Raw genomic sequence first — 55142 nt, forward strand, 5'->3', positions numbered from 1 at the left:
TCATGCAGCGTCCTATGTCAGAGGCGGCTGGACAGGTTGTCCAGGGCCGATTGCAGATCGTTGAAACGGAACGTGAAGCCCGCCGCCAGCAGCCGCACCGGGCGCGCGCGCTGGCCACCGAGCAGCAGCGTCGACAGCTCGCCGAGCCCGGCCTTGAGCAGCAGCGCCGGCATCGGCATGAACGCCGGGCGATGCAAGGTGCGCCCCAGGCGCTTGGCGAACTCTCGATTGCGCACCGGCTCCGGCGCGCAGGCATTATAGGGACCGCTGGCTTCGTTGTGCTGCAAGAGAAAATCAATCAGGCCGATTTGGTCGTCGATATGCACCCAAGGCATCCACTGCCGACCATCGCCCAGCGGCCCCCCCAGGCCCAGCTTGTAAGGCAGACGCAGGCGCGACAAAAAGCCGCCATCGGCGGCCAGCACCAGGCCGGTGCGCACCAGCACCACGCGGATTCCCAGGGCCTCGGCACGCTGGGCGGTTTCCTCCCAGGCGATGCACAGCTGGCTGGCGAAGTCCTCTTTCACTGGCGGCGAAGCCTCAGTCAGCTCACGCTCGCCACCGTCACCGTACCAGCCCACCGCCGAGCCGGAGATCAGCACCTGCGGCCGGCGCTCACGGCGCTCCAGCCAGGCCAGCAACTGCTCGGTGAGGGTCACCCGGCTGGTCCAGAGCAGATTGCGTCGCGCTGCGGTCCAGGGCCGGTCAGCGATCGGCGCACCGGCCAGGTTGACCACCGCGTCGACCTCGTCTTCATCGGCAATGTCCTCCAGCCGGGCGACGCCCCGCACGCCGGTGCCACAGATTTTCGCCACCTGTTCAGGGCGCCGGCTCCAGACCGTCAGGCGATGCCCTTGCTGGCGCCACACCTGGCACAGGTGTTGGCCGATCAGGCCGGTACCGCCGGTCAGCAATATATGCATGGCTGTGTCCTCACACTGGGCGGCCGTGGTCTATTTTTAAGATCAAGGCACTTTTTTGACCGAACGCTCTCGGATAAACATAGGCCAACCTGCCTATCGAGCGGAATAACCTTATACAAACATCGTGCATTGTACAGGTTTACCTGGCAGCGTAGGCTGCGTATAGCTAGGTTCGAAGAGGCCATCATGACAGTACCTATTGCCATCATCGGTGCCGGAATCGCCGGTTTGTCCGCCGCCCAGGCCCTGCAAAAGGCCGGACAGACCGTTCATTTGTTCGACAAGGGCCACGGCAGCGGCGGACGCATGGCCAGCAAGCGCAGCGATGCCGGCGCCCTGGACCTCGGTGCCCAGTACTTCACCGCCCGCGACCGGCGCTTTGTCGAACAGGTCCAGCAATGGGTGGCCAATGGCTGGGCTGCGCAGTGGAAACCGCAGCTGTACAACTACCGCGATGGCGAACTGACCCCCTCCCCCGACGAACAAACCCGATGGGTTGGCGTGCCGCGCATGAGCGCCATCACTCGCGGCCTGCTCAAGGATGTCACGGTGAACTTCGGCTGCCGCATCGCCGAGGTGTTCCGCGGCAAGCAATACTGGCACTTGCAGGACACCGAAGGCTGCAGCCATGGGCCGTTCAGCCAGGTGGTGATCGCCGTGCCGGCGCCCCAGGCCACCCCGTTGCTGGCCGCCGCACCCAAACTCGCGGCGGTTGCCGCCGGGGTGCAAATGGAGCCGACCTGGGCCGTTGCCCTGGGCTTCCAGACACCACTGGAAACCCCTATGCAGGGCTGCTTCGTGCAAGACAGCCCGCTCGACTGGCTGGCGCGCAACCGCAGTAAACCGGGCCGTGACGAGCACCTCGACACCTGGGTGCTACATGCCACCTCCAACTGGAGCAAACAGCATATCGACCTGCCCAAGGAAGAAGTGATCGAGCAGTTGTGGGGAGAATTTGCCGAACTGGTCGGCTGCGTCGTCCCCGCACCGACCTTTGCGCTTGCCCACCGCTGGTTGTACGCACGCCCTGCCGTCAATCATGAGTGGGGCACGCTGGCCGATGCCGACCTGGGCCTGTATGCCTGTGGCGACTGGTGCCTGTCCGGTCGGGTCGAAGGGGCGTGGCTCAGCGGCCAAGAAGCCGCTCGACGCCTGCTGGAGCATCTGGAATAATCGACAGCGAATTTATACAAAAAAATATTCTTGTATAAGTTTTCATCTGTGCTGGAATAGACTTGTACAAACCGTGCAGCCTGTACAAGTCATTCCGGAGACCGCGATGAACGCTTTCCCGCCCAGCGGCAAGCCACGTCTGGCCATCAGCGCCTGCCTGACTGGCCTGAACGTACGCTACAACGCCGGCCACAAAGCCTCCAGCCTCTGTCTTGAACTGCTCGACCAGCATTTCGACTGGGTCCCACTGTGCCCCGAGGTCGCCATTGGCCTGGGCACGCCCCGGGAACCCATTCGCCTGGTGGGCGATCCCGAGCACCCGGCTGTCACCGGTACGCGTAACAATGTCACCGATTTCGCCGGCCCGTTGCGTGCCTACGGCGCGCAGATGGCCGACGAACTCGACGATATCTGCGGCTACATCTTCATGCAAAAGTCACCGTCCTGTGGCCTTGAACGGGTCAAGGTCTACCAGGAGGACGGCCGCCCGGCCCACCAGAATGGCCGGGGCGCCTACGCCGCGGCATTCTGCGAGCGGCGCCCGGACCTGCCGGTCGAAGAGGAAGGCCGGCTGCACGATCCGGTGCTGCGGGAAAACTTCATCGCCCGCGTCTACGCCTACGCCGACTGGCGCCAACTGCTGCGCCAGGGCCTGAGTCGCGGCGCGCTGATCCGTTTCCATGCCCGCTACAAGTACCTGCTGATGGCGCACAATCCCCAGGCGTACCGCGGCCTTGGGCGCCTGCTCGGGAGCATGAGCCGCGACGATGATCCAGCGCAGCTCGGTCCGCGCTACTTCAGCCAGCTGATGCAGGCGCTACGCCGCTGCGCAAGCCGCGGCACCCACGGCAACGTGCTTCAGCACCTGAGCGGCTACCTGCGCAACGACCTCGGCCAGGCGGACAAGGCCGAGCTGCAACAGGTCATCGGCCAGTACCAGAAAGGCGTGGTGCCTTTGGTGGTGCCCTTGACCCTGCTCAAGCACCATCTGCGCCGTCATCCCGATCCCTACCTGCTGCAACAGGCCTACCTGCAACCCCATCCGGAAGACCTCGGACTGCGCAATGCCATCTGACCCCTTGCTGCCCATCGGCGAAGTGGCCCGCTTGACCGGCGTCAACCCAGTCACCCTGCGCGCCTGGGAACGCCGCTACGGCTTGATCACGCCGCAGCGCACGCCCAAGGGGCATCGTCTTTATCCCCAGGACCAGGTGCAGCGCGTCCAGGCCGTGCTGCGCTGGCTGGAGCGTGGCGCCGCGGTGAGCCAGGTGCGCGAACTGCTGGACAATGCCACGCACGCCACCGCGCCGATCCAGGGCGAATGGGGCGAGCGTATCGAACAGCTGATCAAGGCCATCGCCCGGCTTGCCCAGCGTCCGCTGGACCAGCTGATCAACCAGATGATCGCCCTCTACCCTGCTGTGACCGTCTGCGAGCGTCTGCTGCTACCGCTGCTTGAAGCCCTCGAACAGCGCTGGCAAACGCATTTCGACGCCCGGCTGGAACAAGTGTTCTTCCAAGGCTGGCTGCGCAGCAAGCTGGGGGCACGGGTCTATCACGACAGTCACTCGCTCGGTGGCCCCTGCGTACTGCTTGCCCGCACCGACGATGCACCTTTCGATCCGCAATTTTGGCTCTGCGCCTGGCTGCTGAGCAGCAACGGCTACGCTCTGGAGATCCTCGAGTGGTCAGTCGAGCCCCGCCAACTGCGCCAGGCCGTGGAGCAGTTGCGGCCGCAAGCGCTGCTGCTGCACCTCGGTCGCCGCCCCGACCTCGCCGCACTGGGCCGTGCGCTGCAGGACATCAACACGATGAAACTCCTGGGTGGCAACACAGTCACTCTCCATAAGGCGCAATTGCAGGCACTGTCGTTGACTGACCTACACCTGTTCGACAGCCCGCAAACCGCCTTGCGCCGTCTTCAGCAATCCCGACCTTGAGCCTTCCCCCCATGCAACTGATCTGGCTGCGCAGCGACCTGCGCATCGACGACAACACTGCCCTCGCGGCCGCCTGTCAACGTGGCCCGACCGTGGCCCTCTGGATTGCCAGCCCCGGCCAGTGGCAGGCCCACGACGATGCGCCGTGCAAGGTCGATTTCTGGCTGCGCAACCTGCGACTGCTACAACAGTCGCTGGCGGCACTGAACATTCCACTGCTGATTCGCACCTCCGACACCTGGGCAGATGTCCCTGAATGCGTGCTCGGTGTCTGCCGTCAGCACCGCATAGAGGCCGTGCACTGGAACGACGAATACGGCATCAACGAGGCACGGCGGGACCAAGCGACATATGAAGCGCTGCAGCAAGCCGGGATCAGCGCCACCGGCCACCTCGACCAGCTGCTGTTCAGACCCGGCAGCGTGCTGACCCGCACTGGCCAGTACTTCCAGGTATTCAGCCAGTTCAAGCGAGTCTGCCTGGAGCACCTGCACCGCAGCCTCCCGCCGCTGGTTCAATCGGTACAGGCCCAGCAGTCCCTCGGTATTCATGGCGACGCCATCCCGCTGCAGATCGAAGGCTTCGAGCCCCCTTCCGATACCCTGCGCCAGCACTGGCCTGCAGGCGAGGATGAAGGCAGGCGGCGGCTACAGCGCTTCGTCGACGAAACCATCGACGACTACGCCCAACTGCGCGACCTGCCTGCCAAGGCAGGCACCAGCCAGTTGTCCCCCTATCTCGCCGCTGGCGTGCTCTCGCCGCGCCAGTGCCTACACGCGGCACTGGCGAGCAACAGGGGCGAATTCGACAGCGGCAGCGTCGGCGTGCAGACCTGGGTCAACGAGCTGCTGTGGCGCGAGTTCTACAAGCACACCCTGGTGGGCTACCCCCGAGTCTCCCGGCACCGCGCCTTCCGCCCGCAGACAGAAGCATTGCCCTGGCGCGACGCACCCGCCGACCTGCAGGCCTGGAAAGAGGGCCGAACCGGCTTCCCCCTGATCGATGCCGCCATGCGCCAGCTGCTGCACACTGGCTGGATGCACAACCGCTTGCGCATGATCGTCGCCATGTTCCTCAGCAAGAACCTGCTGATCGACTGGCGGCAGGGCGAACGGCATTTCATGCGTCACCTGATAGACGGGGACCTGGCCGCCAACAACGGTGGCTGGCAGTGGAGCGCCTCGACGGGGACCGATGCGGTGCCCTATTTCCGAATCTTCAACCCCGTTACCCAATCGCAGCGTTTCGACCCCAAGGGAACCTTCATCCGTCATTGGTTGCCTGAGCTGGAAGAAAAAGATGATCGATCGATCCATCAACCGGTGAAATCTACGGATCTATTTGCTACTAATTATTACCTGAGCCCGATAGTCGATCTCGATAGCAGTCGCCAAAGAGCACTGGAGGCCTTCAAAGGCTTGTCCAACTGGCAGGATCAGAGGGCATAACGCATGACACGTCGTTTCTGGGTCACAGGAGCCAGCCACGGAGTTGGGCTGGCGTTGGTGGGACAGTTGCTCGCATCGGGGCATCAGGTTGCCGCCAGTGGCAGGGATAGCCAGGAACTGGACACACTGGGCCAACAGCACGGCGCACGCCTGCTGCGCCTTCCCGCCCCCTTGCCGGAAGCGAGCCAACGGCTTCTGGCGAAATGGGGCGCACTCGACAGCCTGATCATCAACGCCGGCACCTGCGACTACCTGCCAGATGCTGTAGCGGATGGGGAGGTGTTCGAGCAGATCATCAGCAGCAACCTGCTGGCCACGCAGCAGTGCCTGGCCGGCGCCCTGCCACTGCTGGCCAAGGGCGAGAAACCACAGGTCATGGCCATCCTCAGTCGCTACTCGGCGTTGCAGCTGTTCGAGCCGAACCAGCCGCTCAGTGGCGGCAACAGCCTGCCGAAGTGGTTGAGCGAGCAACGCAACTCCTTGCACGCGCTGGGCATCGACCTGACCGTGGTGGCGCCTCAATCGCTGAAAAACCCGGTGAGCTCGGTGCAGGCCATTCCGGAGCCCTGGACGGCGCAAAGCGCGGCGCAGGAGTTGCTGGCACGCCTGGATCAGCGCCAACCCGAGCTGGTACTGGAGGTGCTCAACCCAGGCGAACTCTGGCCACTGCCGAAGAGCAGCTGACTGCAGGCTTCAAGGCAGGAAGCGCTGCACGCTGCCGGATTGGTTCCACAACAGCGGCAGGACTTTCTGCAGGTTGCCTGGCTCGCCACTGCTCCAGAACGCCGTCGGCTGCGCCGGCCCGTCGCCGAGCAGCCCGCGAGCATCCAGCAGACGTTGCAGTTGGCGCGCCACGGCAGCGCCGGTGTCGATGATCGCCACATCCGCCGGCACCATCTCGGCCAGCATGGGCCGTAGGAACGGATAGTGGGTGCAACCCAGGATCAGGGTGTCGCAGCCGGCCGCCAGCAACGGTTTCACATAACCCGACAGCAACTGGCGCAGTTGCTCGCTGACCAGGTCCCCCGCCTCAATACGCTCGACCAGCCCAGGGCAAGGTTGGGTGATTACCCGCACGTCATTGGCGAAGCGGTCGAGCAAGGCAGCGAACTTGGCGCTTTGCAGGGTACCGGTGGTGGCCAGCACGCCGACCACGCCGGAACGGGTTGCCGCGGCCGCCGGCTTGACCGCCGGCTCCATCCCCACCAACGGCCAGTCCGGGTAAAGCTCGCGCAGGTCGGCCACCGCCGCCACCGTAGCCGTGTTGCAGGCCAGGACCAGCGCCTTGGCGCCCTGCTCATGGAAAAAACCGGCGATTAGTCGCAGGCGCTGGCGAATGTAGTCCGGCGACTTCTCGCCATAGGGCACATGGCCGCTGTCGGCCAGATAGAGCAACGACTCGTTGGGCAGCAGGCGCTGGATCTCGGCCAGCACCGACAAACCGCCAACGCCGGAGTCCATCACGCCCACCGGCGCCGAACGCTCAGCCATGGCGATTGCCACACACGGCACAGGCGGGGTCGCGCTTGACCCGCAATTCGCGCATGCGGGTGCTCAGGGCGTCGATCAGCAGCAGGCGGCCGATCAGCGGCTCGCCGAAACCGGCCAGCAACTTCAGCGCTTCCAGTGCCTGCAGGCTGCCGACCAGCCCCACCAGCGGGCCGATTACCCCGGCCTCGCTGCAGGTCAGCTCGGCCTCGCTGCCATGGCCATACAGGCAGTGATAGCAGGGGCTGGTGTCGCGGCGGGTGTCGAACACCGACAACTGGCCCTCAAGGCGGATCGCCGCGCCGCTGACCAACGGTTTGCCCGCAACCACGCAGGCAGCATTGACCGCCTCGCGGGTGCCGAAGTTGTCGGAGCAGTCGAGCACCACATCGACCGCCGCCACTGCGGCGGCCAGCGAATCCTCATCCAGTGCCCGACGATGGGCGACCAGGCTGATCTCCGGGTTGATCGCCTGCAAACGCCTGATGGCCGAATCGACCTTGCTCATGCCGACGCTGTCGCTGTCGTGGATCACCTGGCGTTGCAGGTTGGTCAGGTCGACGGTGTCGAAATCGGCCAGATGCAGCCCGCCGACACCTGCCGCGGCAAGGTACAGCGCCACCGGCGAGCCCAGCCCGCCGAGGCCGATGACCAGGGCCTTGCCGTGTTTCAGGCGCAACTGCCCATCGATATCCACCTGCGACAGCAGGATCTGCCGGCTGTAGCGCAACAGCTCCTGGTCGCTCAGCATGACAGGCGCCCCAGACTGATACGTTCGTGGCCGCCCAGGTCGACACGGCTGGCGACATCGATGAAGCCCGCCGCTGCCAACAGGTCGCGTACAGCAGGCGCCTGGTCATAGCCGTGCTCGAGCAGCAGCCAACCACCGGGCTGCAGGTGTGCCGGGGCCTGGGCGACGATCACCCGCAGGTCGTCCAGCCCGTCTTCGCCGGCCACCAGGGCACTGCTGGGCTCGAAGCGCACGTCACCAGCCACCAGGTGCGGATCGGCGGCGCGGATATAGGGCGGGTTGCTGAGAATCATGTCGAAACGCTCACCCACAAGGGCATCGAACCAGTGGCTGGCGCGCACCTGGACATTGCCCAGGCCCAGGCGCTCGCGGTTGCGCTCGGCCAAGGCCACGGCCTCGTCGATGCGGTCCACCGCCGTGACCTGCCACGCCGGGCACTCACTGGCCAGGGCCAGGGCGATGGCCCCGGTGCCGGTGCCCAGGTCGAGGACCCGGGCAGGCGTGGGCGGCACGAGTTCGAGGGCGGTTTCCACCAGCAGCTCGGTGTCCGGACGCGGAATCAGCGTGTGTGGCGCGACTTCCAGATCCAGTTTCCAGAACCCCTGCTGGCCGAGGATATAGGCCACCGGCTCACCGGCGCGACGCCGCTCGAGGTAGTCGGCGAACACCTGCGCCGCCTCGCTGCTGACGATGCGCTCGGGCCAGGTGTGCAGGAAGCTGCGCGACTTGCCCAGGGCCGCGGCCAGGAGCAACTCGGCGTCCAGCCGCTCGGTCGGCGAGTCCGGCAACTGCGCGTTACGCAGCAGGCTGGCGATGATGGTCATTCAATCCCCCAGGGCGGCCAGCTGATCGGCCTGGTATTCGGCCAGCAACGGCTCGATCACGGCCTCCACGCCACCGGCGAGGATATCGTCCAGGGAGTAGAGCGTAAGGTTGATACGGTGGTCGGTGACCCGGCCCTGTGGATAGTTGTAGGTGCGGATGCGCTCGGAGCGGTCACCCGAACCCACCAGCAGCTTGCGCTCGCTGGCGATGGCGTTCTGCGCGGCGCTGGTCTGCATGTCGTTCAGCTTGGCCGACAGCCAGGACATGGCGCGGGCACGGTTCTTGTGCTGCGAACGCTCTTCCTGGCACTCGACCACGATGCCGGTGGGCAAGTGGGTGATGCGGATCGCCGAGTCGGTCTTGTTGACGTGCTGGCCGCCGGCGCCGGAGGCGCGATAGGTGTCCACGCGCAGGTCAGCCGGGTTGATCTCGATCGCCACCTGCTCATCTGGTTCGGGCAGCACCGCCACGGTGCAGGCGGAGGTATGGATGCGGCCCTGCGATTCGGTTTCCGGGACTCGCTGCACACGGTGCGCGCCGGACTCGAACTTGAGCTTGCCGTAGACGCTGTCGCCTTCGACCCGGGCGATGATCTCCTTGTAGCCGCCGTGCTCGCCCTCGTTCTCGGAGAGGATCTCCAGGCGCCAGCCGCGTTTCTCGGCGTAGCGCGAGTACATGCGGAACAGGTCGCCGGAGAAGATCGCCGCCTCGTCGCCGCCGGTGCCGGCGCGGATCTCGAGGAACACGTTGCGCCCGTCGTTGGGGTCCTTGGGCAGCAGCATGCGCTGTAGTTGCGACTCCAGGCCCACCAGTTGCTCTTTCGCCTCCCGCACTTCTTCGACCGCCATCTCGCGCAGGTCGGGGTCGGCGTCCTTGAGCAGCGCCTGAGCGCCTTCGAGGTCGTCCTGGACCTTGCGCCAGCCTTGATAGCAGGCGATCACCGGCTCGACTTCGGCGTACTCGCGGGAGTAGGCGCGAAAACGCGTCTGGTCGGAAATGACTTCGGCGTCACCGAGCAGCGCGGTGAGTTCCTCGAAGCGATCCTGGAGCGTGTCCAGTTTGTTCAGCAGCGACGCTTTCATTGCGGGGATTTGTCCGTCGAGCCCTCGTGGAGGGCGAAGAGTTCCTGGGCCATGGCCAGCGCATCGAGGCGGCCTTCGGCGGAGAGCTTTTTCAGTTGCACGCTGGGGGCGTGCAGGAGCTTGTTGGTCAGGCCCCGGGCCAGCTGCATGAGCACGTCCTCGGGGTTGCCGCCGTTGCCGAGCAGGCGCAGGGCCTTTTGCAGTTCTTCGTCGCGCAGGCGCTCGCTCTGCTGGCGGTAGGCCTTGAGCACATCCACCGCCGCCAGCTCGCGCAGGCGCACCATGAAGTCGTCGGCACCGGCCGAGACCAGCTCTTCGGCGGCCTGGGCCGCGCCCTGGCGGCTCTTGAGGTTTTCCGCGACGACTTCGTGCAGGTCGTCGACGGTATAGAGGTAGACGTCGTCCAACTCGCCCACCTGCGGCTCGATGTCACGCGGCACGGCGATGTCGACCATGAAGATCGGCTTGTGCCGGCGCTGCTTCAGCGCGCTCTCCACCGCGCCCTTGCCGAGAATCGGCAACTGGCTGGCGGTGGAACTGATGACGATGTCGCTGTTGGCCAGTTCCTGCGGGATATCCGATAGCAGCACGGCATGGGCGCCGAACTGCTCGGCGAGAATGCTGGCGCGCTCGAGGGTGCGGTTGGCCACGACGATGCGACGCACGCCCTGCTCGTGCAGGTGACGGGCGACCAGGGTGATGGTCTCACCGGCGCCGATCAGCAGCGCCTGGCTGCGGCCCAGGTCGGAGAAGATCTGCTTGGCCAGACTGACCGCGGCGAACGCCACCGAGACCGGGTTTTCGCCGATGGCGGTGTCGGTGCGCACCTGCTTGGCGGCGCTGAAGGTGGCCTGGAACAGGCGCCCCAGCAGCGGCCCGACGGTGCCGGCCTCGCGGGCCACGGCGTAGGCTGACTTCATCTGGCCGAGGATCTGCGGTTCGCCGAGTACCAGCGAATCGAGGCCGGAGGCCACGCGCATCATGTGCCGAACCGCATCGTGCTCTTCATGGACGTAGGCGCTGGCACGCAGTTCGTCGAGGCTCAGCTGGTGGTAGTCGGCCAGCCATTGCAGCACGGTGTCGGCGGCGAGGTGGTCCTGCTCTATATAGAGTTCGCTGCGGTTGCAGGTGGACAGGATCGCCGCCTCGCGGCTGGCGGTCAGTCGGCAGAGCTGCTGCAGGGCGTCGACCAGCTGCTCGGGCGTAAACGCCACGCGCTCGCGTACGTCTACCGAGGCAGTCTTATGGTTGATACCAAGTGCAAGAAAGGCCATGCAAGGTCGCTGGTTGGGACGTGAAGCCGATAATTGTCCTACTTCGCAGGTTTTAGAACAACCACCGTTCGCTATTGTGGCGATGCGGCGTGCCTATCGCTCCACACCGCCACCCATCCCTGCCGTTGCCGTTGCCGATCTGGAGTCTAGCGCCATACCCAGCTAGCGACAGCTGCGCCAGTCCAGGCGCCGCCCGTACTTTCGCGACTTCAGGAGGCCGAACGCAGGCCTAGCGAAGGGAGGTGACGGGCATGGATGCCCATCAAGCGCTGCGCAAGAACTCCGCTCGGCCTCCTGAAGTCGCAATTGGCGTTGCCTGAACTACCGCGCGCTCAGAAGCAAAAACAAGGGCAAGGGCAAGGGCAAGGGCAAGGGCAGGATGCCTTGGGCTGGTTGCGAACCACCGCCCCGGCGCATTGTCCCTATACTCCGAAGCACCGCTTCACACCACGACCTTCGCAGGTGGGTTTGCCATCGCGCTTGTGTCATCATGCTCCGACCGCCGGTTTAGCCTCTTTAATAAGCCTCTATGAACAAATCCTACGCATTGCTGCTTGCCCTCGCCCTGCTTCAAGGCTGCCAGAGCCTGGCCCCGAAGACGGACGCCCAGTCGCCCGCCACCGATGCCGGCAAGAGCGCGGAAAAGCCCGTGGTGTATGGATCGTTCAAGCAAGACACCCTGTACAGCCTGCTGGTGGCTGAGCTGGCCGGCCAGCGCAACCGCTTCGACATCGCCCTGGCCAACTACGTCGACCAGGCCGAAAAGACCCAGGACCCGGCCGTCTCCGAGCGTGCCTATCGCATCGCCGAATACCTCGGCGCCGACGAACCGGCCCTGGACTCCGCGCTAATCTGGGCCCGCAACGATCCGCAGAATCTCGACGCCCAGCGCGCCGCGGCCATCCAGCTGGCCCGCGCCGGACGCTACGACGAATCCATGACCTACATGGAAAAGGTACTGCAGGGCCAGGGCGACACCCATTTCGACTTCCTCGCCCTGGCGGCGGCCGAGACCGACCAGAACACCCGTGATGGCCTGATGCAGAGCTTCGACCGCCTGCTGGTGAAATACCCCGACAACGGCCAGCTGGTGTTCGGCAAGGCCCTGCTGCTCAATCAGGACGACAAGCCGCAACAAGCCCTCGACCTGCTCGAAGCCCACCCGCCGCAGAACGGCGAGATCGCCCCGGTGCTGCTGCGCGCCCGCCTGCTGCAGGCCCTGGACCGTGGCCCAGAGGCCCTGCCGCTGCTGCGTGGGGCGATCCGCGACAACCCCGAGGACAAGCGCCTGCGCCTGACCTACGCCCGCACCCTGGTCGAGCAGGACCGCATCGACGACGCCAAGGCCGAGTTCGAGAGCCTGCTGCAGCAGTACCCCGAAGACGACGAGATCCGCTACTCGATGGCCCTGGTATGCCTGGAGACCAAGCACTGGGACGAAGCCGAGGGTTACCTGCAGGAACTGGTCGAACGTGACGCCAACGTCGACGCCGCCCACCTCAACCTGGGCCGCATCCGCGAAGAACGCAGCCAGCCGGCAGCCGCCCTGCGCGAATACGCCCTGGTCGGCCCCGGCCCGGACTACCTGCCAGCGCAACTGCGCCAGGCCGATATCCTCATCGCCAACGGTCGCAGCGCCGAAGCCTCGCGGATACTCGCCGAAGCCCGCGAAGCCCAGCCGGACTACGCCATCCAGCTGTACCTGATCGAAGCCGAAAGCCTGGGCAACAACGGCAAGGAGGCCCAGGCCGGACAAGTGCTGGAGCAAGCGATCAAGCGCTACCCGGACGACCTCAACCTGCTCTACACCCGCGCCATGCTCGCCGAGAAGCGCAACGACCTGGCGCAGATGGAGAAAGACCTGCGCGCCATCCTGGCCCGCGAGCCAGAAAACGCCATGGCCCTCAACGCCCTGGGCTACACCCTGGCCGACCGCACCACCCGCTACAGCGAGGCCAAGGCGCTGATCGACAAGGCGCACCAGCTCACCCCAGACGACCCCGCGGTGCTCGACAGCCTGGGCTGGGTGGCCTATCGCATGGGCAACCTCGAGGAAGCCGAACGCCAGCTGCGCCTGGCCTTCGAGCGCTTCCCCGACCACGAAGTCGCCGCCCACCTGGGCGAAGTCATCTGGGCCAACGGCAAGCGCCGCGAAGCCCGCCAAGTCTGGGCCAAGGGCTTCGAAGCCCAGGCCGACAGCCCCATCCTGCGCAAGACCTTGCTGCGCCTGACCGGATCCGAGAGCCTTTAAACCATGTTCCTGCGTCATTGCATCACCTTCACCCTTATCGCCCTGCTCGCCGGTTGCGCCGGCTTCGGCAGCAAGGAAGCCGTACAGGGCCAGGGCAACCCGCAGCTGTGGCGCGAGCACAAACAGCAGCTCGGCAGCCTCGACGGCTGGCAGATCAATGGCAAGGTCGGCATCCGCGCCCCGCGCGACTCCGGCAGCGGCACGCTGTTCTGGCTGCAACGCCAGGACTACTACGACATCCGCCTGGCCGGCCCCTTGGGCCGCGGCGCGGCGCGCCTGACCGGGCGCCCCGGAGGCGTTGTGCTGGAAGTGGCCAACCAGGGCCGCTACGAGGCCGCCAACCCCGAGGCGCTGCTGGAGGAACAACTGGGCTGGCGCCTGCCGGTATCGCACCTGGTCTGGTGGGTACGCGGCCTGCCCGCCCCGGACAGCAAGAGCCAGCTGACTCTCGACGGCGACAGCCGCCTGGCCAGCCTTCACCAGGATGGCTGGCAGGTCGAGTACCTGAGCTATGTGGAGCAGAACGGCTACTGGCTGCCCGAGCGCCTCAAGCTGCACGGCGAGAACATCGACGTGACCCTGGTGGTCAAGGACTGGCAGCCACGCCAGCTGGGGCATTGAACCTATGAACAAGCTGACCCTGCCCGCCCCGGCCAAGCTCAACCTCTGGCTGCACATCACCGGCCGCCGCGCCGACGGCTACCACGAGCTGGAAACCGTGTTCCAGTTCCTCGAGCACGGCGACGAGCTGAGCTTCGCCCTGCGCGAGGACGGCCAGATCCGCCTGCAGACTGAAATGGAAGGAGTGCCCCACGACAGCAACCTGATCGTCCGCGCCGCGCGCCTGCTGCAGGCACAGTCCGGCACGCCGCTCGGCGCTGACATCTGGCTACACAAGGTGTTGCCCATGGGCGGCGGCATCGGTGGCGGCAGCTCGGACGCTGCTACCACCCTGCTGGCGCTCGCGCACCTGTGGCAGCTGGACTGGGACGAAGACCGCCTGGCCAGCCTGGGCCTGTCGCTCGGCGCCGATGTGCCGGTGTTTGTCCGGGGCCACGCGGCCTTCGCCCAGGGTGTTGGCGAGCAACTGACCCCGGTCGACCCCGAGGAACCCTGGTATGTCGTGCTGGTGCCGCAAGTGTCTGTCAGCACAGCGGAAATTTTTTCGCATCCGGAGTTGACACGTGATTCCCTCCCCCTTAAGATGCGCCCCGTTCCCGAGGGAAACAGTCGAAATGACTGCCAACCGGTAGTAGAGCAACGGTATCCTGAAGTTCGCAATGCGCTGATTTCACTGGGTAAATTCACCGAAGCACGAATGACCGGCACTGGAAGTTGTGTGTTTGGGGCCTTCCCAAGCAAAGCCGAAGCTGATAAAGTTCTGGCCCTTCTTTCAGAGACCCAAACAGGGTTTGTGGCGAAAGGAAGCAATGTTTCGATGTTGCATCGCAAGCTGCAAGTTCTGATCAAGAAGTCGAGTTCATAAGAATTCGCAGCAACAGATACAGGGGCGTCGCCAAGCGGTAAGGCAGCAGGTTTTGATCCTGCCATGCGTTGGTTCGAATCCAGCCGCCCCTGCCATTTCTTATACTCATCCAGGTTACCCTCAGCCTTCAGGTACTGCGCGTGTCCAAGATGATGGTCTTCACGGGGAATGCCAACCCCGATCTGGCTCGGCGTGTTGTACGTCAGCTGCATATTCCACTGGGTGATGTTTCTGTCGGTAAATTCTCCGATGGCGAAATCAGTGCTGAAATCAATGAAAATGTCCGCGGTAAAGACGTCTTCATCATTCAGCCCACCTGTGCTCCAACCAACGACAATCTGATGGAACTGGTCGTGATGGCAGATGCCTTCCGCCGCTCCTCAGCGTCGCGAATCACCGCCGTGATTCCCTACTTCGGATACGCCCGCCAGGACCGCCGTCCGCGTTCGGCACGTGTAGCCATCAGCGCCAAAGTCGTCGCTGACATGCTCACTGTCGTGGGTATCGACCGTGTACTCACCGTCGACCTGCACGCTGACCAGATCCAGGGTTTCTTCGATATCCCCGTCGACAACATCTACGGCTCGCCCGTACTGGTCGACGACATCGAAGACCAGCGTTTCGAGAACCTGATGATCGTTTCCCCGGACATCGGTGGTGTGGTGCGTGCTCGCGCCGTCGCCAAGTCCCTGGGTGTCGATCTCGGGATCATCGACAAGCGCCGCGAAAAGGCTAACCACTCCGAGGTGATGCACATCATCGGCGACGTCGAAGGACGCACGTGCATCCTGGTAGACGACATGGTCGACACCGCCGGCACCCTGTGCCATGCGGCCAAGGCCCTGAAAGAACACGGTGCCGCCAAGGTCTACGCCTACTGCACGCACCCTGTCCTGTCGGGCCGCGCGATCGAGAACATCGAGAAGTCGGTACTGGACGAGCTGGTGGTGACCAACACCGTGCCGCTGTCCGCCGCTGCTCAAGCCTGTGACCGTATCCGCCAGCTGGATATCGCACCGGTTGTTGCTGAAGCGGTACGCCGCATCAGCAACGAAGAATCGATCAGCGCGATGTTCCGCTAAGCGGATCACTCGCTGACGAAAAGCGCCCCGCCCCAACACTGGTTGTTGGGGCGGGGCTTTTTTGCCATCCCCGTCTGGCGCTGGTCGCAAACGCCTTTCGGGAGGCTAATTTGGAGAAACAAAATGACTGACTTCATCCTGAACGCCCAAGCGCGTACTGACCTGGGGAAAGGTGCGAGCCGCCGCCTGCGTCACTCCGCCAGCATCCCTGCCGTTGTCTACGGTGGCAATAAAGAAGCCCAATCCCTGACCATCGTGGCCAAGGAAATTGCCAAGCTGTTCGAAAACGAAGCTGCCTTCAGCCACGTGATCGAACTGAACGTCGACGGCGCCAAGCAGAACGTCGTGGTCAAGGCCATGCAGCGTCACCCGGCCAAAGGCTTCATCATGCACGCCGACTTCGTTCGCGTCGTTGCTGGCCAGAAGCTGACCGCCAAGGTTCCAGTTCACTTCGTCGGTGAAGAAGCCCCGATCAAGAAAGGCGGCGAGATCTCGCACGTCGTTTCCGAGATCGAAGTGTCCTGCGAAGCCAAGGATCTGCCTGAGTTCATCGAAGTCGACCTGTCCAAGGCCGAAGTCGGCACCATCATCCACCTGTCGGACCTGAAAGCTCCGAAAGGCGTAGAGTTCGTTGCTCTGGCCCACGGTGATGACAAAGCTGTTGCCAACGTCCACGCCCCGCGCGTTGCCGCTGAAGCTGCTGAAGGCGCTGCCGAGTAATCCACTCGCACGCCGGCGTTGATCGGGTTACAGTGCCGCGCGCACCGTAACCCACCAACTCCAAGGAAGAGCCCCTGACGTGACCGCCATCCAGTTGATCGTCGGCCTGGGTAACCCCGGCCCCGAATACGAACAGACCCGGCATAACGCAGGGGCTCTTTTCGTTGAACGCCTCGCCAGCGCCCAGCGCGTTTCGCTGTCCGCTGACAAAAAGTATTTCGGCCTGACGGCTAAGTTCAGCCATCAGGGCAACGATGTTCGCCTGTTGATCCCCACCACCTACATGAACCGTAGCGGCCAGTCCGTGGCGGCTCTGGCCAATTTCTTCCGCATCAAGCCGGAAGCGATCCTGGTGGCCCACGACGAACTCGACCTGCCTCCCGGCGTCGCCAAGCTCAAGAGAGGCGGCGGCCACGGTGGGCACAACGGCCTGCGCGACATCATCGCGCAGCTCGGCAACCAGAACGACTTCCACCGCCTGCGGCTCGGCATCGGCCACCCGGGCGACGCCAAACTGGTCTCCAACTTCGTCCTGGGCCGGGCGCCACGCGCCGAGCAGGAGAAGCTCGACGCCAGCATCGATTTTGCCCTCGGCGTGATGCCCGACGTGCTGGCCGGCGACTTCGCCAAGGCCATGCGCGAACTGCACAGCCAGAAGGCCTGACACTTTACGAAAGGGGAATTCCCATGGGTTTCAATTGCGGCATCGTCGGCCTGCCCAACGTCGGCAAGTCCACCCTGTTCAACGCCCTGACCAAGTCCGGCATCGCGGCGGAGAACTTCCCCTTCTGCACCATCGAGCCGAACAGCGGCATCGTGCCGATGCCCGACGCGCGCCTCAACGCGCTGGCCGAGATCGTCAAGCCGAACCGCATCCTGCCGACCACCATGGAGTTCGTCGACATCGCCGGCCTGGTCGCCGGTGCCTCCAAGGGTGAAGGCCTGGGCAACAAGTTCCTCGCCAACATCCGCGAGACCGACGCTATCGCCCACGTGGTGCGCTGCTTCGAAGACGAGAACGTGATCCACGTCTCCAACAGCGTCGACCCCAAGCGCGACATCGAGATCATCGACCTCGAACTGATCTTCGCCGACCTCGACAGCTGCGAGAAGCAACTGCAGAAGGTCGCCCGCAACGCCAAGGGCGGCGACAAGGAAGCTCTGGCTCAGAAGGCCATCCTCGAGCAGCTCATCCCCCACTTCACCGAAGGCAAGCCTGCGCGCAGCCTGATGAAGAACATGAGCGCCGAAGACAAGGCGGTGATCCGCGGCTTCCACCTGCTGACCAGCAAGCCGGTCATGTACATCGCCAACGTCGCCGAAGACGGCTTCGACAACAACCCGCACCTGGATGTGGTCAAGGCCATTGCCGAGGAAGAAGGCGCGGTGGTGGTGCCGGTGTGCAACAAGATCGAAGCCGAGATCGCCGAGCTGGACGACGGTGAAGAGAAAGACATGTTCCTCGAGGCCCTGGGCCTGGAAGAGCCTGGCCTGAACCGCGTGATCCGCGCCGGTTACGAGTTGCTCAACCTGCAGACCTACTTCACCGCAGGCGTGCAGGAAGTGCGTGCCTGGACCGTACGCGTGGGCGCTACCGCCCCACAGGCGGCCGGCGTGATCCACACCGACTTCGAGAAAGGCTTCATCCGTGCCGAAGTGGTGGCCTACGACGACTTCATCCAGTTCAAGGGTGAGGGCGGCGCCAAGGAAGCCGGCAAATGGCGCCTTGAAGGCAAGGACTACATCGTCAAGGACGGTGACGTGATGCACTTCCGCTTCAACGTCTGATGCACCGCTCCTGAAAAAACCCGCTTCGGCGGGTTTTTTTCGCCTGCTGGGCGGAAAAGTTGAGTGTCCTCACGACTGACTGCCAGCAGACTTGGATTTAACCCACCGCGCAAGCAGCCCAGGCTGGACGCTTTTCCGTGAACAGGCCTACTCCATGACGCAGCAGACCCAACGCCCCAAGGCAGTCCCCACCGTGCAGGTGAATACCGACGAAGTGATCGTCACCGAATGGCGCTTCGCCCCCGGCGCCGAGACCGGCCAGCATCGCCACGGCCTCGATTACGTGGTGGTACCGATGACCGACGGCACCTTGTTGCTGGAAACCCCGGAGGGTGACAAACACGCCCCCCTGGTGGCAGGCCAGAGCTACTTCCGCAAAGCCGGCGTGGAACACAACGTGGTCAATGCCAGCGATCACGAGATCGTGTTCATCGAGACCGAGTTGAAATAACATGGCCTCACGCAGGCCGCTCCTACACCTGCGTGAACCGGGATAACCGAAGCACTGCCTCGAAACCCGATGGACCTGACCACTGCCGGTCAACCGTCGGGACAAATGGGTCCGGACCTTGGCCGGCCCGTTTATCGGAGGCAACACATGAGCCCGCGTATCTGGCTGCTGGCCCTGGCGACATTCGCCACGGGCATGGCGGAAAACATCACGGTCGGCATCCTGCCGGCCCTGGCCGATGGCCTGGACGTTCCGCTCGGCGTGGCCGGGCAACTGACCACCGTCTTCTCCCTGAGCTTCGCCCTCGTCGCGCCCTTCTCTCCCCTGCTCACCACACGCTTGCCGTTGCGTGGCCTGCTGTGCGCCACGTTGGCTTTGTTCGCCCTGTGCAACCTGCTCGCGGCCTGGGCGCCCGGTTACACCGCGCTGTTGATCGCCCGTATCGGCATGGCCACAACCAGCGCGCTGACCTGCCTGACGTGCACACTGATGGCCACGCGCATGGCGCCCGAAGCCCTGCGCGGGCGCGCCATCGGGGTGATCTTCATGGGTATCTGCAGCTCGCTGATACTGGGTGTGCCGGCCGGCATGCTGCTGTGCGACGCCCTGGGCTGGCGCGGCGTGTTCCTCGGCCTTAGTGCCTTGACGGTAGCGGTGCTGCTGATGGCCTGGCGCGGGCTGCCGACGCTGCAGAGCACCGAACGCATCGCCCTGGCCAGCTACGTGCGCCACCTGCGCGATAGCCGCCTCACGGCCGCGCAGGGGGTATCGCTGTTGATGATCGCCGGGCACTTCACTGTGTTCGCCTACCTCGCGCCTTACGCCCAGCAGGTCGCCCATGTACCGCCGCAATGGCTGGCAGCGGTGTTCGCGGCATTCGGCATTGCCGGTGTCTCGGGCGGCTATGTCGGTGGCTGGATGGCCGATCGGTTGGGTGTGGCCAAGGCAATCCTGCTGGCGCCTCTGTTGTACCTCGCCAGCCTGCTGATGCTACCGCTTAGCGCGGGCACGCCGTGGCTGTTCCTGCCGGCGATGATGCTCTGGGGCGGGCTGAGCTGGACCACCTCGCCAGTGGTGCAGAGCTACCTGGCCAGGCGCGGCGAGGATACCTTCCCGGCGGGCATGAGCCTGAACATGTCGGCCATGCACCTAGGCGTCGGATTGGGCTCGGCCATCGGTGGCGTGGTGATCACAGGCTCGGCACTGGAAGCCACGCCTTGGGCCGGGGCATTATTGACCGCTCTGGCAGCGGGGTTGGCGATCTGGTCCGCGACACCTGCGAATGGCATATTGAAACTGGCGCGGTAATCGCTCACCGCACCAGTGAAAGCGCTACTTGGCCAACTTGCTGTAGCTGGTCATCAGGTTGCGATAATCGGGGATGTGGTTGGAGAACAGCGTGCCCAGCCCCTCGATGTCATTGCGCCAATCGCGGTGCAGCTCGCATGCCACGCCGAACCAGGTCATCAGTTGCGCGCCCGCGGCCTCCATGCGCCGCCAGGCCGAGTCGCGGGTCAACTCGTTGAAGGTGCCGGAGGCGTCGGTGACGACGAATACATCGAAACCCTCCTCCAGCGCCGACAGCGCCGGGAAGGCCACGCAAACCTCGGTGACCACCCCGGCGATGATCAGTTGCTTCTTGCCGGTGGCCTTCACCGCCTTGACGAAGTCTTCGTTGTCCCAGGCATTGATGTTGCCGGGGCGGGCAATGTAGGGCGCGTCGGGGAATTGCTCCTTGAGCTCGGGCACCAGAGGGCCGTTGGGGCCGGTTTCGAAACTGGTGGTGAGGATGGTGGGCAGCTTGAAATACCTGGCGAGGTCGGAAAGCGCCAGCACGTTGTTCTTGAAGCGGTCGGGGTCGATATCGCGCACCAGCGACAGCAGGCCGGTCTGGTGGTCGACCAGCAGTACTGCGGCGTTGTTCTTGTCCAGGCGGTTGTAGTGGAAAGCCATGGCTGAACTCCTTGCTTCAAAGGTAGGGAGTTTCAGCGTAGGCAAACATGGCGTGCAGGGCCGACCGTCAGTCGCTTGAACTTCATTGAACCAAACGTGTTCCGTGGAGCTGGCTGTAGGAGCGGCTTCAGCCGCGATCATCCGCGAAACGGATGCCAGGCTCCGTGGTGTCCGCATCGCGGCTGAAGCCGCTCCTACGGAGGGTTCTCGCCAGCCATTGGTTCACGATTTCCTGAACTGATTATTTGCCCACAGCGATTTTTCCCACCGCCCACCGCCACCAGAATCGCTTCACCAACAATCACAATAAACCGTGAGGCCACTCCCGTGGACCAGACACTCCAGGTACGGCAGGCCGCCGCCGACCTCGTCGCCGCCTTCGCCAGCAACGATACCGCCCGCTACTTCGCCTGCTTCAGCGAAGATGCCACCTTTCTCTTCCACACCGTGCCGCAACCGCTGCTGTCACGCCGCGCCTATGAAGATCTCTGGGCCAGCTGGCAGGCGGACGGATTCGTCGTGCTCGGTTGCGAGTCGAGCAACGCGCAGGTGAGCCTGCAGGGCGACGTGGCGGTCTTCATGCACGATGTGGCTACGCGCCTGCGCGTCGCCGGCGAAACCTTAGACCTGAACGAGCGCGAGACCATCGTCTTTCGGCTGCACGGCGAACGCTGGCTGGCCTGTCACGAACACTTGTCGGTCATCTCGCCGGCCTGATTCCCTTTCAAGCGGCCCTGCCGCACTGCCATCGCACCCACAACAAGGCCGCCCGACGGCCGACAACATTCGCGCTGGAGCATCACCATGAGCCACTCGACCGGTATCGAGACCAATGGCGTCGAACAGATCCCCGACGATCAACGCGACGCCTCCCCGCTGGACCTGTTCCGCCTGATCTTCGGCGGCGCCAACACCTTCGCCACCGCCGTGCTGGGCAGCTTCCCCGTGCTGTTCGGGCTGTCGTTCCAGGCCGGCGTCTGGGCGATTTTGCTCGGCGTCGGCGTGGGCGCGTTGATCCTTGCGCCGATGGGCCTGTTCGGCGCGCTCAACGGCACCAACAACGCGGTATCGTCCGGCGCCCACTTCGGCGTGCACGGGCGTATCGTCGGCTCGTTCCTGTCGCTGCTGACCGCCGTGGCGTTCTTCTCGCTGTCGGTGTGGAGCTCGGGCGATGCCCTGGTCGGCGGCGCCAAGCGCCTGGTCGGCCTGCCGGAAACCGACCTGACCCTGGGCCTGGCCTACGGCCTGTTCGCGGTGCTGGTGCTGGTGGTGTGCATCTTTGGTTTTCGTTTCATGCTTTGGGTCAACAAGATCGCGGTGTGGGCCTCGAGCCTGCTGTTCCTGCTGGGCATCTTCGCCTTCGCCGGGCCCTTCGACGCGGGCTACGCCGGCAGCGTCAACCTCGGCCAGGCCGGTTTCTGGGCGGCGTTCGTCGGCGCGGCGATCCTGGCCATGAGCAACCCGGTGTCGTTCGGCGCCTTCCTTGGCGACTGGTCGCGCTATATCCCGCGCGAGACCGCCAAGTCGCGCATCATGCTGGCAGTGATCCTCGCCCAGGCCGCCACGCTGATTCCGTTCCTGTTCGGCCTGTGCACCGCCACCCTGGTGGCCAGCCAGGCACCGGACTACATCGCCGCCAACAACTACGTCGGCGGCCTGCTGGCGATCTCGCCGGGCTGGTTCTTCCTGCCGGTGTGCCTGATCGCGGTGATCGGCGGCATGTCCACCGGCACCACGGCGCTGTACGGCACCGGCCTGGACATGTCCAGCGTGTTCCCGCGCCTGCTCAGCCGCGCCGCCGCCACCCTGCTGATCGGCGTGCTGGCCATCGGTTTCATCTTCGTCGGCCGTTTCACCTTCAACCTGGTGCAGAGCGTGTCGACCTTCGCCGTGCTGATCATCACCTGCACAAGCCCCTGGATGGTGATCATGATCCTCGGCCTGATCACCCGCCGCGGCTTCTACCACGCCGACGACCTGCAGGTGTTCACCCGCGGCCAGCAGGGCGGCCACTACTGGTTCGACCACGGCTGGAACTGGCGCGGCATGGGCGCGTGGATCCCCAGCGCTGTGGTCGGCCTGTGCTTCGTCAACCTGCCGGGGCAGTTCGTCGGCCCGCTGGGCGAGCTGGCCGGCGGCATCGACCTGAGCCTGCCGGTGACCCTCGGCATCGCCGCCGTGCTGTACCTGATCCTGCTCAACCTGTTCCCTGAACCCGCTGGCGTGTATGGCCCACAAGGCCCGCGCTGGGTGCGCTGCAAAAGCACACCCGTAAAGCCTGTGACCACCGCCGAAATGGCCTGACCGGAATCCGACCATGACCACACCTCACTATATCGACGGCCGCTGGGTCGAAGGCCTGGGCAGCGACTGCATCGTTGTCCACAACCCGTCCGACGGCCAGCCGTTCAGCGAACTGATGGCCGCCAGCAGCGCCCAGGTCGACCAGGCCGTGGCCGCCGCGCGTCGTGCCCTGGCGTCATGGAAAACGGTCAGCGCCGCCGAGCGCGCCACCTACCTGCGCGGCTTCGCCGAACAGTTGGGCCAGCGCCGCGACGAGCTGATTGCCCTGCAGATGCGCAACAACGGCAAGCCGCGCCACGAGGCCGAGATCGACCTGGACGACGCCATCGCCACCTTCGCCTACTACGCAGACCTCGCCGAGCAACTGCCGGCGAAGAACCGTGACGTGCCCCTGGCCGCGCCCGGCTTCAGCGCCCGCACCCGCCTGGAGCCGGTGGGCGTGGTCGGCCTGATCGTGCCGTGGAACTTCCCGCTGGTGACCAGCGCCTGGAAGCTCGCCCCGGCCCTGGCGGCCGGCTGCACCGTGGTGCTCAAGCCTTCCGAAGTCACCCCGCTGATCGAGCAGGCCTACGGCCAGATCGCCGAGGTGCTGGGCCTGCCGGCCGGCGTGCTGAACATCGTGGGCGGCAAGGCCGAGACCGGCGCCGCCCTGAGCGGCCACAACGGCCTGGACAAGCTGTCGTTCACCGGCAGCAACGGCGTCGGCAGCCAGGTGATGCGCGCCGCCGCGGCCCAGTGTCGGCCGGTGACGCTGGAGCTGGGCGGCAAGTCGGCCATCGTGGTGTTCGACGATTGCGATGTCGACCAGGCGGTGGAGTGGATCGTCGCCGGCATCACCTGGAACGCCGGGCAGATGTGCTCGGCCACCTCGCGCCTGCTGGTGCAGGACGGCATCGCCGATGCCCTGCTGCCGCGCTTGCAGGCGGCGCTGGAGGCATTGCGCGTGGGCAACCCGCTGGCGGAAGAAGTGGACATGGGGCCGCTGACCAGCCAGGCGCAGTGGCTCAAGATCGCCGGCTATTTCGCCACCGCCCGCGAAGAGGGCCTGACGTGCCTGGCCGGCGGCAAGGCGCTGGACCGTGACGGCTGGTTCGTCAGCCCGACGCTGTACGTGGACGTACCAGTGAGCAGCCGCCTGTGGAGCGAGGAGATCTTCGGCCCGGTGCTCTGCGCACGACGCTTCGGCACCGAGGCCGAGGCCATCGCCCAGGCCAACGACAGCCGCTTCGGGCTAGTGGCCACTGTCTGCTCCGCCGACCTGGAACGCGCCGAGCGCGTGGCCGATGCGCTGGAGGTCGGACATGTATGGATCAATTCGGTGCAGGCGGTGTTCGTCGAGACCTCGTGGGGCGGGACCAAGGGCAGTGGGATTGGGCGAGAGCTTGGGCCTTGGGGGCTTTCGGGGTATCAGTCGGTGAAGCATGTGACGCGGTGTTTGGGGTGAGTAGCTGAGCCCTTTCACAGGGCGCGTGAGGCTGGCAGGTGTTCGACGGCAGCCTTGCAGCGCCTGCGAGATCGAGCGCCGCCCGCGCGACGCAAGGCCGCTCCCACATTTGTTGCAACGTACCGAACCTGTCAGGCCATGGTTGCCCGCCTTGGTGCCTGTCTTGAGACAGGTGAGGCGCCAGTGGTGCCTACACTGAAACCGCGTCGTACCAGCAAGGCGGATCCGGTAATGGCACAGGTTTGACTGGCCCGAAACAGATGCAGGAGCGGCCTTGTGTCGCGAAAGGGCTGCGAAGCGGCCCCAGGGGCTGCGCCACAAGACAGATCGCCGGGGCCGCTTTGCGGCCCTTTCGCGGCACAAGGCCGATCCTACAAGAGCCGAGATAGCCTCACGCCGGCTCGTCGGCCGGTCGCCCATTCTCCTGCACCAACACCATGCTCTGCGGCGACGACAGGGCGATGCCCTCGTCACGCAAGCGCCCGAGGATGGTGAACAGCAGGTCGCTGCGCGTGCTCGACACCTGCCGCGGCGAGGCCACGTAACCGCTCACACCGATCACCATGCCACTGCTGGTCAGGTCCTTGAAGGTCACCGACGTGGCCGGCGCATCGAGGATCGACTCATGCTCCTTGTACGCCGCCAGCAACACCTCGCGCACCTTCGCCGGGTCAGTCTCCAGCGGCAGCGTCAAGGTAATGCCAACCACGCCCAAGGCATTGGCCATGGTCACGTTGCGCACGCTCTGCGAGATGAACTGCGAGTTGGGCACGATCACCGTCGAGCGGTCGGACATCTGGATCTCGGTGGCGCGCACGTTGATCCGGCGAATGTCACCCTCGACACCGGCCAGGCTCACCCAGTCACCCACCTTCACCGGGCGCTCGGTAAGCAAAATCAGGCCGGAGATGAAGTTCTGCACGATCTGCTGCAGGCCGAAACCGATACCCACCGACAGCGCACTGACCACCCAGGTCAGGCTGGTCAGGTTGATGTGCAGGGTGGACATCACCAGCATGGCCAGGAACAGGAAGCCCAGGTAGCCGACCAGGGTCACCAGCGAGGCGCGCATGCCGGCGTCCATGTCGGTCTCCGGCAGCAGGCGCTCGCTCAGCCAGCGCTTGACCACGCGGATGGCGAACCAGCCACCGATGAAGATCGCCACGGCCAGGAAGATGTCCTGGGGCACGATGTTCAGGTTGCCCAGCACCTTGCCGCCGGTGCCGTCCCAGTCCGCCAGGCTCAGCAGTAGCTCGCCTGGGCTCGTGCCCGAAGGCATGAACACCAGCAGCGCGGCGGCGAACAGCAACAGCGTGCGGCCGATGCCCGCCAGCACCGTGCTGGCCTGGGCCTGGTGGCGTTGCTGCAGGCCAAGCGCCGAGGCCAGCGCCAGGCCACCGGGCTGACGGGGCGACAGCAGGGTTTCGCACAAGTCGCCGAACACCGTCACCAGCAGGTAGGCACAGACCACCACCACGCTGATCCACAGCAGCTTGGCGGTAAGGAAGTAGGCCAGCGTCAGGTAGCCGGCCAGCAAGGTCAGCAGGATCGCCAGCACCCACACCACGATCACGAACGGGATCAGCCCGGCCAGGCCCTTGGGCCGCTCCAGGTCATGCTGGCGACGGGCGCGGCGGTAGCGCAGCAGGGCCACGACAAACAGCAGTGACACCACCAGCGCGGTCAGGCCGTTGGTGGCCAGGGTCAGCGCCAGGCTGGTGCCGATCACGCTGTTGATGCGCTCCTGGGTGAGCAGCACCATCAGCGCCAGGGCCAGGACCTTTGGGAACCAGCCCAGGGCGCTGGCCACTTCGTCGGGGATCGGCGGCAGGCGCCAGGACGGGCGCTGCAACATCAGCATGGCGCGGCCCAGGCCCGAGATGAAGGCGCTGAAGATCACCAGGGCGAGGATATGGTTGGTCAGGCTGGCGAGGTCCGTGCCCAGCTCCGCGCTGCTCTCCAGGCCCCAGCGCAGCAGCGACACCGAGCCGGAAATGGTGCCCAAGGTCGCCAGACTGACGCTCAGCGCCAGGGCGCTGCGGCGCAGGCGGCCTTCGGGCAGCCAACGGATCATGGCGTCGGCCAGCAGGCGCTCCAGTACCCGGCGCACCAGGGTCCAGACCAGCACCGCCGCGACCAGCGCGGTAATGAACAGCCAGCGGTGCTCGGCGCTGAAAGCGCTGGCCATGGCGTCCGACACCTCGCCCCGCAGGTCGCGCAGGCGCGCCACGTCGTCGTCGGTGGGGCGGATCAGGCTCGACCAGAACGCCGGGCTCAACGGGCTGGCGGCGCGGCTGGTGATCTGCGAGTTGAACAGGCTGCGGCGCAGGTTGACGATCTGTGTCGACAGGTCACGGGCCGACTGGGTCAGCGTGGTGGCGTCCTTCTGCTCGGCGACCAGCTTGTTCTTTTCGTCGTTAAGCTGCTTGCGCTGGCGGGTCAGGCTCTCGGCCTCCTCCTCCAGCGGCGGGCCAAGCACGTTGAGCTGGTCGTCCAGGCGCTGCACGTCGGCGGTGCGCTGGGTGGCCAGCACATCGGCCTGGCGTTGCACCTGCAGGGCCGACTGGCGCAGTTGCGCGAGCAGGTCGTCATTGGCATTGCTGGTGACGCCCTGGCGGATCTGGTCGAGCCGTTCGCTCAACGCCTCCAGGCTGGCGTTCTCGTCCAGCACCTGCTGTTCGGCCACGGCCAGGCGCGATACCGGCGTGGCCGGCTGGGCCCATGCCGGCATGGCCAGGCACAACAGCAGGGCGAAAATCCCCGCATAGAATCGGTCAAGGCTGACACGCCTCATCGAAGGTTCCTCTACACAACTCGACAGGGCGTGGATTCTACGCGGTCTGGAGGCTCAGGAGAGTGCCGTCTCTCGGTCCAGCAGCTGGCGCTTGCGTTCGATGCCCCAACGGTAGCCGCTGAGGTCGCCGTCGCGGCGTACCACCCGGTGGCAGGGAATGGCCACGGCGATCGCGTTGGCCGCGCAGGCCTGGGCGACGGCCCGCACGGCCTTGGGCGCGCCGATGCGCTCGGCGATGTCGGTGTAGCTGACCGTGGTCCCCGCCGGCACCTCGCGCAGCGCCTGCCAGACCCGCTCCTGGAACGCCGTGCCCTGCACATCCAGGGGCAGCGCCAAGCCCAGGGCCGGCGCCTCGACGAAGCCGATCACCTCGGCCACCAGCCGCTCGAAGGCGTCATCGCCGCCGATCAGCTGGGCCTTGGGAAATTTGTCCTGCAGGTCCTTGAGCAAGGGTTCGGGCTCGTCACCGAGCAGGATCGCGCAGATGCCCCGTTCGCTCTGCGCCACCAGGATCGCCCCAAGTGAGCATTGGGCCAGGGCGAAACGGATGGTCGCGCCCTGGCCGCCGGCACGGTATTCCCTGGGGCGCATGCCCAGGCGCTCGCCGGCGCTTTCGTAGAAGCGGCTGTTGGAGTTGTAGCCGGCGTCGAAGATGGCTTCGGTGACGCTGCCGGCGGCGTCCAAGCGCTCGCGCAGGCGCTGGGCGCGGAAGGCCGAGGCGTAGGCCTTGGGGGTCAGGCCGGTCTCGGCCTTGAACAGGCGGTGCAGGTGGAACGGGCTGACGTTCAGCTCGCTGCCGAGCTGGTCGAGGTTGGGGGCGGTCTGGCTGGCCTCGATCAGGCGGCAGGCGCGGGCCACCAGCTCGGTACGGCGGCTGCCCTGCCCACCCTTGCAGCGCTTGCACGGGCGATAACCGGCGGCCTCGGCCTGGGCAGCGGCGCTGAAAAATTCGACGTTCTCGCGCTTGGCCAGGCGCGACTTGCAGGCGGGCTGGCAATACACGCCGGTGGTGCGCACGGCGTAGACAAAGTGGCCTGTGGCGGCCGTGTCGCGAGTCTGCACGGCGTGCCAGCGTTCGGCGTCGGTGGTGTAGGTGGTCGGGGCGGGCTTCATCAGGGGCCTCTCCTGGGAATCGATAACGTCAGCCTGGCAGGGTGGATGATGCGTGGAACTCCGATTCTTGCGGTGTTTTCACGGGCCCTATCGCGGGGCAAGCCCGCTCCCACGAGAGCGTGGTCCATCTTTGTGGGAGCGGGCTTGCCCCGCGATAGGGCCATGCAGGAAAGCTTCAAGCCCGCCACAGGTACCAGGCCGCCACGGTGCGATGAGGGCTCCACGCCCCGCCCAATGCCCGCATCTGCGCAGGCGTCGGCGCCTTGTCCAAGCCTTTCATGCGCCGATACCCCTCGCGCACGCCAAAATCATCCACCGGCAGGATATCCGATCGCTCCAGGCTGTAGATCAGCAGCATCTCCACCGTCCAGCGCCCGACCCCACGCAGCGCCACCAGACGCTCGACCAGCGCGGCGTCCGGCAGGCTCAGCGCCTCTTCCCGGCTGGGCACCACGCCCTCCAATCGCGCCTGGGCGATCCCATGAACCGTGGCAATCTTGCTCGCGGAGAACCCACAGGCGCGCATCGCCTCAGGCGTCACCGCCAGCAGCTGTTCGGGCGCGGGAAACGCCCCATCCGGGAACAGCGCCAGCAACCGCCCGAGGATCGCCTCGGCCGCCCGTGCATGCAATTGCTGATAGGCGATGGCCCGCACCAGCGCCTCGTACGGCTCGCGCCCGGGCGTGGCACGGTGCAGACAAGGCCCCACGGCGGCAATATGCCGCGCCCAGTCCGGGTCCTGCCCGGCCAGCCAGGCAGCGGCATCGTCAAAGGCCTGCGGGGATAGGTCTGCAAGGATCATCAAAGGCGTTCGCACAAGTCACGATCCCCTAGCCTAGCCCAACCGTTCATCGGTGAAACGCTCAATCTTGCTCATCGAGTCAGAGGCCTACCATTGATCCGCCCGCATTGCCCCGCATAGAATTGAGAACTATTAACAATCACATTATCCAGGCAGGCTCTCCAGACGATGCAGATCGAAGACACGCTGAAACCGGCCGAGGTCGATCTGCTCTATCAGGCACACCACCGCTGGCTACGCGGCTGGCTCGGCGCCCGGGTCGGCTGCCGGGAGCACGCCGCGGACCTGGCCCAGGACACCTTCGTGCGCCTGCTCAAGGCGCGCCAGGTTTCACCGCTCAAGGAGCCACGGGCCTACCTGAGCAGCATCGCCCGCGGCCTGATGATCGACCAGTTCCGTCGCCGCGCCCTGGAAAAAGCCTACCTCGAGAGCCTGGCCAACCTGCCCGAGCAAGAAGCCCCCAGCGAGGAACAGCGCCTGCTGATCCTCGACACCCTCGAACGCCTCGACCGCGCCCTGCAACGCCTCAAGCCACGGGTGCGCCAGGCGTTCCTGCTGGCACAGCTTGACGGCCTCACCCTCACCCAGGTCGCGCAGCGCCTGGACGTTTCCCGGGCCACCGTCGAGCGCGACCTGGCCAAGGCCTTGGGTGTCTGCTACCGGATCCGCTACGCCGATGCCTGACCAGAACCCGAGCCAGGCCCAGGTCGACCAAGCCATCGAATGGCTGGTGAAACTGCGCTACGACAGCCCCGGCCCACACACCGAACAGCAGTTCCAGCGCTGGCTGGCCAGCCACCCGCAGCATGCCCAGGCCTGGCAGCGGGTCAGCAGCCTCGGCGACGAACTGGCCAGCCTGCCCGCCGAGCTGAGCCGCCAGACCCTGGCCGGCAGCGAACGCCGCCGCATGAGCCGGCGCGACCACCTCAAGCTACTGTCGCTGCTCGCGCTCGGCGCCAGTGTCGGCTGGGCCGCGCGCGAGCCCCTGGGCCTGCCGGCGCTGATGGCCGACAGCCGCACCGCCACCGGCGAGCGTCGTGAGCTGCTGGGCAGCGACGGCAGCCTTATCCGCCTGAACACCGCCAGCGCCATCGACCTGCGCTACAGCGACGAGCAGCGCCAACTGACCCTGTTGCGCGGCGAGGTCAGCCTGGACGGCAACACCAACGACAACCGCCCGTTCACCATCGACACCCGCGTCGGCGCCCTGAGCACCCAGGGCGGTCAACTGCTGCTGCGGGAGAATGCCCAGGGCCTGCTGCTGGCCGTGCGCCGCGGCGAGGTGACGCTGTTCCCCGCTTCTGCCGCCGCGCATCGAGTCAAGCCCGGCGAAGTGCTGCAGGTGTTCGCCCAGGGCGACTTCCAGCCCGCCACCCTGCACGGTGACCCCTGGGGCTGGACCGATGGCGTACTCAGCGTGCAGCAGATGCCCCTGGGCGAGTTCACCGACGAACTGTCGCGCTACCGCCCCGGCCTGCTGCGCTGCGCGCCGGAAGTTGCCGGGCTCAAGGTTTCCGGCACCTTCCAGCTGGCCGACACCGACCAGATCCTGCTGCTGGTCGCCCGCAGCCTGCCGGTGCGCGTCGACTACCGCACGCGCTTCTGGGTGAGCATCGGCGCCGCCTGAAAACATCAAAAAAATAAATGAGGTGGAATCTCATTCTCGTCCGGCCTGAAAGAAACAAGCCCGAACAGTGGTCTGCCAACCTTCAGGAGCGCTTCATGATCCGCCCGTGTTCCCCCCGCAACGCCCCCCTGCGCCATGCCATCCGCGCCGCCGCCCTGGGCCTGGGCGTGGCCTGCGCCGGCCTGCCGCCGACCCTCGCCCTTGCCGCGCCCGCCAGCCAGAGCCAGCCGCGCGACTGGAACATCGCGGCCGGCCCGCTGGCCGCCGCGCTGGACCAGCTGGCGCGCCAGGGCGGGCTGAACCTGTCGTTCGACGCCGGCAGCCTGCGGGGCAAGACCACCCAGGGCGTCCAAGGCCGGCATGACAGCGCCCAGGCCCTGCAGATCCTGCTGCGGGGCAGCGATGTGCAGGTCCAGCAGGAAAGCGACAAGAGCTTCCTGCTGCTCCCTGCCCTGGACGTCGGCGACGCCCTGCAACTGGGCGCCACCAGCATCTCCAGCAACCGCCTGGGCGAGACCACCGAGCACAGCGGCTCCTACACCACCGGTGCGGTGACCATCGGCAAGACCCCGCAAAGCATCCGCCACACCCCGCAGTCGGTAACCGTGGTCACCCGCCAGCGGATCGACGACCAGAACATCACCAACCTCACCAACCTGCTCGAACAGACCCCCGGCGTGGTGGTCAACCTCACCGACAGCGAGCGGGTGCAGTACTTCTCGCGCGGCTACCAGATCGATGCCATCCAGTACGACGGCGCCACCGTGGTGCAGAGCAGCGGCGGCGGCTCGTTCATCCAGAGCGACTCGGCGATCCTCGACCGCGCCGAGGTCCTGCGCGGCGCCACCGGCATGCTGCGCGGCGCCGGCAACCCCTCGGGCACCGTCAACCTGGTGCGCAAGCGGCCCACCTATGAGTTCCAGGGCGAAGGCAGCGTCACCCTCGGCACCTGGGACGCCCAGCGCTACGTCGCCGACCTCTCCGGGCCGTTGACCGAGACAGGCAACGTGCGTGGCCGGGTGATCGCGGTACACGACGAGAAGGACCACTTCCAGCAATCGCGCCAGGAGCGCAAGGACGTGCTGTACGGGGTGATGGCCTTCGACCTCGACGACAGCACCACCCTCACCACCGGCCTGGAATGGACCCAGCTCGACGCCACCGGTGCCTGGGGCAACCTGCCGGCCGACTACGACGGCTCGCCGCTGCCGTTCGGCCGCAGCACCTACCTGGGCGCCGACTGGAACCGCTGGAACCGCAGCAACCTGCAGACTTTCGCCGAGCTCGAACACCGTTTCGACAACGACTGGACGCTCAAGCTGATGGCCCAGCGCACCCACTTCGAGCTGGACGACAACGGCTTCAAGCAGACCTACTTCACCCGCGCCACCGGCACCGCCAACCCGACCCGCAACCCTTACCTGATGAGCTACCAGGTGACCGAAGGCGATGGCGGCGAGAGCCTGCAGAACAACCTCAGCGCCACCCTCAACGGCCCGTTCGATTTGCTCGGCCGCACCCACGAGCTGATGCTGGGTGTCGAGCGCATCCGCAACGACTCCTACGCCTCGGCCACCAACAACGTGCAATCGGGCGTGTTCGACATCCGCACCTGGGACCCGAAGACCAGCCTGGCCAACCCGCACATCAACATCACCGCCCACCCGGTGCGCACCCGCACCACCCAGGAAGGCGCCTACGCCACCTGGCGCATCTCCCTGGCCGACCCGCTGACCGCGATCATCGGCGCACGCGCCAACGGGTACGACTACGAGCAGGAGAACAATACCAAGGCCAGCGGCAAGTTCAGCGTCGACAACGAGATCGTGCCGTACGCCGCGCTGATCTACGACCTGAACGAGAACTTCAGCACCTACGCCAGCTATACCGAGATCTTCAACCCGCAGACCAACACCGATGCCGCCGGCTCCGTGCTCGAACCGGTCACCGGCGAAGCCTACGAGACGGGGATCAAGGGCGAGTTCTACGAGGGCCGGCTGAACACCTCGCTGGCGTTCTTCCGCATCTACCAGGTCGGCAACGCGCTGGACGACCTCAGCGGGCCGAACCCGTGCCTGCCCAACTACACCAGCGGCTATTGCAAGGTCGCCGCGGGCAAGAACCGCAGCCAGGGCTTCGAGCTGGAGATTTCCGGCGAAGTGCTGCCGGGCTGGAACGTGACCGGCGGCTACACCTACAACACCACCGAATACCTCACGGACACCACCGGCAACAACGGCAACCCGATCCGCACCACCGACCCCAAGCGCATGCTGCGCCTGTTCACCAGCTATCGCCTGCCGGGCGAGCTGCAGGCCTGGACCGTGGGCGGCGGCGTGCAGGCGCAGAGCGACATCTACAACCGCAGCGGCAGCGCCGAAGCCTCGCAGTCGGGGTATGCGGTGTACAACGCGATGGTGAACTACCGCTTCAACGACAACTACTCGCTGCAGCTGAACGCCAACAACCTGTTCGACAAGCAGTACTACCGCCAGGTGGCGCCGACGCCGACCGGCTACTACTGGGGCGACCCGCGCAATGTGTCTGTCACCTTGCGCGGAACGTTCTGACCTGCCGCGCGATGGCTGGGGGTCAGTCCGCCACCGCCTGAAGCTTGCCCGCCCGGCGATAGGCCTGGCGGGCGAAGCACACGAACAGTCCCGCCATCAGCGCCAGCGCCATGGGCAGGCCATGGGGCGCCACATCCATCGCCGCGCCGCTGACCAGCGGCCCGACCAGGCTGCCGACACCCCACAGCAGGCCAACACTGGCGTTGGCCGTCACCAGGTCCTGCCCCCTGAAGCGCTGCCCGATCAGCACCAGCGCCAGTGTGTAGATGCCGCCCGCCACTGCCCCGAGCACCACCAGCAACGGCCACAGCAGCCAGGTCATCTGCAGCAGCCAGGGCAAGGCGATGCCGATGCTCATCGCCACCAGCCCGCACACCAGGTGCAGCCCGGTACGCTCGACCCGGTCGGCAAGCCAGCCCAGCGGCAGCTGGAAGATCATGTCGCCGGCGAACACCACGGTCACCATCAGCGCCGCCACGCCCACGGCAAAGCCGTGACTGCTGGCATACACCGGCAGCAGCGACAGCACCACGGCGTCGAAGAACGAGAAGAACAGCACCGCCACGCACAGCGCCGGGGCGACGCGGAAGAAGCCGGCCAGGCCGAAGCTCTTCTCGCCTTCGTCGCCATGCTCGACATGGTCATTGGGCACGGTGAACAGGATGCACAGCAGCGCCAGGCCGTAACAGACGGTGACCACGCCGGTCAGCCACGGACTGTCGGCGCCGAGCAGCGCCAGCAACGCCGGGCCGAGCACCTGGAAGCCGGTGAAGCTGGTGGCGTACAGGGCCATGATCTTGCCGCGGTTGTGCTCCGGGCACAGCTCGTTGACCCACGACTCGCCGAGGATGATCGCGATGCCCATGCCGATGCCGAGCCCCAGGCGCAGCAGCGCCAGCCACAGCATCGAGTCGAAGGCCCATTCCAGCAGGGCGATGCTCAGGGTGCACAGGCTGAAGCTGAGCAGGTAGATGACCCGGCGGGTCAGGTGCCGGCAGCAGGCGTCGACCATGAACGCCGAGAGCATCATGCCCGCCGCCGGGATCGCCGAGATGATGCCGATCTCCAGTGTCCCCGCCCCCGCCTCGTGCAGGCGCAACGACACCAGCGGCAGGCTCGCCCCGAGGCTGAAACCGACCACCGACACGGCGAACAACAGGCCCGCCAGCAAACGCATGTTCATGTACCACTCCTTGCAAGCCGGCGCGCAGGGGCTCTGGCCCTGGCCGACTGGAAAATCCGCTGAAAGATGTTCGAACGCAGGCGCCCGCGATCACGCCGCAAAGGCGCGGGATGCAGGGGCGCGGATTAGTTCAGGGCAAGGTGTGGCGAGAAAGTGAAGGCGAACAGCACGCTGCGCCGACGCTTGAGCACCGTGTCGCTTGGCCACGCGCGGCGCGCTGTCGGGGCGACAGGCTGGCGGTGTGGGCGGAGACTACGGGTACGGCGCATTGCATCGACTACGCAGTTGGAGAGGAGGCGGCACTCTAGGCCAGGACAACCTTGGCCGTCAATTGGCTGCCTGAGCATGACTTGGGTCTGAAAGACGTTCACCCCATCCAAGGCTGCCATGAGCCAGAGGTCTAGGATTGGGTCGCAAGCATGGACTAGTAATTCTGCCAGTTGCCGAGGCAACCCCATCCCCTTAAAAATTCGCAACAGTTCATGGCTCTCCATAGAGCGCCCCATGGGAAATCTACTCGCAAGCAAAGCGCTACTGGCAACGGACATGCAGGGCTCAGTACTGCTACGACACGCCAGGGGAAATCACAATGCAACCCCGTATTGCACATACGGCTACACCCCGTTGAATCCTCAACAGCTATTATTGGGATTCAACTCAGTACGGATTGAGCCTGCCGGAATCTATCTGCTAGGCAATGGATACCGTGCATTTCACCCCAGTTTAATGAGGTTTGGTTCGCCGGACACCGCCAGCCCATTCAACGCAGGTGGAATCAATGCGTACCCTTACTGCCAATCAGACCCAGTCAATCGGACAGATCCCGATGGTCACATGATGCGCCGTATCCGAACCCTTCTTGGAGGTCGGGATACATCAGCGGTACCGATAGCCAACACAGCGGTCACCTCACCGTCTATTCCAGAGTTCGGCACGCAGAATGATTTCAACAGTGCACAACCAGCAGGCTTGCCACATTACTTTGGAGGCCGCGAGTCCCCCCCTGCCTACTCCACCACGGCGCCCGACCCGCAAGGCCTGCCATCTCCAACCTTCCACTCCCCTCTTTATTCCCCCACACCCAAGAAGGGCGAAGTAATTCTCGAGTTCAGGAATGGGCAATTAATAGAGGTCGAATCGCTGGTAGTTTCTATCAACACAAGGCAAACACTTTCCAACTCAGGCGCGACTTCAGGGTTTGCCCGACTGCGTGCTACAAACACACAGAGGGACTGGATACGAAATAACAGACCGCTGCAAACCGATAACGGAATACTCGAAGCAGTGAGCAACGGCCAAATACTCAGCCGTATGCGAACAGATGTTCAGGAAACCCAATAGCCAGAGTCATGCACCATAGCGTGGCTCTCCTCAACCTCTTAACGCCGGTCCGTAGCCGGCAAAAACACCGCCAACAACCCAAACAACGGCAGGAACGAGCAAACCCCATACACATACTCGATCCCACGCAGATCCGCCACATACCCCAGCAGCGCCGCGCCAATCCCGCCGAAGCCGAACATCAGCCCGAAGAAGATCCCGGCGATCATCCCGACATTGCCTGGCACCAGTTCCTGGGCATACACCACGATGGCCGAGAACGCCGACGCCAGGACGAAACCGATCACCACGCTGAGCACGGTGGTCCAGAACAGGTCGGCATACGGCAGCGCCAGGGTGAACGGCGCCACCCCGAGGATCGAGAACCAGATCACCGCCTTGCGCCCGATGCGGTCACCGATCGGCCCGCCGAAGAAGGTGCCCGCCGCCACCGCGCCGAGGAACAGGAACAGGTGCAACTGCGAACTGGCTACCGACAGCTGGAACTTCTCGATCAGGTAGAAGGTGAAGTAGCTGGTGAAGCTGGACATATAGAAGTACTTGGAGAACACCAGCAGGCCCAGCACCACCAGCGCCAGGATCACCCGCTGGCGCGAGATGCCGTGGGTGGCCGGCACCGCCTTGCGCGCCTTGGCCTGGTTGAGGTGCTCCTTGTACCAGCGGCGCAGCATCAGGGTCACGGCGAAGAAGAACAGCCCGGCCAGGCCGAACCAGGCGACATGGGTCTGGCCGAAGGGAATCACGATCGCCGCCGCGAGCAGCGGGCCGAGGGCGGAGCCGGCATTGCCGCCGACCTGGAAGCTCGACTGGGCCAGGCCGAAGCGCCCGCCGGAGGCCAGCCGGGCGATGCGCGAGGTCTCGGGGTGGAAGGTCGACGAACCGATGCCCACCAGCGCCGAGGCCAGCAGGATCATCGGGAAGCTGCCGACGAAGGCCAGCATCACGATACCCACCAGGGTGCACAGGGTGCCTAGCGGCAACAGGTTCGGTGTAGGCCGCTTGTCGGTGAAAAAGCCCACCCACGGCTGCAATAACGAGGCAGTGATCTGGAAGGTCAGGGTGATCAGGCCGATCTGGGCGAAGCTCAGGTCGTAGTTGGCCTTGAGCATCGGGTAGATCGCCGGCAGCACCGACTGGATCAGGTCGTTGATCAGGTGCGCCAGGGCGCAGAAACCGATGATGCGCATCACCAGCGGCGAGGCCTGGTTGGCCGGGTTGCCGGCGCTGGAGGTCGTGGTACTGCTGATGGCCATGGGCTGGATGTCCGTCCGCGGATTGGGATCCGATTATCGTGAAACAAATAGATACGAAGCTACCTTTTTATTTCGGCGAGCCTTCCATCCGACACGTACTTGTAAATAATTCTCAATATATTTAGCATCCTTTCTCCTCTTCCCTGTAAATGCGGGGCGAAACCGCCCTCCCCCTGCGAGCAGACCGATCCCATGAGCCCGATGCCCGCCTTGCAGCCAACGCCCGACCCCGAGCGGGAAGCCCTGGACTGGTTCTCGCGCCTGCGCCAGCCCGGCTGCGACGAGCCCCTGCGCCAGGCATTCGCCAGTTGGTGCCAGGACCCGCTCAACGCAAGGGCTTATGCCCAGCTCGAAGCCTACTGGCAGCAATTGCAGGTGCCGGCGGCGCGCCCGCGCCCACGCATCGCCAAAGTCCGCCGCAGCCGGGCCGGGTTGTGCCTGGCGCTGCTGTTTCTGCTGCTGGTGGGCGCACTGGCCTGGCTCTACTGGCCCGTGATGCAGCGCCTGGGCAGCGAACTGCACACCGACAGCGGCGAGCGCCGTAGCGTGCGCCTGGCCGATGGCTCGACCCTGCACCTGGACAGCGCCAGCGCGATGAATGTCGACCTGCGTGGCCGCACCCGCCAGTTGCACCTGGTGCAGGGGCAGGTTTACCTGGAGGTGATGCTCGATGGCCGTGCCCTGGAGGTGCAGGTCGATGACACCCGGATCCAGGTGTTCGGCACCCGCCTGCAGATCGCCCGCCATGCCGACTACGACGAGTTGGTGGTGTTCGCCGGCAAGGCTGCGGTGTTGCAGGGTGGCGACCAGCGCCTGGTCAATGCCGGCGAGCGAGTGACGTTCAGCGCACGCCGCATCAATCCGGTCGAGAAGATCGACGCCAAATTGGCCGATGCCTGGCGCAACGGCCAGTTGAAGGCCAGGAACCTGCCGTTGAGCGAAGTGCTCGAACGCCTGGCCGATTACCGAGGCCAGCGTGTCTTGATGCTGAACGAGCAGACCGCCTACCAGCGGGTCAGCGGCGATTTCGACCTCGACCACCCGGCGCAGAGCCTCGAGCGCCTGGCTGCCGATCAGCAACTGCGCCTGCACAACCTGCTCGGCCACTGGCTGGTCGTGCGCTGAAGCGCCCTGCCCGGCTAAGTTTTTGAAAGGTTGGAAATTTTTTTTGAAAACGTTGTTGACAGGATCGCGATTCGAGCTAATAATGCGCGCCAAGTTGGCTACATAGCTCAGTTGGTTAGAGCATAGCATTCATAATGCTGGGGTCCGGGGTTCAAGTCCCTGTGTAGCCACCACCTTCTAAAAGGGCTTATCGAAAGATAAGCCCTTTTTCTTTGCCTGCGAAAAAATCTACTTCACACCCGCCACCACCACGGCCAGCCCCAGACCGATCAACGCCACGCCGATGACCCGATCGACCACCACCTGTCGCTCGATCATCGCCCGACGCAACAGGTGATTGGAGAAAAACACCGCCACCAGGCTGAACCACACCCAGTGGGCGAACGACATGAACGCGCCATAGGCGAAGTCCAGTGCCAGTGGGCTGCCGGGCTGCACCACCTGGGTGTAGGCACTGACCACGAAGAGCATGGTCTTGGGGTTCAGCGCATTGGTCAGAAAGCCCGTGCGTAATGCACTGGCCACACTGGCCTCGCTGTGCGCCAGGCCTTCGAGGCTTATGCGCGTGGTGTTGGTCAGCGACTTGTAGCCCAGGTACACCAGGTAGCCCGCCCCCACCACCTTCATGGCCACAAACAGGGTTGGGCTCTGGCTGATGATCACGGCGATGCCGAACACGGTGTACAGCACATGCACCTGCACGCCCAGGGCAATGCCTACCGCCGCGGCGAGGCCGGCCTTGCGGCCCTGTGCATAACTGCTGCGGGTGACCATGGCGAAGTCGGCGCCGGGGCTGATGACGGCCAGGAGGGTGAAGAGGGCGACGGCGATGAGTTCGTTCACGAACAGGTATCCTCGATGAAAATTCACGGAAGATGGGATTATCCTGTTGCTTTGAACGAGTAAAAATCGATTTATAGTGAGGCTAATCTGCTAGTTTTCCTGACATATCCTCATCACATCCAACGGTGCCCGCGATAGCGCCGGAACAGCCCAGCACATGAAACTGCCTCCCCTCACCGCCTTTCGCTACTTCGACATCGCTGCCCGAACTGAAAGCTTCGTACGCGCCGCCGAGCACCTGCATGTGACCCACGGCGCCGTCAGCCGCCAGGTGCGCCTGCTCGAGGAAAACCTCGGCGTGGAGCTGTTCGAACGGCGCAACCGGGCGATCTTCCTCACCCGCGCCGGGCGCGACCTGCAGGCCACCACCCAGGCGATCTTCGAGCAGTTGGAAGGCGCCGTGCAGCGCCTGCACCAGCAAGCCCACGACAACGTACTGGTGGTGTCCTGCGAGCCGACCATCGCCATGCGCTGGCTGATCCCTCGCCTGCCGCGCTTCCATACCCGGCACCCGGACCTGCAACTGCATTTGGTGGCCGCCGGCGGCCCGGTGGACTTCGCCCGCAGCGGCATCGACCTGGCCCTGCGCCGCGATGACTTCCACTGGGACCGCCAACTGCACAGCCTGAAGATCTGCGATGAATGGATCGGCCCGGTCGCCACGCCGGATCCCAAGGGCCAACGCCTGCTGCACAGCGCCACCCGCCCCGATGCCTGGGCCACTTGGCTGCGCCTGAGCGGCCAGGATATCCGGCACCCGGCGCGCAGCGACTTCGAGCACTTCTACCTGTCGATCCAGGCCGCCAGCGCGGGCATGGGGCTGGCCATCGCCTCGGCGCTGATGGTCCGCGACGAACTGGACAATGGCCAGCTACAGGCGCCGTACGGCTTCCTGCGCGATGGCTCCGGCTACCACCTGCTCAGCCCGCAACCACTGGATGACGGCAGCAAGCGCCAGCGCTTCGCGCAGTGGGTCGGCGACGAGTGCCGGGCCTGCCTGGCTCACCTGGGCTTGCTGCAGAACGACGAGCCGGCCCCACCGTCACCGCCCCAGGTGCGATAGCCGGCCGTGTCGATATGGATGCGCCCCGATGGGTAACGGCCAAGGCCCATGTTCCAGGCCTGGCCGTGCTGCTGCCAGAAGCGGCACAGCGGGCTCGGGTCGACCCCGCGCGGTAGCAGCAGGTCGACGGCGAAGGCGCGCATGTGCGCACTGCTCGGCGCGCCGCCGGCACAGGCATTGAGCCGGGGATCGCGGTAGGCCGACACCACTTCGAACTGACGCAGGATGCCCTGGCGGTCCAGGGTCTGGATCAAGGCCAGCGTCGAGCGCACCGCCGGCCAGTGGCTCGCCGGTGGCACCGCGAAGGGCGAGGCCTTGCACAGGCGCCAGTCCGAGGCCGAGCGCAGCAACTGATGGATCGGCACCACGCCATATAGCCGGGCCTCCACCAGCATTTCACGAAACTTGCGGTTCTCGTGATCCCCGGCCCATTGGGCGAACATCCACACATCGCGCTCATCGGCCTGGACCGCACCCAGCCCGATCAGCGCGCTAGCCAATAGCCATGTCCTGGCGCTTTTCATTGCCCCACCTCTTCATCCACCATGGGCGCGCCCGCCATCCCGGCGGCCACTGACAAGGAGTTAAGCATGCACAAGATTGCTATATCGGGCCTGGCCGCCCTCACCTTCAGCGGCCTGGCCATGGCCGACGCGCAGATCGACCTGGGCGATGCCCAACGGGTCACCCGTTTGTTCGCCTACCCCAACAACTGCAACGTGATCTGCTACCGCGACTGGACACTCGAACAGACGGTCGAGCACTACCTCACCCAGAGCGTGCAACGCGATGGCTACGCCAACGCCAAGGTCACGGTAAACCGCGACAACGACAAGCTGCACGCCAGCATCACCGGCGTGCCGGCCACCTACACCGCCCCCTTGCGCAAGCTGCTCGACAGCGGCGAGCTGGCCTACCAGGGCGCCACCCGCCTCAACCAGAAAGGCGGCTGGGACTACAGCTGGTACCTGTTCCTGCCCCTGGGCATGGCCCTGGAAAACCGCCGCAGCGTCGAGTTGCTGCACTTCCCGCCGGACTACTCGCTGACCCGCTACCAGGACTACCTGAAGTCCAACACCACCGACCGCTGGGCGCAGCTGCTGACCTTCAACGGCGTCGAGGCCACCCAGACCCCGGCCTACCAGACCATCGTCGACATCGCCCCGATCGCCGCGCCGGCCAGCGCGGGCAAGGATCTGGAAGGGGTCTACAGCTACTTCAACGACTACCAGGTGCGGATGGTCAAGGAAGTGGCCCTCACCCACGACGGCAAGGCCGCCTTGCCGATGGTCGCCTTCGGCGCGCCGGTGCGTGCGTGGATCCAGCAGCAGTACGGGCCAAAGGTCAACGTGCTGGGGCTGGTCAGCATCGCGCCGGAGCCGGACAGCGCCAAGGTACCGGTGCTCGGCGCCAACCATCCGAGCGCGATCTGGTACGCAGCCGATCCGAAAAGCTACGACGGCGATCAGGACAAGGCCGACGCCGCCGGCTTGAAGATGATGGGCCAGGACCTCTCCGCCGCCTGCTGGCAGGCCGGCATGGGGCGCAACCCGCAGGCCGACGCCCAGCTCACCCTGCAGGCCTGCACCAGCAAGTGGCAGGTGACCCAGAAGAAGCAGACCTGCGAGCTGTTCTACCGCACCATCCGCGACATGACGCCGGAACAGGCGGCGGCCAAGTGCAATACCGGGACGGTGACGCGCAGCCTGCGAGATCTGCGCAAGCCGATCGAAGTGGCCCCCCCGCAGATCTGAGCCGACTGCTCACGCGATCCCTGCAGGAGCGGCCCTTTCACGGCACGAGGCCGCTCCCACAAGGGATAGTTCCCTGCGCGACAGCGCATCCTGAAGGGCTGGTTTATCCCCTACAGGGCATAGCGCTCAGTCTTCGAGCAACGTACAGGCCATCACCAGCGCGTCTTCCCGCCCACCCGCCACCGGGTAGTAGTCACGGCGCCGGCCAATCTCGTTGAACCCATAGCGCTCATACAGGCGATAGGCCGACTGGTTGCTGGCGCGCACTTCGAGGAAACACTCGCGGCCATTGAGCTGGTAGGCCCGCGCCATCAGGTGCTCGAGCAGGCGCAAGCCCAGCCCGCAGCCCTGGTTTTCCGGCTTGACGGTGATGTTGAGCAGGTGCGCCTCATCGATGATCACGTTGATCACGCCATGGCCGACCTGCTGCTGGCCAACGAACATCAGCCACACTTCGTAGGACTTCAGCGCATCCTGGAAGATGCCGCGGGTCCAGGGGTGGCTGAAGGCGGCATATTCGATCTTAAGCAGGGCATCCAGATCCGCCTCGGTTGCCGGGCGGAAACTGATCGAGTCACTCATTCAACGCTCTTCCAGCGCGCCATCAGCTGGCGCATGGCTTTCCAGACGTCCGCCTTGCGTTGCGGTTCGTCCATCAACAGTTCAAGGCCGGGCAAGGCCCAGGCGCTGCCGAGCAGGTCGACCTCGAGTTCTTGGTAGTAGGCTTGGGCATCGGCCTGGCCGGCGAAGCGGATGGCCGGCAGACCGAGCAGCCACAGGCAGGTGCACGGTGCCTCTTCCAGGCGCGCGGCGATGAAACCCTGGACGAAGTCGCGAGCGGCGTCCGGGCCCTGGTCCATGTTGCCGCGCATCAGCAACGGCCAGCGCACCGGCTCGCCGATGATCTGGGGCGCATCCGGCAGGCCGGCGGCGCGCAGCATGTCCTTGAGCAGCAGGTACGACGGATCGCGGCTCTGGAACGGCTGGCCGGTGGCCAGCTCCACCAGCAGCAGGCAACTGCCGGCGCGCAGCAATTGCAGGGCAAAGCGTGGTGGCGGTACCGGCGCCGGGCGTGGCGCGGGGGCCTCCTGCTCGGCCTCGACCGGCTTGGCGGCCGGTTTCGGCACGCTGCCCGGGCGCGGGATTTCGATCTTCGGCCGCTCGGCGCGCGCCTGGAGAGCCGCCGGGGTGGCGCTCGGCGCAGGCGTGGGGGCGGCTGGACGCACCTCGAAGTCGACGTCCTCAACCGGCGCCACCGGCAACAGCAGCTCCGGCCGCGACGGGGCGGCGAACGGCAGTTCGGCGCGCGGCAGCCAGTGCACCACTTGCATGGCGGACAGGTAGGCGCGGCGGCGGGACTCGATCAGCAAGGCGCGGGTATCCGGTGGACGAAATCAGGCGGGCATTCTAACGCCGTTGCCCAGGATGCGCCGCAACAGATTGTCAGCCAGCGCGGGCCAAGCCCGCTCCGACGGGGTGAATCCCCCTTTGAGCATCAGGGTTATCCCCATAACAGACCAAGGGGTGAAATCCTCCCCCTTGGATGCAGTACAATCGCCCCTTTTATTTGGCAACGAGTCGACCCGCCAATGATCGAACCCAAGCGCGTCCTGCGCGCCCTAGCCGAACACTGGGCCCTGATCGAGCCGCTGTGCGAGCGCTTCGACCAGGGCACCCTGAGCCTGGTCGAGCTGCGCCAGCAGTTGGCCCGCCAGCAGGTGGAAAGCACCCCGCAGGACATCACCCAGCTGCTCGACGTGTGGATCCGCCTGGACATCCTGGTCCCGGTGGCCAAGAGCCCGAACCGATTCGAGCTCAACGCGCAGATCCACGACTTCCTCGCCTACCTGCGCCGCGAACACCGGCTGGGCCTGTGCCTGGAGATCGAGGCCTACCTGCGCCACCTGGAACGCCTGGCCGGGCATATCCAGGACGCCTTCGACAACCGCGACAGCGACGACCTGGCGCGCCAGTTGCGCCTGCTCGACATGCGCGTGCGCGACGTGCTGAAGAAGCTCGACAACGACGAGCAGGCGCTGGTGGCCGTGGCCGAGCGGGCCAAGACCAGCAACCGGCAGATCCCCCTGCGCCAGCGCTACGCCGAAGTACTGGCGACCTGGGACGAGTACGTCGAGCCGATGATCCAGCTGGTCAATGCCGACGGCGCCTTCGAGCAGGGCGTGCGCAAGGTCGAGACCGTGCTGCTGCGCCTTTTGGGCGAGCAGGCGCGCCTCGGCCACCTGGTCGACGACGACATGCTGCTGCGCACCCATGCGCGCATTCTCGAAATGCAGACCAGCGCCCAGCTGACCCTGCGTCACGCCCGCGAACTGCTGCTGCCGCTGCGTGAAGAAGCGCGCCGGCACAATGCCGTGACCCGTGGCGCTGCCCTGGCCTTGTCGGTGATCCGCAAGAAGGGTATCGACGCCGTGCCGCAGGCCGCCATGCCGCTGTTCACCCGTCCGCAGAGCACCTTCCTCGGCAGCGCCAGCCAGGTCGAGGCGTACGTCTACGCCCTGGCCCGCTTCGAGCCCAAGCCTGCGCGCTTCCCCAAGGCGCACAAGACGCAAAAGGGCCCGCTGCCCCGTGCCCCGCGCACGGTCAAAGAGATGCTCGAACGCTGCGAGGACGCCCTGCCGCTGCCGGACCTGATGGTCTGGCTGCTGGAGCAGGAGCCCGAGGGCGCCACCGACGAGTTGCTGTACTGGTTCTCGCGCCTGTCGCGCGAGAAGCGCTTCAGCCGCGAGCGCCTCGATCGCCAGCAATACCTTACCCGCGAACACCTGGTCAGCCTGCGCTCCTTCGCCCTGACCTCCAACCGCGACAACAAGCCGGCGACCCCGACCGAATCCACCGCGAGCCCCGTCCATGCATCTTGATCTTTCCGAACTGTCCCAGCTCGCGCCGATCTTCCGCGAGCTGTTCAAGGGCTTCCACATCAGCCGCCGCGATCCGGAGCTGTACGCCCAGCTGTCGAACTTCCAGGACCAGTACCGCACCCTGTTCAAGGCCCTGGGCTTCGAGCTGGTCTGCGACACCCGCGGCTTCTACTACTTCGTCCCCGAGCAGGCCGCCGCGCAGGTCAACAAGACCGCCCAGCGCCTGTCGCTGTTCACCTTCATCCTGGTCGAGCACCTGGCCGACCAGGGCCGCGACCCGATGGCCGTGCTCGACGGTGGCAGCATCGGCCGCGACGAACTGCCGTCGCTGCTCGACAAATACCGCGACCTGTTCCTGCAGGCCGAAGTGCAGACCGTCGACGAGCTCGAAGAAAAGATCATGCGCCGCATGACCCAATTGGGCTTCGCCTTCGAAGAGGGCGGCATCTACCGCTTCATGCCGCCGATGCACCGTTTCCTCGACGTGTGCCTGTCGGTCCAGCAGGACCGCGACCTGGCCGCCACCCTGCACAGCGACCTGCCGCTGCCGGTGCCCGTGCTGGTGGTGGAAGAAACCCCCGAGGAACTCAACCGCACCGACGACCCGCTCGACCTCACCCCGTTCGATGGCGAGGAAAGCGAAGAGGACGCCCTGGCCCGGGCGATCCGCGAAGAGCAACAGGAGATTGACGCATGAGCCAGGAACGCTACGGCATCCGCCGCTTCGCACTGCTCAACACCGCCGGCTACAGTCTCGGCCTGTTCCCCCTGGAACACCCGCTGTCGGTCTATGGCGCCAACAACCTGGGTAAATCGGCGTCGATCAACGCCCTGCAGTTCCCGATCCTGGCGCGCATGTCCGACATGAGCTTCGGCAAGTACAGCCTGGAACAGTCGCGCCGCTTCTACTTCGCCAGCGACACCAGCTACATCCTCACCGAGCTGAACCTGCCCCACGGCCCGCATGTGATCGGCGTGGTTGGCCGCGGCCCGGGCGGCGGCTTCGGCCACCAGTTCTTCGCCTACCAGGGCGAGCTGGACCTGGCCCACTACCAGAAAGACGACACCTGCCTGCGCCAGAAGGAGCTGTTCACCAACCTCGAGCGCCATGGCCTGAAAGCCTACGAGCTCAAGCCGGATGAACTGCGCCGGCTGCTGGTCGGCGGCCACACCTCGGTGCCGCTGGACCTGACCCTGATCCCGCTGCGCTCGACCAGCGAGCAGAGCCTTAAGACCTTCCGCGCGCTGTTCATTAACCTGCTGCACATGCGCGAGATCACCGCCGCCAAGCTCAAGCAGCTGTTCCTCGATGCCTTCGAGCACAGCTTGCGCTCGGGCAGCGTCGACTACATCGCCGCCTGCGAAGAGGCCTTCCGCGACGTGCGCCGCATGGAGGGCGACTACAACGCCTTGGTGGCCGCAGGCCCCCTGGTCGAGGCCCTGGCCGGCGGCGTGGCCCAGCGCGACATCCTGCGCGGCAAGCTGCACCGCATCTCGCCCTTGCTCGACAACCTGCTGGGCACCTGGCAGGAATACGCCATGGCGCGCAAGGAAGAGCTGACCATCCAGGCCGAGCACTACCGTGGCGAACAGGACCGCCTGCAGAACGACCAGCGCGGCGGCACCCAGGAGCTGATGCGCCTGGAACGGGAGATCACCGGTATCCAGCGCTGGCTGGGTGAGCTGTCGGTGCTCAAGCACCGCTTCGCCCTGGTCACCGACGTCAAGGTGCTGGAACAGCAGCTGCTGGCCGCCAAGGACGCCCACGACGAACTGGCCGGTGCCCTGGCCCAGTCGCGTCAGTTCTCCGCCGAAGACCTCGACGAGCGCGTGCGCGACCTGGAAAAACGCGTCAAGGCGGTCAAGCAGCAACTCGACCACGCCGACAACAACAGCTATGCCCGCCTGCGCGAAGAGTTCTCGCAGCAGGACGTCGACCGCCTGATGCGCCTGTTCAACGGCGCGCTGTTCAGCCTGCCGCTGGGCGACCGTGGCATCGAGCTGGACGACAGCGATGTGTGGGTGAAGACCCTCGAAGGCGTGCTCGACCGCTTCAAGGGCGAACGCTTCGAAGTGCCGGGCCTGTCCATCGACATCTCGCACATCGACCCACCCGCGCTGCAGGCCCTGGCCGACCGCGCCGCCCTGCGCGACCAGAAGGAGCGCCTGGAAAAAGAACTCAAGCAGCTCAAGACCCAGCAGGCCGTGGCCCTCGACCGCGCCGCCAGCAAGGCGCAGACCGAGGCCCTGTACCAGCAGGTGCTGGATGCGCAGAAGGCCCTGGAAGACTTCCGCCGTACCGAGACCCTGGCCGCCGAAGAGCCGGAGAAGATGGAGCAACTGGGCCAGCTGGAAGCCGCCCAGGATGAGCTCAAGCGCTCCAGCGACGCCTTCACCGAGCGCGTCCAGCAGCTGTCGGCCAAGCTGCAGCTGGTGGGTCGGCAGATCGCCGACCTCGAAGCCAAGCAGCGCACCCTCGAAGACGCCCTGCGCCGCCGCCAACTGCTGCCGGCCGACCTGCCGTTCGGCACGCCGTTCATGGAAGCCATCGACGACTCCATGGACAACCTGCTGCCGCTGCTCAACGACTACCAGGACAGCTGGCAGGCGCTGCAGCGCGTGGACAACCAGATCGAGGCGCTGTACGCCCAGGTGCGCCTCAAAGGCGTGGCCAAGTTCGACAGCGAGGACGACATGGAGCGCCGCCTGCAGCTGTTGATCAACGCCTACTCGCACCGCACCGAGGAAGCGCTGACCCTGGCCAAGGCCCGCCGCGCCGCGGTCACCGACATCGCCCGGACCCTGCGCAACATCCGCAGCGACTACGACAGCCTCGAGCACCAGCTGGCGCTGTTCAACCGCGAGATCAACAAGCGCCAGGTGTCCAACCTGGAGAGCTTCCGCGTGGTGCTGGCACCGAACAAGGAAGCGCTCCGGCACATCGACCAGATCATCCACAGCGCCGGCCAGTACGAAGAAGGCGAAACGCTGTCGGTGTTCGACCTGACGCAAAGCGCCGAACAGGATCACAAGAACGAAGAGGCCAAGGAGTACCTGGCGCGGCTGGTGGCGGCCAACCACAACCAGCTGGGTCTGAAGGACCTGTTCGAACTGGCCTTCGAGATCACCAAGATCAACAGCCAGCCGGTGATCCACGCCGACATCGACGGCGCCGCGTCCAACGGCACCACCATGACCATCAAGGCGCTGACCAACATGTACCTGTTGCTGCACCTGATGGACCGCGACCTGGCCGGGCGCATTCGCCTGCCGTACTACCTCGACGAGGCGGCGGACATCGACGAACGCAACCAGGCAGCATTGCTGGAGACCAGCCAGCAGCTGGGCTTCGTGCCGATCCTGGCGAGCGTGAAGCCGCAGGTGTCGGCACGGGTGGCGATCGACCTGGAAGGCGGCAGCGGGCCGAATGGCATCTACATCGACGAAGCGGACTGGAAGTACATCAGCCGTCGCGATGAGGTGAAGGCGATCGTGCGTGAGGATGAGGCCGAGGAACTGGCCTGACATCTGTGCACTGGGGCCGCGTTGCGGCCCTTGTGTCGCGAAAGGAGGCCGAAGGCCTCCCTGCTATCTATCGGGTTATTGCTGTGCCCAAGGCACAATCGGAATCGCCGTCACCGCATTTTGCGGGCTGCCTTCGATCAGGCGATCGCTATATACCAGGTACACCAGCGTATTGCGCTTCTTGTCGAGAAAACGCACCACCTGCATGGTCTTGAACACCAGCGAGGTGCGCTCCTTGAATACTTCCTCGCCATCCTTCAAGTCACCCTTGAAGTGGATCGGCCCGACCTGACGGCAGGCGATCGACGCCTCGGCACGGTCCTCGGCCAACCCCAAGCCCCCCTTGATACCGCCAGTCTTGGCCCGCGACAGGTAGCAGGTCACGCCGTCGACCTTCGGATCATCGAACGCCTCGACCACGATACGGTCGTTGGGCCCGACGAACTTGAACACGGTGGACACCTGGCCGATCTCCTCGGCCCCGGCCAGCATCGGCAGCAGCATCGCCGCCACGGCAAACATCCTTTTCAGCACGGTGATCTCCTTCAGACCAGGACCAGGTTGTCGCGGTGCACCAGCTCAGGCTCGGCGCTGTAGCCCAGCAGGCTCTCGATGGCGTCGGACGGCTGGCCGATGATCTTCTGCGCCTCCAGGGCGCTGTAGTTGGCCAGGCCACGGGCCACTTCCAGGCCGTCGGGGCCGACGCAGACCACCATCTCGCCACGACGGAAGCTGCCCTGCACGGTCTTCACGCCCACCGGCAGCAGGCTCTTGTTCGATTCGCGCAAGGCCTTCACGGCGCCGTCGTCGAGCACCAGGGTGCCACGGGTCTGCAGGTGGCCGGCCAGCCACTGCTTGCGCGCGGCGAGCATGCCGCGCTCGGGCGACAGCAGGGTGCCCAGGCGCTCGCCGGCCTTGAGGCGATCCAGCACGCGCTCGATACGGCCACCGATGATGATGGTATGGGCACCGGAACGGGCGGCCAGGCGCGCGGCGCGCAGCTTGGTCTGCATGCCGCCGCGGCCCAGGGCGCCGCCGGTGCCGCCGGCCACGGCATCCAGCGAGGGGTCGTCGGCACGGGCTTCGTAGATCAGCTGGGCTTCGGGGTTGTTGCGCGGGTCGGCGTCGAACATGCCGTCGCGGTCGGTGAGGATCACCAGCAGGTCGGCTTCCACCAGGTTGGCCACCAGCGCGGCCAGGGTGTCGTTGTCGCCGAAGCGGATCTCGTCGGTGACCACGGTGTCGTTCTCGTTGATCACCGGCACCACGCCCAAGTCGACCAGGGTGCGCAGGGTGCTGCGGGCGTTGAGGTAACGCTTGCGGTCGGAAAGGTCGTCGTGGGTCAGCAAGATCTGCGCGGTGTGCTTGCCGTGCTCGCCGAAGCTAGACTCCCAGGCCTGCACCAGGCGCATCTGGCCGATCGAGGCGGCGGCCTGCAGCTCGTTCATCGCGCTCGGTCGCGAGGTCCAGCCCAGCTGGCTCATGCCGGCGGCCACGGCTCCGGAGGAGACCAGCACCAGTTCCACGCCCGCTTCGCGCAGGGCCACCATCTGCTCGACCCATACCGCCATGGCGCCGCGGTCGAGGCCCTTGCCATCGGCGGTCAGCAGCGCGCTACCGATCTTCACGACCCAGCGCCTGGCGCCAGTCACCTTGCTTCGCATCTTCTCTTCCAACCTATGTCGAATCTGTAGATACCGTGGATACAAAAACGCCGCTCCAGAGAGCGGCGTTTAGTGTACTGCAACCGATCAGTCGCGCACGTAAATGATTTCCGGGCCGTCTTCGTCGTCCTCGAAATCATCCCAGTCGTCATCGTCGCCGATGTCGTGCACGCTCTTGACACCGGTGCGGCGCAGGGTGCGGGCATCGTCCAGAGCCTGCAGCTGGGCGCGGGCCTCGTCCTCAATGCGCTGGTCGAGCTCGGCCAGTTCCTCGGCGTAGGCCGGGTCGTTGGCCAGGCGGTCGGCGCGGTCCTCGAGGTAGCGCATCAGGTCGTGGCTGAGCTTCTCGGTGCCCTGCTTGGCGATGGCCGAGATCACATAGACCGGCCCCTCCCAGTTCAGGCGCTCGACCACTTCCTTGACGCGCTCGTCACGCTCGTCGTCCATGATCATGTCGGCCTTGTTCAGCACCAGCCAGCGCTCACGGTCAACCAGTGCCGGGCTGAACTGCGCCAGCTCGTTGATGATGATCTCGGCGGCATCGGCCGGGCTGCTGCCGTCCAGCGGCGCCAGGTCGACCAGGTGCAGCAGCACGCGGGTACGCGCCAGGTGCTTGAGGAAGCGGATACCCAGGCCGGCGCCTTCGGAGGCGCCTTCGATCAGCCCGGGGATGTCGGCGATGACGAAACTCTTCCAGCGGTCGACGCTGACCACGCCCAGGTTCGGCACCAGGGTGGTGAACGGATAGTCGGCGACTTTCGGCTTGGCGGCCGAGACCGAACGGATGAAGGTGCTCTTGCCGGCGTTCGGCAGGCCCAGTAGGCCGACGTCGGCCAGGACCTTCATTTCCATCTTCAGGTCGCGCTGATCGCCGGGCTTGCCCGGGGTGGTCTGGCGCGGCGCACGGTTGGTGCTGGACTTGAAGCGGGTGTTGCCCAGGCCGTGCCAGCCGCCCTGGGCGACCATCAGCTTCTGGCCCGGGGTAACCAGGTCACCGATGACTTCCTGGGTGGCTGCGTCGATCACGGTGGTGCCCACCGGCACGCGCAGGAACAGGTCGTCACCCTTCTTGCCGGTGCAGTCTGTGCTGCCGCCGTTGGAGCCGCGCTGGGCTTCGTGGTGACGGGTGTAGCGGTAGTCGACGAGGGTATTGAGGTTCTCGTCGGCCACCATGTACACCGAGCCGCCATCGCCGCCGTCACCGCCGTTGGGACCGCCGTTCTCGATGAATTTCTCGCGGCGGAAGCTCATGCAACCGTTGCCGCCGTCACCGGCCTTAACCCGGATCGATACTTCGTCTACAAACTTCATTCAAAACCGCCTCTCGTCGGATGACGAGTCGAAAACCAGAAAACCATGAGGCTCTTGCGAAGATGAGCGCGGCGGCCCCGTACGAACCAGAAACCAACGCCGGCAGCCCATTCAAACAGCTTTGCAAGAGGCTCACCACAAACGAAAAAGCCCCGTCGCATGACGGGGCTTCTGGAGCGACGTCGCGATTAAGCGGCGACGATGCTCACGTAACGGCGCATGAACTCGCCTTTCTTCTCGAACTTGATCACGCCTTCGATCTTGGCGAACAGGGTGTGATCCTTGCCCATGCCAACGCCGTAGCCAGCGTGGAATTCGGTGCCGCGCTGACGGACGATGATGTTGCCCGGCTTGATCACCTGGCCGCCATACATCTTCACGCCAAGGCGTTTAGATTCTGAGTCGCGACCGTTACGAGTACTACCACCAGCCTTCTTGTGAGCCATGGTTCAATTCTCCAATAAATTCAGGGGATCGGGGCGATTAAGCCTGGATACCGGTGATTTTGATTTCGGTGAACCACTGGCGGTGGCCCATGCGCTTCATGTGGTGCTTACGACGACGGAACTTGATGATGCGAACCTTGTCGTGGCGGCCTTGCGAAACGACTTCGGCCACTACTTTAGCGCCAGCAACAACTGGAGCGCCGATGGTGACTTCTTCACCGTTGGCGACCAGCAGAACGCGATCGAAGGTCACGGATTCGCCAGTGGCGACTTCCAGTTTTTCGATCTTGAGGAATTCACCTTCAGCGACTTTGTACTGCTTGCCGCCGGTAACGATTACTGCGTAAGACATGGTATTTCTCCGATAATCCTGCTCACCCAGCGCTTTATATGATGAGTATTGGCTGGCATGGCTGCACAGGGCTGGAACGGCCCGGTGCAATTGCGTAAGGCAGGTGCTGCCCAGGAAAGTTAGGGTGCGCGATTGTACGCAACCCTATAAATGCTTGCAAGTGCCGGCCCGGGGCCACGGGCAGCGCGCCTTGACACACCGGTACCTGCGACCTAGCATGCCGCGCAACCTCAATGGAGCAGCCGATGCAACCCCAATCCTTCTACCGCGCGGTAGCTGACGATTTCAGCGCCGTCGACGAGATCATCAAGAAGCAGCTGACCTCGCGCGTCCCGCTGGTATCGAAGATCGGTGACTATATCACGTCCGCCGGCGGCAAGCGCCTGCGTCCCCTGCTGGTGCTGCTGTGCGGCAAGGCCCTGGGCCGCGAGGGCGACGACCTGCGTCTGCTGGCGGCGACCATCGAGTTCCTGCACACAGCCACCCTGCTGCACGACGACGTGGTCGACATGTCCGGCATGCGCCGTGGCCGCTCCACCGCCAACGCCCTGTGGGGCAACGCGCCGAGCGTGCTGGTGGGCGACTTCCTCTATTCGCGTTCGTTCGAGATGATGGTCGAGCTGGGCTCGATGCCGGTCATGCAGATCCTGTCCAAGGCCACCCGGGTGATCGCCGAGGGCGAGGTACTGCAGCTGTCGCGCGTGCGCGACGCCAGCACCACCGAAGAGGTGTACATGGACGTCATCCGCGGCAAGACCGCCATGCTGTTCGAGGCCTCGACCCACAGCGCCGCCGCGCTGGCCGGCGCCACCGACGAGCAGCGCGAAGCCCTGCGCACCTTTGGCGACCACTTGGGCGTGGCTTTCCAGCTGGTCGACGACCTGCTGGACTACAAGGGCGACTCCGAGACCCTGGGCAAGAACGTCGGTGACGACCTGGCCGAAGGCAAGCCGACCCTGCCGCTGATCTACACCATGCGCGAAGGCACCCAAGAGCAGGCTGCGCTGGTGCGCCAGGCGATCCAGAAAGGCGGCCTGGAAGACCTGGAGCAGATCCGCATCGCCGTCGAGGCGTCCGGTGCCCTGGACTACACCGCGCAGATGGCCCGCGACTACGTCGCCCGCGCCATCGCCTGCCTGGAAGTGCTGCCGGCCAGCGAGTACCGGGATGCCCTGGTCGAGTTGAGCGAGTTCGCGGTCGCGCGCACCCACTGATTCATCGCAACACCCTCATCGCGGGGCAAGCCCGCTCCCACGCCAGCACACATCATGGCGTGGGAGCGGGCTTGCCCCGCGATGCGTTTGTGCAGGAAATCACTAAACCCTATACAATGTGCGTCTTTACCCGCCTGTACTTGAAAGGAAAAGCCGTGAGCACTCTGCCACCCTGCCCCCAATGCAACTCCGAATACACCTATGAGGATGGCACTCAACTGATCTGCCCCGAATGCGCCCACGAGTGGTCGGCCAGCGGCGAAGCCGAAGCCGCCAGCGACGACGTGGTGAAGAAGGATTCGGTCGGCAACGTCCTGCAGGACGGCGACACTGTCACCGTGATCAAGGACCTCAAGGTCAAGGGGTCGTCCCTGGTGGTCAAGGTCGGCACCAAGGTCAAGAACATCCGCCTGTGCGACGGCGACCACGACATCGACTGCAAGATCGACGGCATCGGCGCGATGAAGCTCAAGTCCGAGTTCGTGCGCAAGGTCTGATCGCCTGCCCCTCGGGGCTGCCCAACGGGCGGCCCTGACAGATCCTGCAACAGGATCGCCTGCACCATTCGGAAGAATTCTTCCAATAGTCACTTGCTATTTTGATAATAAGAATTATTCTCATTGGAAGCGCTATCCAAGGAGAATAGCCATGACCTATCTGATCGACGCCTGGCTCGACCGCCCCCACCCCTACCTGCGCATCCTGCATCGCGAGACCGGCGAAGTGTGCGCCGTGCTCGAAGAAGACGCGCTCGACGAACTGCGTGACCAGGGTGACCTGGACCTCACGGGGCTGAATTCGAGTGAACCCGGGGTGCTCAAGGAGCTGGTAAGAAATCTGTTTCTGTTCTGCTATGCGCGGGCGTTGCGCCCGGGGGGAACGGATTGGAACTGAAAGGCATCGCGGGGCAAGCCCGCTCCCACGAGGTAGCAGAGCACCAGTGGGAGCGGGCTTGCCCCGCGATCAGGCATTACAGAACGTCGAGCAGCTCGACGTCGAACACCAGGGTGCTGTGCGGCGGGATGCTGCCGACGCCTTGGGCGCCATAGGCCAGCTCGCTCGGCACGTACAGGCGCCATTTGCTGCCGGCGTTCATCAGTTGCAGGGCCTCGGTCCAGCCGGCGATCACGCCACCGACCGGGAATTCGGCCGGCTGGCCGCGATCGTAGGAGCTGTCGAACACGGTGCCGTCGATCAGGGTGCCATGGTAGTGGGTGCGCACGTTGTCTTCGCGGGACGGCTTGGCGCCCTCACCTGCGGTCAGCACTTCGTACTGCAGGCCCGAGGCCAGGGTCACGATGCCTTCACGCTTGGCGTTTTCAGCCAGGAATTCCTTGCCGGCGGCAGCGGCGGCTTCGGCCTTGGCAGCGGCTTCGGCCTGCATCACTTCGCGGATGACCTTGAAAGCGGCCGACAGGTCTTGTTCGCTGACGCGGCTATCGGCGCCGTTGAAGGCGTCGGTCAGGCCGGCAACGATGGCGTTCAGGTTGACGCCTGGTGGCGGGTTGTCACGCAGCTGGCCGCCCAGCTGGCGGCCGATGCCGTAGCTGACGCGGGATTCGTCGGTGGACAGGTTGAGTTCGGACATTGGCTTGCTCCGCTTAAGGGCGCACTGCATCCGCGCCCTAATGAAAAGGGCGAGCAGCCTAGCACACTGGTGCCGCGCGAAGCAGCTACCAGGCCGAACGCTGGGAAATCGGGACCTTGAGGTCTTCTTCCGGGTGCAGGCCCAGGCCACACATCTCATCCTGCACGGACCAGTGCACCAGGTTCATCGACAACAGGGGAATCGATTGCAGGAGCAAGCGGGCGTCCTCGACCGAGTGCACGCGCAAGCGCTTGCCACGCGTATCGTCCAGCGGATGGGCACGGCCCTTGACCCGGGCCTCGAGCAGGTAAT

54 protein-coding genes and 2 tRNA genes (2 of these 56 running past the window's edge) are annotated in these 55142 nt (G+C 65.2%); 32 read left to right on the top strand and 24 right to left on the bottom strand.

Going from position 1 to position 55142, the window contains the following annotated elements; all coding sequences use genetic code 11:
* Both hemH and K5H97_RS24940 read right to left on the bottom strand, forming a co-directional pair.
* A protein-coding gene (hemH, locus tag K5H97_RS24935; protein WP_028691134.1) for a ferrochelatase crosses the window boundary here: on the bottom strand, positions 1-4 show its 5' portion. It extends 1010 nt beyond the left edge of the window; only the first 4 of its 1014 coding nucleotides appear in the window; the start codon lies at positions 2-4; its stop codon lies off the left edge, out of view.
* 13 nt (positions 5-17) lie between these two features.
* Positions 18-923: a TIGR01777 family oxidoreductase gene (locus K5H97_RS24940; RefSeq protein ID WP_028691135.1), complete on the bottom strand. Its 906-nt coding sequence runs from the start codon at positions 921-923 to the stop codon at positions 18-20.
* A gap of 186 nt (positions 924-1109) precedes the next feature.
* Here K5H97_RS24940 and K5H97_RS24945 point away from each other — a divergent pair, with 186 nt between their 5' ends.
* The 5 genes from K5H97_RS24945 (at position 1110) to K5H97_RS24965 (ending at position 6168) form a co-directional block, all read left to right on the top strand.
* A complete protein-coding gene (locus K5H97_RS24945) occupies positions 1110-2096 on the top strand; it encodes an NAD(P)/FAD-dependent oxidoreductase (protein WP_028691136.1) in 987 nt (328 codons plus the stop codon).
* Between the two features lie 106 nt (positions 2097-2202).
* Positions 2203-3171 (top strand): DUF523 and DUF1722 domain-containing protein, encoded by a 969-nt coding sequence (locus tag K5H97_RS24950; RefSeq protein ID WP_028691137.1) that lies wholly within the window; start codon positions 2203-2205, stop codon positions 3169-3171.
* On the top strand, positions 3161-4036 hold the full coding sequence (locus K5H97_RS24955; protein ID WP_028691138.1) for a MerR family transcriptional regulator: 876 nt from the start codon (positions 3161-3163) through the stop codon (positions 4034-4036). Before K5H97_RS24950 ends, K5H97_RS24955 begins: the two co-directional genes overlap by 11 nt.
* An 11-nt stretch (positions 4037-4047) precedes the next feature.
* Positions 4048-5484 carry a deoxyribodipyrimidine photo-lyase gene (gene phrB, locus K5H97_RS24960; protein WP_028691139.1) on the top strand — a complete coding sequence of 479 codons (1437 nt, stop codon included), beginning with the start codon at positions 4048-4050 and terminating at the stop codon, positions 5482-5484.
* Between the two features lie 3 nt (positions 5485-5487).
* The gene (locus K5H97_RS24965) at positions 5488-6168 is read left to right on the top strand and encodes an SDR family NAD(P)-dependent oxidoreductase (RefSeq protein ID WP_028691140.1); all 681 of its coding nucleotides are present in this window, start codon (positions 5488-5490) and stop codon (positions 6166-6168) included.
* A gap of 9 nt (positions 6169-6177) precedes the next feature.
* Here the strand turns inward: K5H97_RS24965 and murI are convergent, their stop codons facing one another.
* The 5 genes from murI to hemA are packed head-to-tail and all read right to left on the bottom strand — an operon-like array spanning position 6178 to position 10904.
* Entirely contained in the window at positions 6178-6975 is a 798-nt protein-coding gene (gene murI / locus K5H97_RS24970; RefSeq protein ID WP_028691141.1) for a glutamate racemase, read from the bottom strand.
* A complete protein-coding gene (locus tag K5H97_RS24975; protein WP_028691142.1) occupies positions 6968-7723 on the bottom strand; it encodes a molybdopterin-synthase adenylyltransferase MoeB in 756 nt (251 codons plus the stop codon). The genes murI and K5H97_RS24975 overlap by 8 nt, the downstream gene beginning before the upstream one ends.
* On the bottom strand, positions 7717-8547 hold the full coding sequence (gene prmC, locus K5H97_RS24980; protein ID WP_028691143.1) for a peptide chain release factor N(5)-glutamine methyltransferase: 831 nt from the start codon (positions 8545-8547) through the stop codon (positions 7717-7719). The genes K5H97_RS24975 and prmC overlap by 7 nt, the downstream gene beginning before the upstream one ends.
* Positions 8548-9630 carry a peptide chain release factor 1 gene (gene prfA, locus K5H97_RS24985; protein WP_028691144.1) on the bottom strand — a complete coding sequence of 361 codons (1083 nt, stop codon included), beginning with the start codon at positions 9628-9630 and terminating at the stop codon, positions 8548-8550. It abuts the gene before it with no gap.
* Complete coding sequence (gene hemA, locus K5H97_RS24990; RefSeq protein WP_028691145.1) at positions 9627-10904, bottom strand: glutamyl-tRNA reductase; 1278 nt, start codon at positions 10902-10904, stop codon at positions 9627-9629. The genes prfA and hemA overlap by 4 nt, the downstream gene beginning before the upstream one ends.
* 529 nt (positions 10905-11433) lie before the next feature.
* Here hemA and K5H97_RS24995 point away from each other — a divergent pair.
* From K5H97_RS24995 to K5H97_RS25040, 10 genes are all read left to right on the top strand, one after another.
* The gene (locus K5H97_RS24995) at positions 11434-13155 is read left to right on the top strand and encodes a tetratricopeptide repeat protein (RefSeq protein ID WP_028691146.1); all 1722 of its coding nucleotides are present in this window, start codon (positions 11434-11436) and stop codon (positions 13153-13155) included.
* 3 nt (positions 13156-13158) lie between these two features.
* A complete protein-coding gene (lolB, locus tag K5H97_RS25000; protein ID WP_028691147.1) occupies positions 13159-13776 on the top strand; it encodes a lipoprotein insertase outer membrane protein LolB in 618 nt (205 codons plus the stop codon).
* A gap of 4 nt (positions 13777-13780) precedes the next feature.
* On the top strand, positions 13781-14641 hold the full coding sequence (gene ispE / locus K5H97_RS25005; RefSeq protein ID WP_028691148.1) for a 4-(cytidine 5'-diphospho)-2-C-methyl-D-erythritol kinase: 861 nt from the start codon (positions 13781-13783) through the stop codon (positions 14639-14641).
* A gap of 20 nt (positions 14642-14661) precedes the next feature.
* Positions 14662-14736: transfer RNA gene (locus K5H97_RS25010), tRNA-Gln, on the top strand.
* 45 nt (positions 14737-14781) lie between these two features.
* Positions 14782-15723 (top strand): ribose-phosphate pyrophosphokinase, encoded by a 942-nt coding sequence (locus K5H97_RS25015; protein ID WP_016391678.1) that lies wholly within the window; start codon positions 14782-14784, stop codon positions 15721-15723.
* Between the two features lie 123 nt (positions 15724-15846).
* Positions 15847-16443, top strand: coding sequence for a 50S ribosomal protein L25/general stress protein Ctc (locus K5H97_RS25020; protein ID WP_028691149.1), 597 nt, complete (start codon positions 15847-15849; stop codon positions 16441-16443).
* A 79-nt stretch (positions 16444-16522) separates the two neighbouring features.
* Positions 16523-17107, top strand: coding sequence for an aminoacyl-tRNA hydrolase (gene pth, locus K5H97_RS25025; protein ID WP_023629555.1), 585 nt, complete (start codon positions 16523-16525; stop codon positions 17105-17107).
* A gap of 23 nt (positions 17108-17130) precedes the next feature.
* On the top strand, positions 17131-18231 hold the full coding sequence (ychF, locus tag K5H97_RS25030) for a redox-regulated ATPase YchF (protein WP_028691150.1): 1101 nt from the start codon (positions 17131-17133) through the stop codon (positions 18229-18231).
* A 154-nt stretch (positions 18232-18385) separates the two neighbouring features.
* Positions 18386-18682 carry a cupin domain-containing protein gene (locus K5H97_RS25035; protein WP_028691151.1) on the top strand — a complete coding sequence of 99 codons (297 nt, stop codon included), beginning with the start codon at positions 18386-18388 and terminating at the stop codon, positions 18680-18682.
* Positions 18683-18829: 147 nt separating this feature from the next.
* Positions 18830-19990, top strand: coding sequence for an MFS transporter (locus tag K5H97_RS25040; protein WP_028691152.1), 1161 nt, complete (start codon positions 18830-18832; stop codon positions 19988-19990).
* Positions 19991-20014: 24 nt separating this feature from the next.
* Here K5H97_RS25040 and ycaC read toward each other — a convergent pair whose 3' ends face one another.
* Complete coding sequence (ycaC, locus tag K5H97_RS25045; RefSeq protein ID WP_028691153.1) at positions 20015-20635, bottom strand: isochorismate family cysteine hydrolase YcaC; 621 nt, start codon at positions 20633-20635, stop codon at positions 20015-20017.
* Between the two features lie 327 nt (positions 20636-20962).
* Here ycaC and K5H97_RS25050 point away from each other — a divergent pair, with 327 nt between their 5' ends.
* From K5H97_RS25050 to K5H97_RS25060, 3 genes are all read left to right on the top strand, one after another.
* Positions 20963-21352 (top strand): YybH family protein, encoded by a 390-nt coding sequence (locus K5H97_RS25050; protein WP_028691154.1) that lies wholly within the window; start codon positions 20963-20965, stop codon positions 21350-21352.
* An 87-nt stretch (positions 21353-21439) separates the two neighbouring features.
* On the top strand, positions 21440-22939 hold the full coding sequence (locus K5H97_RS25055) for a purine-cytosine permease family protein (RefSeq protein ID WP_028691155.1): 1500 nt from the start codon (positions 21440-21442) through the stop codon (positions 22937-22939).
* 13 nt (positions 22940-22952) lie between these two features.
* Complete coding sequence (locus K5H97_RS25060) at positions 22953-24383, top strand: aldehyde dehydrogenase family protein (protein ID WP_028691156.1); 1431 nt, start codon at positions 22953-22955, stop codon at positions 24381-24383.
* A 391-nt stretch (positions 24384-24774) separates the two neighbouring features.
* On the opposite strand, the gene K5H97_RS25065 is transcribed toward K5H97_RS25060, so the two are convergent.
* The 3 genes from K5H97_RS25065 to K5H97_RS25075 all read right to left on the bottom strand — a co-directional run bounded on the left by K5H97_RS25065 (position 24775) and on the right by K5H97_RS25075 (position 29092).
* Positions 24775-27177: a DUF3772 domain-containing protein gene (locus tag K5H97_RS25065; protein WP_028691157.1), complete on the bottom strand. Its 2403-nt coding sequence runs from the start codon at positions 27175-27177 to the stop codon at positions 24775-24777.
* 54 nt (positions 27178-27231) lie between these two features.
* A complete protein-coding gene (ada, locus tag K5H97_RS25070; RefSeq protein ID WP_028691158.1) occupies positions 27232-28290 on the bottom strand; it encodes a bifunctional DNA-binding transcriptional regulator/O6-methylguanine-DNA methyltransferase Ada in 1059 nt (352 codons plus the stop codon).
* 175 nt (positions 28291-28465) lie between these two features.
* Positions 28466-29092, bottom strand: a complete 627-nt coding sequence (locus K5H97_RS25075; protein WP_028691159.1) for a DNA-3-methyladenine glycosylase family protein — start codon at positions 29090-29092, stop codon at positions 28466-28468.
* A gap of 168 nt (positions 29093-29260) precedes the next feature.
* On the opposite strand from K5H97_RS25075, the gene K5H97_RS25080 reads away from it, so the two are divergent.
* The 3 genes from K5H97_RS25080 to K5H97_RS25090 all read left to right on the top strand — a co-directional run bounded on the left by K5H97_RS25080 (position 29261) and on the right by K5H97_RS25090 (position 33289).
* On the top strand, positions 29261-29776 hold the full coding sequence (locus tag K5H97_RS25080) for a sigma-70 family RNA polymerase sigma factor (protein WP_028691160.1): 516 nt from the start codon (positions 29261-29263) through the stop codon (positions 29774-29776).
* Positions 29769-30719: a FecR domain-containing protein gene (locus K5H97_RS25085; protein WP_028691161.1), complete on the top strand. Its 951-nt coding sequence runs from the start codon at positions 29769-29771 to the stop codon at positions 30717-30719. The genes K5H97_RS25080 and K5H97_RS25085 overlap by 8 nt, the downstream gene beginning before the upstream one ends.
* Before the next feature lie 95 nt (positions 30720-30814).
* Complete coding sequence (locus tag K5H97_RS25090) at positions 30815-33289, top strand: TonB-dependent siderophore receptor (protein WP_028691162.1); 2475 nt, start codon at positions 30815-30817, stop codon at positions 33287-33289.
* Positions 33290-33311: 22 nt separating this feature from the next.
* Here the strand turns inward: K5H97_RS25090 and K5H97_RS25095 are convergent, their stop codons facing one another.
* Positions 33312-34472, bottom strand: coding sequence for an MFS transporter (locus tag K5H97_RS25095; protein WP_028691163.1), 1161 nt, complete (start codon positions 34470-34472; stop codon positions 33312-33314).
* A 546-nt stretch (positions 34473-35018) separates the two neighbouring features.
* Here K5H97_RS25095 and K5H97_RS30125 point away from each other — a divergent pair.
* On the top strand, positions 35019-35813 hold the full coding sequence (locus K5H97_RS30125) for an RHS repeat-associated core domain-containing protein (RefSeq protein ID WP_371349897.1): 795 nt from the start codon (positions 35019-35021) through the stop codon (positions 35811-35813).
* A 38-nt stretch (positions 35814-35851) separates the two neighbouring features.
* Here K5H97_RS30125 and K5H97_RS25105 read toward each other — a convergent pair whose 3' ends face one another.
* Positions 35852-37066 carry an MFS transporter gene (locus tag K5H97_RS25105; protein ID WP_028691164.1) on the bottom strand — a complete coding sequence of 405 codons (1215 nt, stop codon included), beginning with the start codon at positions 37064-37066 and terminating at the stop codon, positions 35852-35854.
* 201 nt (positions 37067-37267) lie between these two features.
* On the opposite strand from K5H97_RS25105, the gene K5H97_RS25110 reads away from it, so the two are divergent.
* Together K5H97_RS25110 and K5H97_RS25115 are read left to right on the top strand one after the other, a co-directional pair.
* Positions 37268-38191: a FecR family protein gene (locus K5H97_RS25110; RefSeq protein ID WP_036986162.1), complete on the top strand. Its 924-nt coding sequence runs from the start codon at positions 37268-37270 to the stop codon at positions 38189-38191.
* Positions 38192-38287: 96 nt separating this feature from the next.
* Positions 38288-38364: transfer RNA gene (locus K5H97_RS25115), tRNA-Met, on the top strand.
* 55 nt (positions 38365-38419) lie between these two features.
* Here the strand turns inward: K5H97_RS25115 and K5H97_RS25120 are convergent.
* Positions 38420-39034, bottom strand: a complete 615-nt coding sequence (locus K5H97_RS25120; protein WP_028691166.1) for a LysE family translocator — start codon at positions 39032-39034, stop codon at positions 38420-38422.
* A gap of 157 nt (positions 39035-39191) precedes the next feature.
* Between K5H97_RS25120 and K5H97_RS25125 the strand changes: the two genes are divergently transcribed.
* The gene (locus tag K5H97_RS25125) at positions 39192-40097 is read left to right on the top strand and encodes a LysR substrate-binding domain-containing protein (RefSeq protein ID WP_028691167.1); all 906 of its coding nucleotides are present in this window, start codon (positions 39192-39194) and stop codon (positions 40095-40097) included.
* Here the strand turns inward: K5H97_RS25125 and K5H97_RS25130 are convergent.
* Positions 40037-40621: a YcbK family protein gene (locus tag K5H97_RS25130; protein ID WP_028691168.1), complete on the bottom strand. Its 585-nt coding sequence runs from the start codon at positions 40619-40621 to the stop codon at positions 40037-40039. The two genes, K5H97_RS25125 and K5H97_RS25130, sit on opposite strands and share 61 nt — an antisense overlap.
* A gap of 66 nt (positions 40622-40687) precedes the next feature.
* Between K5H97_RS25130 and K5H97_RS25135 the strand changes: the two genes are divergently transcribed.
* The gene (locus K5H97_RS25135) at positions 40688-41851 is read left to right on the top strand and encodes a hypothetical protein (RefSeq protein ID WP_028691169.1); all 1164 of its coding nucleotides are present in this window, start codon (positions 40688-40690) and stop codon (positions 41849-41851) included.
* 126 nt (positions 41852-41977) lie between these two features.
* Here the strand turns inward: K5H97_RS25135 and rimI are convergent, their stop codons facing one another.
* Complete coding sequence (gene rimI / locus K5H97_RS25140; RefSeq protein WP_028691170.1) at positions 41978-42433, bottom strand: ribosomal protein S18-alanine N-acetyltransferase; 456 nt, start codon at positions 42431-42433, stop codon at positions 41978-41980.
* Positions 42430-43221 (bottom strand): hypothetical protein, encoded by a 792-nt coding sequence (locus K5H97_RS25145; RefSeq protein ID WP_028691171.1) that lies wholly within the window; start codon positions 43219-43221, stop codon positions 42430-42432. The genes rimI and K5H97_RS25145 overlap by 4 nt, the downstream gene beginning before the upstream one ends.
* A gap of 219 nt (positions 43222-43440) precedes the next feature.
* On the opposite strand from K5H97_RS25145, the gene mksB reads away from it, so the two are divergent.
* From mksB to mksF, 3 genes are read left to right on the top strand one after another with little or no spacing between them, the layout of a single operon-like run.
* The gene (mksB, locus tag K5H97_RS25150) at positions 43441-44730 is read left to right on the top strand and encodes an Mks condensin complex protein MksB (RefSeq protein WP_028691172.1); all 1290 of its coding nucleotides are present in this window, start codon (positions 43441-43443) and stop codon (positions 44728-44730) included.
* Positions 44720-45427, top strand: a complete 708-nt coding sequence (gene mksE / locus K5H97_RS25155) for an Mks condensin complex protein MksE (protein WP_011532174.1) — start codon at positions 44720-44722, stop codon at positions 45425-45427. Before mksB ends, mksE begins: the two co-directional genes overlap by 11 nt.
* Entirely contained in the window at positions 45424-48255 is a 2832-nt protein-coding gene (mksF, locus tag K5H97_RS25160) for an Mks condensin complex protein MksF (protein WP_028691173.1), read from the top strand. The genes mksE and mksF overlap by 4 nt, the downstream gene beginning before the upstream one ends.
* A 75-nt stretch (positions 48256-48330) precedes the next feature.
* Here the strand turns inward: mksF and K5H97_RS25165 are convergent, their stop codons facing one another.
* The 5 genes from K5H97_RS25165 to rplU all read right to left on the bottom strand — a co-directional run bounded on the left by K5H97_RS25165 (position 48331) and on the right by rplU (position 52028).
* A complete protein-coding gene (locus K5H97_RS25165; RefSeq protein ID WP_162175267.1) occupies positions 48331-48777 on the bottom strand; it encodes a CreA family protein in 447 nt (148 codons plus the stop codon).
* A gap of 23 nt (positions 48778-48800) precedes the next feature.
* Positions 48801-49919 (bottom strand): glutamate 5-kinase, encoded by a 1119-nt coding sequence (proB, locus tag K5H97_RS25170; protein ID WP_028691175.1) that lies wholly within the window; start codon positions 49917-49919, stop codon positions 48801-48803.
* Between the two features lie 87 nt (positions 49920-50006).
* On the bottom strand, positions 50007-51230 hold the full coding sequence (gene cgtA / locus K5H97_RS25175) for an Obg family GTPase CgtA (RefSeq protein WP_028691176.1): 1224 nt from the start codon (positions 51228-51230) through the stop codon (positions 50007-50009).
* Positions 51231-51418: 188 nt separating this feature from the next.
* Positions 51419-51676 carry a 50S ribosomal protein L27 gene (rpmA, locus tag K5H97_RS25180; protein ID WP_003247464.1) on the bottom strand — a complete coding sequence of 86 codons (258 nt, stop codon included), beginning with the start codon at positions 51674-51676 and terminating at the stop codon, positions 51419-51421.
* Positions 51677-51713: 37 nt separating this feature from the next.
* Positions 51714-52028, bottom strand: coding sequence for a 50S ribosomal protein L21 (gene rplU, locus K5H97_RS25185; RefSeq protein ID WP_003247466.1), 315 nt, complete (start codon positions 52026-52028; stop codon positions 51714-51716).
* Positions 52029-52273: 245 nt separating this feature from the next.
* On the opposite strand from rplU, the gene K5H97_RS25190 reads away from it, so the two are divergent.
* From K5H97_RS25190 to K5H97_RS25200, 3 genes are all read left to right on the top strand, one after another.
* Positions 52274-53242 carry a polyprenyl synthetase family protein gene (locus K5H97_RS25190; protein WP_028691177.1) on the top strand — a complete coding sequence of 323 codons (969 nt, stop codon included), beginning with the start codon at positions 52274-52276 and terminating at the stop codon, positions 53240-53242.
* 155 nt (positions 53243-53397) lie between these two features.
* Complete coding sequence (locus tag K5H97_RS25195) at positions 53398-53739, top strand: zinc ribbon domain-containing protein YjdM (protein ID WP_028691178.1); 342 nt, start codon at positions 53398-53400, stop codon at positions 53737-53739.
* A 151-nt stretch (positions 53740-53890) separates the two neighbouring features.
* Positions 53891-54136: a PA4570 family protein gene (locus K5H97_RS25200; protein ID WP_028691179.1), complete on the top strand. Its 246-nt coding sequence runs from the start codon at positions 53891-53893 to the stop codon at positions 54134-54136.
* A 76-nt stretch (positions 54137-54212) separates the two neighbouring features.
* Here K5H97_RS25200 and K5H97_RS25205 read toward each other — a convergent pair whose 3' ends face one another.
* Together K5H97_RS25205 and K5H97_RS25210 are read right to left on the bottom strand one after the other, a co-directional pair.
* The gene (locus K5H97_RS25205; RefSeq protein WP_028691180.1) at positions 54213-54830 is read right to left on the bottom strand and encodes an FKBP-type peptidyl-prolyl cis-trans isomerase; all 618 of its coding nucleotides are present in this window, start codon (positions 54828-54830) and stop codon (positions 54213-54215) included.
* A gap of 85 nt (positions 54831-54915) precedes the next feature.
* Positions 54916-55142, bottom strand: partial view of a DUF6482 family protein gene (locus K5H97_RS25210; protein ID WP_028691181.1) — the 3' portion only. 79 nt of this gene lie beyond the right edge of the window; the window shows 227 of its 306 coding nt (coding positions 80-306); its start codon lies beyond the right edge, outside the window — the gene reads right to left on this strand; the stop codon is at positions 54916-54918.

This window comes from Pseudomonas mosselii (assembly GCF_019823065.1).
GTDB lineage: Bacteria > Pseudomonadota > Gammaproteobacteria > Pseudomonadales > Pseudomonadaceae > Aquipseudomonas > Aquipseudomonas mosselii.

Excerpts from the sequence above, each read along its gene's own strand:
- rimI (WP_028691170.1), bottom strand. The coding sequence starts at position 42,433 with ATGAGTGACTCGATCAGTTTCCGCCCGGCAACCGAGGCGGATCTGGAT.
- K5H97_RS25075 (WP_028691159.1), bottom strand. The coding sequence starts at position 29,092 with ATGATCCTTGCAGACCTATCCCCGCAGGCCTTTGACGATGCCGCTGCC.
- mksF (WP_028691173.1), top strand. The coding sequence starts at position 45,424 with ATGAGCCAGGAACGCTACGGCATCCGCCGCTTCGCACTGCTCAACACC.
- prmC (WP_028691143.1), bottom strand. The coding sequence starts at position 8,547 with ATGACCATCATCGCCAGCCTGCTGCGTAACGCGCAGTTGCCGGACTCG.
- K5H97_RS25040 (WP_028691152.1), top strand. The coding sequence starts at position 18,830 with ATGAGCCCGCGTATCTGGCTGCTGGCCCTGGCGACATTCGCCACGGGC.
- K5H97_RS25035 (WP_028691151.1), top strand. The coding sequence starts at position 18,386 with ATGACGCAGCAGACCCAACGCCCCAAGGCAGTCCCCACCGTGCAGGTG.
- ychF (WP_028691150.1), top strand. The coding sequence starts at position 17,131 with ATGGGTTTCAATTGCGGCATCGTCGGCCTGCCCAACGTCGGCAAGTCC.
- K5H97_RS25110 (WP_036986162.1), top strand. The coding sequence starts at position 37,268 with ATGCCCGCCTTGCAGCCAACGCCCGACCCCGAGCGGGAAGCCCTGGAC.
- proB (WP_028691175.1), bottom strand. The coding sequence starts at position 49,919 with ATGCGAAGCAAGGTGACTGGCGCCAGGCGCTGGGTCGTGAAGATCGGT.
- K5H97_RS25090 (WP_028691162.1), top strand. The coding sequence starts at position 30,815 with ATGATCCGCCCGTGTTCCCCCCGCAACGCCCCCCTGCGCCATGCCATC.
- murI (WP_028691141.1), bottom strand. The coding sequence starts at position 6,975 with ATGGCTGAGCGTTCGGCGCCGGTGGGCGTGATGGACTCCGGCGTTGGC.
- K5H97_RS25135 (WP_028691169.1), top strand. The coding sequence starts at position 40,688 with ATGCACAAGATTGCTATATCGGGCCTGGCCGCCCTCACCTTCAGCGGC.
- phrB (WP_028691139.1), top strand. The coding sequence starts at position 4,048 with ATGCAACTGATCTGGCTGCGCAGCGACCTGCGCATCGACGACAACACT.
- mksB (WP_028691172.1), top strand. The coding sequence starts at position 43,441 with ATGATCGAACCCAAGCGCGTCCTGCGCGCCCTAGCCGAACACTGGGCC.
- K5H97_RS24945 (WP_028691136.1), top strand. The coding sequence starts at position 1,110 with ATGACAGTACCTATTGCCATCATCGGTGCCGGAATCGCCGGTTTGTCC.
- mksE (WP_011532174.1), top strand. The coding sequence starts at position 44,720 with ATGCATCTTGATCTTTCCGAACTGTCCCAGCTCGCGCCGATCTTCCGC.
- K5H97_RS24950 (WP_028691137.1), top strand. The coding sequence starts at position 2,203 with ATGAACGCTTTCCCGCCCAGCGGCAAGCCACGTCTGGCCATCAGCGCC.
- K5H97_RS25125 (WP_028691167.1), top strand. The coding sequence starts at position 39,192 with ATGAAACTGCCTCCCCTCACCGCCTTTCGCTACTTCGACATCGCTGCC.
- K5H97_RS25205 (WP_028691180.1), bottom strand. The coding sequence starts at position 54,830 with ATGTCCGAACTCAACCTGTCCACCGACGAATCCCGCGTCAGCTACGGC.
- K5H97_RS24955 (WP_028691138.1), top strand. The coding sequence starts at position 3,161 with ATGCCATCTGACCCCTTGCTGCCCATCGGCGAAGTGGCCCGCTTGACC.
- K5H97_RS25130 (WP_028691168.1), bottom strand. The coding sequence starts at position 40,621 with ATGAAAAGCGCCAGGACATGGCTATTGGCTAGCGCGCTGATCGGGCTG.
- K5H97_RS25165 (WP_162175267.1), bottom strand. The coding sequence starts at position 48,777 with ATGTTTGCCGTGGCGGCGATGCTGCTGCCGATGCTGGCCGGGGCCGAG.
- K5H97_RS25190 (WP_028691177.1), top strand. The coding sequence starts at position 52,274 with ATGCAACCCCAATCCTTCTACCGCGCGGTAGCTGACGATTTCAGCGCC.
- K5H97_RS30125 (WP_371349897.1), top strand. The coding sequence starts at position 35,019 with ATGCAGGGCTCAGTACTGCTACGACACGCCAGGGGAAATCACAATGCA.
- ispE (WP_028691148.1), top strand. The coding sequence starts at position 13,781 with ATGAACAAGCTGACCCTGCCCGCCCCGGCCAAGCTCAACCTCTGGCTG.
- K5H97_RS25080 (WP_028691160.1), top strand. The coding sequence starts at position 29,261 with ATGCAGATCGAAGACACGCTGAAACCGGCCGAGGTCGATCTGCTCTAT.
- hemA (WP_028691145.1), bottom strand. The coding sequence starts at position 10,904 with ATGGCCTTTCTTGCACTTGGTATCAACCATAAGACTGCCTCGGTAGAC.
- ada (WP_028691158.1), bottom strand. The coding sequence starts at position 28,290 with ATGAAGCCCGCCCCGACCACCTACACCACCGACGCCGAACGCTGGCAC.
- K5H97_RS25200 (WP_028691179.1), top strand. The coding sequence starts at position 53,891 with ATGACCTATCTGATCGACGCCTGGCTCGACCGCCCCCACCCCTACCTG.
- K5H97_RS25060 (WP_028691156.1), top strand. The coding sequence starts at position 22,953 with ATGACCACACCTCACTATATCGACGGCCGCTGGGTCGAAGGCCTGGGC.
- cgtA (WP_028691176.1), bottom strand. The coding sequence starts at position 51,230 with ATGAAGTTTGTAGACGAAGTATCGATCCGGGTTAAGGCCGGTGACGGC.
- K5H97_RS24995 (WP_028691146.1), top strand. The coding sequence starts at position 11,434 with ATGAACAAATCCTACGCATTGCTGCTTGCCCTCGCCCTGCTTCAAGGC.
- rpmA (WP_003247464.1), bottom strand. The coding sequence starts at position 51,676 with ATGGCTCACAAGAAGGCTGGTGGTAGTACTCGTAACGGTCGCGACTCA.
- K5H97_RS24940 (WP_028691135.1), bottom strand. The coding sequence starts at position 923 with ATGCATATATTGCTGACCGGCGGTACCGGCCTGATCGGCCAACACCTG.
- K5H97_RS25105 (WP_028691164.1), bottom strand. The coding sequence starts at position 37,066 with ATGGCCATCAGCAGTACCACGACCTCCAGCGCCGGCAACCCGGCCAAC.
- K5H97_RS25085 (WP_028691161.1), top strand. The coding sequence starts at position 29,769 with ATGCCTGACCAGAACCCGAGCCAGGCCCAGGTCGACCAAGCCATCGAA.
- lolB (WP_028691147.1), top strand. The coding sequence starts at position 13,159 with ATGTTCCTGCGTCATTGCATCACCTTCACCCTTATCGCCCTGCTCGCC.
- prfA (WP_028691144.1), bottom strand. The coding sequence starts at position 9,630 with ATGAAAGCGTCGCTGCTGAACAAACTGGACACGCTCCAGGATCGCTTC.
- K5H97_RS25055 (WP_028691155.1), top strand. The coding sequence starts at position 21,440 with ATGAGCCACTCGACCGGTATCGAGACCAATGGCGTCGAACAGATCCCC.
- ycaC (WP_028691153.1), bottom strand. The coding sequence starts at position 20,635 with ATGGCTTTCCACTACAACCGCCTGGACAAGAACAACGCCGCAGTACTG.
- K5H97_RS25020 (WP_028691149.1), top strand. The coding sequence starts at position 15,847 with ATGACTGACTTCATCCTGAACGCCCAAGCGCGTACTGACCTGGGGAAA.
- K5H97_RS24965 (WP_028691140.1), top strand. The coding sequence starts at position 5,488 with ATGACACGTCGTTTCTGGGTCACAGGAGCCAGCCACGGAGTTGGGCTG.
- K5H97_RS25095 (WP_028691163.1), bottom strand. The coding sequence starts at position 34,472 with ATGAACATGCGTTTGCTGGCGGGCCTGTTGTTCGCCGTGTCGGTGGTC.
- K5H97_RS25065 (WP_028691157.1), bottom strand. The coding sequence starts at position 27,177 with ATGAGGCGTGTCAGCCTTGACCGATTCTATGCGGGGATTTTCGCCCTG.
- rplU (WP_003247466.1), bottom strand. The coding sequence starts at position 52,028 with ATGTCTTACGCAGTAATCGTTACCGGCGGCAAGCAGTACAAAGTCGCT.
- K5H97_RS24975 (WP_028691142.1), bottom strand. The coding sequence starts at position 7,723 with ATGCTGAGCGACCAGGAGCTGTTGCGCTACAGCCGGCAGATCCTGCTG.